The 57,671-nt window shown below is 65.4% G+C and carries 49 protein-coding genes (1 of these 49 running past the window's edge); 40 read left to right on the top strand and 9 right to left on the bottom strand.

What is annotated here, in order from left to right; all coding sequences use genetic code 11:
• The first annotated feature begins 155 nt into the window (after positions 1-155).
• The 3 genes from groES (at position 156) to O9320_14510 (ending at position 2,819) form a co-directional block, all read left to right on the top strand.
• Positions 156-473, top strand: coding sequence for a co-chaperone GroES (groES, locus tag O9320_14520; GenBank protein ID MCZ8312056.1), 318 nt, complete (start codon positions 156-158; stop codon positions 471-473).
• 27 nt (positions 474-500) lie between these two features.
• Entirely contained in the window at positions 501-2,132 is a 1,632-nt protein-coding gene (groL, locus tag O9320_14515; GenBank protein ID MCZ8312055.1) for a chaperonin GroEL, read from the top strand.
• Between the two features lie 156 nt (positions 2,133-2,288).
• The gene (locus O9320_14510; protein ID MCZ8312054.1) at positions 2,289-2,819 is read left to right on the top strand and encodes a GNAT family N-acetyltransferase; all 531 of its coding nucleotides are present in this window, start codon (positions 2,289-2,291) and stop codon (positions 2,817-2,819) included.
• On the opposite strand, the gene O9320_14505 is transcribed toward O9320_14510, so the two are convergent.
• Positions 2,786-3,208, bottom strand: coding sequence for a tellurite resistance TerB family protein (locus tag O9320_14505; protein ID MCZ8312053.1), 423 nt, complete (start codon positions 3,206-3,208; stop codon positions 2,786-2,788). The two genes, O9320_14510 and O9320_14505, sit on opposite strands and share 34 nt — an antisense overlap.
• Before the next feature lie 124 nt (positions 3,209-3,332).
• On the opposite strand from O9320_14505, the gene O9320_14500 reads away from it, so the two are divergent.
• The gene (locus O9320_14500) at positions 3,333-4,304 is read left to right on the top strand and encodes an AEC family transporter (GenBank protein MCZ8312052.1); all 972 of its coding nucleotides are present in this window, start codon (positions 3,333-3,335) and stop codon (positions 4,302-4,304) included.
• Here O9320_14500 and O9320_14495 read toward each other — a convergent pair.
• Positions 4,279-7,113 (bottom strand): ATP-dependent DNA helicase, encoded by a 2,835-nt coding sequence (locus O9320_14495; GenBank protein MCZ8312051.1) that lies wholly within the window; start codon positions 7,111-7,113, stop codon positions 4,279-4,281. The two genes, O9320_14500 and O9320_14495, sit on opposite strands and share 26 nt — an antisense overlap.
• Before the next feature lie 100 nt (positions 7,114-7,213).
• On the opposite strand from O9320_14495, the gene O9320_14490 reads away from it, so the two are divergent.
• The gene (locus O9320_14490; protein MCZ8312050.1) at positions 7,214-8,815 is read left to right on the top strand and encodes a lysine--tRNA ligase; all 1,602 of its coding nucleotides are present in this window, start codon (positions 7,214-7,216) and stop codon (positions 8,813-8,815) included.
• A gap of 27 nt (positions 8,816-8,842) precedes the next feature.
• Here O9320_14490 and O9320_14485 read toward each other — a convergent pair whose 3' ends face one another.
• On the bottom strand, positions 8,843-9,478 hold the full coding sequence (locus O9320_14485; protein MCZ8312049.1) for a helix-turn-helix transcriptional regulator: 636 nt from the start codon (positions 9,476-9,478) through the stop codon (positions 8,843-8,845).
• Positions 9,479-9,629: 151 nt separating this feature from the next.
• Between O9320_14485 and O9320_14480 the strand changes: the two genes are divergently transcribed.
• From O9320_14480 to O9320_14390, 19 genes are all read left to right on the top strand, one after another.
• Positions 9,630-10,088, top strand: coding sequence for a hypothetical protein (locus O9320_14480; GenBank protein MCZ8312048.1), 459 nt, complete (start codon positions 9,630-9,632; stop codon positions 10,086-10,088).
• Between the two features lie 107 nt (positions 10,089-10,195).
• Positions 10,196-10,411, top strand: a complete 216-nt coding sequence (locus tag O9320_14475) for a hypothetical protein (GenBank protein ID MCZ8312047.1) — start codon at positions 10,196-10,198, stop codon at positions 10,409-10,411.
• Positions 10,412-10,414: 3 nt separating this feature from the next.
• Positions 10,415-11,965 carry a portal protein gene (locus O9320_14470; protein ID MCZ8312046.1) on the top strand — a complete coding sequence of 517 codons (1,551 nt, stop codon included), beginning with the start codon at positions 10,415-10,417 and terminating at the stop codon, positions 11,963-11,965.
• Between the two features lie 28 nt (positions 11,966-11,993).
• The gene (locus O9320_14465) at positions 11,994-12,788 is read left to right on the top strand and encodes a hypothetical protein (protein MCZ8312045.1); all 795 of its coding nucleotides are present in this window, start codon (positions 11,994-11,996) and stop codon (positions 12,786-12,788) included.
• Between the two features lie 295 nt (positions 12,789-13,083).
• Positions 13,084-13,896, top strand: a complete 813-nt coding sequence (locus O9320_14460; protein ID MCZ8312044.1) for a phage capsid protein — start codon at positions 13,084-13,086, stop codon at positions 13,894-13,896.
• A gap of 10 nt (positions 13,897-13,906) precedes the next feature.
• Complete coding sequence (locus tag O9320_14455; GenBank protein ID MCZ8312043.1) at positions 13,907-14,176, top strand: hypothetical protein; 270 nt, start codon at positions 13,907-13,909, stop codon at positions 14,174-14,176.
• Positions 14,177-14,247: 71 nt separating this feature from the next.
• A complete protein-coding gene (locus O9320_14450) occupies positions 14,248-14,817 on the top strand; it encodes a hypothetical protein (GenBank protein ID MCZ8312042.1) in 570 nt (189 codons plus the stop codon).
• Complete coding sequence (locus O9320_14445; GenBank protein MCZ8312041.1) at positions 14,814-16,721, top strand: hypothetical protein; 1,908 nt, start codon at positions 14,814-14,816, stop codon at positions 16,719-16,721. Before O9320_14450 ends, O9320_14445 begins: the two co-directional genes overlap by 4 nt.
• Complete coding sequence (locus O9320_14440; protein MCZ8312040.1) at positions 16,718-17,197, top strand: hypothetical protein; 480 nt, start codon at positions 16,718-16,720, stop codon at positions 17,195-17,197. Before O9320_14445 ends, O9320_14440 begins: the two co-directional genes overlap by 4 nt.
• 34 nt (positions 17,198-17,231) lie before the next feature.
• A complete protein-coding gene (locus tag O9320_14435; GenBank protein MCZ8312039.1) occupies positions 17,232-19,190 on the top strand; it encodes a hypothetical protein in 1,959 nt (652 codons plus the stop codon).
• A 38-nt stretch (positions 19,191-19,228) separates the two neighbouring features.
• Positions 19,229-20,758, top strand: a complete 1,530-nt coding sequence (terL, locus tag O9320_14430) for a phage terminase large subunit (GenBank protein ID MCZ8312038.1) — start codon at positions 19,229-19,231, stop codon at positions 20,756-20,758.
• Between the two features lie 31 nt (positions 20,759-20,789).
• Positions 20,790-21,098, top strand: coding sequence for a hypothetical protein (locus O9320_14425; GenBank protein MCZ8312037.1), 309 nt, complete (start codon positions 20,790-20,792; stop codon positions 21,096-21,098).
• A gap of 11 nt (positions 21,099-21,109) precedes the next feature.
• The gene (locus tag O9320_14420) at positions 21,110-21,655 is read left to right on the top strand and encodes a 3TM-type holin (protein ID MCZ8312036.1); all 546 of its coding nucleotides are present in this window, start codon (positions 21,110-21,112) and stop codon (positions 21,653-21,655) included.
• Between the two features lie 9 nt (positions 21,656-21,664).
• A complete protein-coding gene (locus O9320_14415; protein MCZ8312035.1) occupies positions 21,665-22,012 on the top strand; it encodes a DUF952 domain-containing protein in 348 nt (115 codons plus the stop codon).
• Positions 22,009-23,058, top strand: coding sequence for a quinone-dependent dihydroorotate dehydrogenase (locus tag O9320_14410; protein ID MCZ8312034.1), 1,050 nt, complete (start codon positions 22,009-22,011; stop codon positions 23,056-23,058). Before O9320_14415 ends, O9320_14410 begins: the two co-directional genes overlap by 4 nt.
• Before the next feature lie 31 nt (positions 23,059-23,089).
• The gene (locus tag O9320_14405) at positions 23,090-24,205 is read left to right on the top strand and encodes an EAL domain-containing protein (GenBank protein MCZ8312033.1); all 1,116 of its coding nucleotides are present in this window, start codon (positions 23,090-23,092) and stop codon (positions 24,203-24,205) included.
• Positions 24,202-25,062 (top strand): TIGR01459 family HAD-type hydrolase, encoded by an 861-nt coding sequence (locus tag O9320_14400; GenBank protein ID MCZ8312032.1) that lies wholly within the window; start codon positions 24,202-24,204, stop codon positions 25,060-25,062. Before O9320_14405 ends, O9320_14400 begins: the two co-directional genes overlap by 4 nt.
• A gap of 175 nt (positions 25,063-25,237) precedes the next feature.
• On the top strand, positions 25,238-27,388 hold the full coding sequence (scpA, locus tag O9320_14395) for a methylmalonyl-CoA mutase (protein ID MCZ8312031.1): 2,151 nt from the start codon (positions 25,238-25,240) through the stop codon (positions 27,386-27,388).
• 6 nt (positions 27,389-27,394) lie between these two features.
• A complete protein-coding gene (locus O9320_14390; protein ID MCZ8312030.1) occupies positions 27,395-33,328 on the top strand; it encodes a hypothetical protein in 5,934 nt (1,977 codons plus the stop codon).
• Here O9320_14390 and O9320_14385 read toward each other — a convergent pair whose 3' ends face one another.
• Both O9320_14385 and secA read right to left on the bottom strand, forming a co-directional pair.
• Positions 33,329-33,862: an NUDIX hydrolase gene (locus tag O9320_14385; GenBank protein ID MCZ8312029.1), complete on the bottom strand. Its 534-nt coding sequence runs from the start codon at positions 33,860-33,862 to the stop codon at positions 33,329-33,331. It abuts the gene before it with no gap.
• A gap of 13 nt (positions 33,863-33,875) precedes the next feature.
• Entirely contained in the window at positions 33,876-36,587 is a 2,712-nt protein-coding gene (secA, locus tag O9320_14380; protein MCZ8312028.1) for a preprotein translocase subunit SecA, read from the bottom strand.
• 195 nt (positions 36,588-36,782) lie between these two features.
• Here secA and O9320_14375 point away from each other — a divergent pair, with 195 nt between their 5' ends.
• The 3 genes from O9320_14375 to O9320_14365 are packed head-to-tail and all read left to right on the top strand — an operon-like array spanning position 36,783 to position 39,340.
• Complete coding sequence (locus O9320_14375; protein MCZ8312027.1) at positions 36,783-37,634, top strand: peptidylprolyl isomerase; 852 nt, start codon at positions 36,783-36,785, stop codon at positions 37,632-37,634.
• Between the two features lie 31 nt (positions 37,635-37,665).
• Positions 37,666-38,898, top strand: a complete 1,233-nt coding sequence (gene argJ / locus O9320_14370; GenBank protein ID MCZ8312026.1) for a bifunctional glutamate N-acetyltransferase/amino-acid acetyltransferase ArgJ — start codon at positions 37,666-37,668, stop codon at positions 38,896-38,898.
• Positions 38,879-39,340: a (deoxy)nucleoside triphosphate pyrophosphohydrolase gene (locus O9320_14365; protein MCZ8312025.1), complete on the top strand. Its 462-nt coding sequence runs from the start codon at positions 38,879-38,881 to the stop codon at positions 39,338-39,340. The genes argJ and O9320_14365 overlap by 20 nt, the downstream gene beginning before the upstream one ends.
• Here O9320_14365 and O9320_14360 read toward each other — a convergent pair.
• Complete coding sequence (locus tag O9320_14360) at positions 39,337-40,251, bottom strand: methyltransferase domain-containing protein (protein MCZ8312024.1); 915 nt, start codon at positions 40,249-40,251, stop codon at positions 39,337-39,339. The two genes, O9320_14365 and O9320_14360, sit on opposite strands and share 4 nt — an antisense overlap.
• On the opposite strand from O9320_14360, the gene O9320_14355 reads away from it, so the two are divergent.
• Both O9320_14355 and grxC read left to right on the top strand, forming a co-directional pair.
• The gene (locus O9320_14355; GenBank protein ID MCZ8312023.1) at positions 40,250-41,128 is read left to right on the top strand and encodes a ComF family protein; all 879 of its coding nucleotides are present in this window, start codon (positions 40,250-40,252) and stop codon (positions 41,126-41,128) included. The two genes, O9320_14360 and O9320_14355, sit on opposite strands and share 2 nt — an antisense overlap.
• A gap of 62 nt (positions 41,129-41,190) precedes the next feature.
• On the top strand, positions 41,191-41,451 hold the full coding sequence (gene grxC, locus O9320_14350) for a glutaredoxin 3 (protein ID MCZ8312022.1): 261 nt from the start codon (positions 41,191-41,193) through the stop codon (positions 41,449-41,451).
• Here grxC and O9320_14345 read toward each other — a convergent pair.
• The gene (locus O9320_14345) at positions 41,448-41,987 is read right to left on the bottom strand and encodes a class I SAM-dependent methyltransferase (GenBank protein MCZ8312021.1); all 540 of its coding nucleotides are present in this window, start codon (positions 41,985-41,987) and stop codon (positions 41,448-41,450) included. The genes grxC and O9320_14345 overlap by 4 nt on opposite strands.
• A 38-nt stretch (positions 41,988-42,025) precedes the next feature.
• On the opposite strand from O9320_14345, the gene O9320_14340 reads away from it, so the two are divergent.
• The gene (locus O9320_14340; GenBank protein MCZ8312020.1) at positions 42,026-42,487 is read left to right on the top strand and encodes a DUF1178 family protein; all 462 of its coding nucleotides are present in this window, start codon (positions 42,026-42,028) and stop codon (positions 42,485-42,487) included.
• Between the two features lie 3 nt (positions 42,488-42,490).
• Here the strand turns inward: O9320_14340 and ubiG are convergent, their stop codons facing one another.
• The gene (gene ubiG, locus O9320_14335) at positions 42,491-43,243 is read right to left on the bottom strand and encodes a bifunctional 2-polyprenyl-6-hydroxyphenol methylase/3-demethylubiquinol 3-O-methyltransferase UbiG (GenBank protein ID MCZ8312019.1); all 753 of its coding nucleotides are present in this window, start codon (positions 43,241-43,243) and stop codon (positions 42,491-42,493) included.
• A 201-nt stretch (positions 43,244-43,444) separates the two neighbouring features.
• On the opposite strand from ubiG, the gene O9320_14330 reads away from it, so the two are divergent.
• The 9 genes from O9320_14330 (at position 43,445) to O9320_14290 (ending at position 54,438) form a co-directional block, all read left to right on the top strand.
• A complete protein-coding gene (locus O9320_14330) occupies positions 43,445-44,665 on the top strand; it encodes an aspartate kinase (protein ID MCZ8312018.1) in 1,221 nt (406 codons plus the stop codon).
• Positions 44,662-45,738 carry a nitronate monooxygenase gene (locus O9320_14325; GenBank protein MCZ8312017.1) on the top strand — a complete coding sequence of 359 codons (1,077 nt, stop codon included), beginning with the start codon at positions 44,662-44,664 and terminating at the stop codon, positions 45,736-45,738. Before O9320_14330 ends, O9320_14325 begins: the two co-directional genes overlap by 4 nt.
• A complete protein-coding gene (gene ptsP / locus O9320_14320) occupies positions 45,738-48,011 on the top strand; it encodes a phosphoenolpyruvate--protein phosphotransferase (GenBank protein MCZ8312016.1) in 2,274 nt (757 codons plus the stop codon). The genes O9320_14325 and ptsP overlap by 1 nt, the downstream gene beginning before the upstream one ends.
• A 125-nt stretch (positions 48,012-48,136) precedes the next feature.
• Complete coding sequence (locus tag O9320_14315) at positions 48,137-49,243, top strand: DUF4115 domain-containing protein (GenBank protein ID MCZ8312015.1); 1,107 nt, start codon at positions 48,137-48,139, stop codon at positions 49,241-49,243.
• A 62-nt stretch (positions 49,244-49,305) separates the two neighbouring features.
• Positions 49,306-50,439, top strand: coding sequence for a flavodoxin-dependent (E)-4-hydroxy-3-methylbut-2-enyl-diphosphate synthase (ispG, locus tag O9320_14310; GenBank protein ID MCZ8312014.1), 1,134 nt, complete (start codon positions 49,306-49,308; stop codon positions 50,437-50,439).
• A gap of 46 nt (positions 50,440-50,485) precedes the next feature.
• Entirely contained in the window at positions 50,486-51,748 is a 1,263-nt protein-coding gene (gene hemA, locus O9320_14305; protein ID MCZ8312013.1) for a glutamyl-tRNA reductase, read from the top strand.
• A complete protein-coding gene (gene prfA, locus O9320_14300) occupies positions 51,745-52,809 on the top strand; it encodes a peptide chain release factor 1 (protein MCZ8312012.1) in 1,065 nt (354 codons plus the stop codon). Before hemA ends, prfA begins: the two co-directional genes overlap by 4 nt.
• A 15-nt stretch (positions 52,810-52,824) precedes the next feature.
• Positions 52,825-53,679, top strand: a complete 855-nt coding sequence (prmC, locus tag O9320_14295) for a peptide chain release factor N(5)-glutamine methyltransferase (protein ID MCZ8312011.1) — start codon at positions 52,825-52,827, stop codon at positions 53,677-53,679.
• Positions 53,680-53,874: 195 nt separating this feature from the next.
• Positions 53,875-54,438: a DUF4167 domain-containing protein gene (locus O9320_14290; protein ID MCZ8312010.1), complete on the top strand. Its 564-nt coding sequence runs from the start codon at positions 53,875-53,877 to the stop codon at positions 54,436-54,438.
• Here the strand turns inward: O9320_14290 and O9320_14285 are convergent, their stop codons facing one another.
• Positions 54,439-55,197 (bottom strand): MOSC domain-containing protein, encoded by a 759-nt coding sequence (locus tag O9320_14285; protein MCZ8312009.1) that lies wholly within the window; start codon positions 55,195-55,197, stop codon positions 54,439-54,441. It lies immediately after the preceding gene.
• Between the two features lie 174 nt (positions 55,198-55,371).
• Here O9320_14285 and clpB point away from each other — a divergent pair, with 174 nt between their 5' ends.
• Positions 55,372-57,671, top strand: partial view of an ATP-dependent chaperone ClpB gene (gene clpB, locus O9320_14280; GenBank protein MCZ8312008.1) — the 5' portion only. The gene runs 334 nt beyond the window's last position; the window shows 2,300 of its 2,634 coding nt (coding positions 1-2,300); its start codon is at positions 55,372-55,374; its stop codon lies beyond the right edge, outside the window.

The raw sequence follows: 57,671 nt of genomic DNA, 5'->3' as shown, positions 1-57,671 counted from the left end.
AGTGTGCGACTGTCATAGTCCATTTTCAATATATAAATCAGTGTATTAGCAGCATGTTCCGGCGAGTGCTGCCAACCCCTTGACGGTGCCGCCGACATTCCCTATTTGCATTGGCACTCGCACCAAGCGAGTGCCAATTCAGGGAGAACGAACCGATGAAATTCAAACCCCTTCATGATCGCGTGGTCGTGCGCCGCGTCGAGGAAGAAACGAAGACCGCCGGCGGCATCATCATCCCCGATACGGCCAAGGAAAAGCCGATGCAGGGCGAAGTGCTGGCCGTGGGCCCGGGTGCTCGCAACGACAAGGGCGAGCTCATTGCCATGTCGGTCAAGGCGGGCGACCGCATCCTGTTCGGCAAGTGGTCGGGCACGGAAGTGAAGATCGACGGCCAGGAGCTGTTGATCATGAAAGAAAGCGACATCCTGGGCACCCTCGAAGGTGCCGCCGCGCCGGCCAAGAAGGCCGCCTGATTCAAATTCGCAAAGAGGACAACGAACATGGCTGCTAAAGACGTCAAATTCGCAGGCGATGCGCGCGCCCGCATGCTGCGCGGCGTGGACATTCTCGCCGACGCCGTCAAGGTGACGCTGGGCCCGAAGGGCCGCAACGTCGTGATCGAGAAGTCGTTCGGCGCCCCGCGCATCACCAAGGACGGCGTGACGGTCGCCAAGGAAATCGAACTTGCCGACAAGTTCGAGAACATGGGCGCCCAGATGGTGCGCGAAGTCGCGTCGAAGACCAACGATGCGGCCGGCGACGGCACCACGACGGCCACGGTTTTGGCCCAGGCGATCGTGCGTGAGGGTGCGAAGTCGGTTGCTGCCGGCATGAACCCGATGGACTTGAAGCGCGGCATCGATCTCGCGGTCGAAAAGATCGTCGAAGACCTCAAGAAGCGCTCGAAGAAGATCACGACCGACGGCGAAGTGGCCCAGGTCGGCACGATCTCGGCCAACGGCGAGCGCGAAATCGGCGAGATGATCGCCAAGGCCATGCAGAAGGTCGGCAAGGAAGGCGTGATCACGGTCGAGGAAGCCAAGAGCCTCGAGACCGAACTCGACGTCGTCGAAGGCATGCAGTTCGACCGCGGCTATCTGTCGCCCTATTTCGTGACGAACGCCGACAAGATGACGGCCGAACTCGACGATCCGTACATCCTGATCCACGAGAAGAAGCTTGCGAGCCTGCAGCCGCTGCTGCCCGTGCTCGAAGCCGTGGTGCAGACGGGCAAGCCGCTCCTCATCATCGCCGAAGAAGTCGAAGGCGAAGCCTTGGCCACCCTCGTGGTCAACAAGCTGCGCGGCGGCCTCAAGATCGCCGCCGTCAAGGCGCCGGGCTTCGGCGATCGCCGCAAGGCGATGCTCGAGGACATCGCGATCCTCACGGCCGGCGAGGTGATCTCGGAAGATCTCGGCATCAAGCTCGAGAACGTGACGCTCACCATGCTGGGCCGCGCCAAGCGCGTGCGCATCGACAAGGACAACACCACGATCGTCGACGGCACGGGCAAGAAGAAGGACATCGAAGCCCGCATCGCGCAGATCAAGGCGCAGATCGAGGAAACCACCTCGGATTACGACCGCGAGAAGCTGCAGGAGCGCCTGGCCAAGCTCGCAGGCGGCGTTGCCGTGATCCGCGTCGGCGGGGCCACGGAAGTGGAAGTGAAGGAGCGCAAGGACCGCGTCGACGACGCCATGAACGCCACCAAGGCGGCCGTGGAAGAAGGCATTCTGCCCGGCGGCGGCACGGCTCTCCTCTACGCCACGCGCGTGCTGGAAGGCATCAAGACGGCCAACCACGACCAGCAGGTCGGCATCGAAATCGTGCGCAAGGCGCTGCAGGCTCCGGCCCGCCAGATCGCCGAAAACGCCGGTGCGGACGGTTCGCTGATCGTCGGCAAGCTGCTCGAAGGCAAGTCGACGACCCAGGGCTTCAACGCCCAGTCGGGCGAATACGTAGACATGATCAAGGACGGCATCATCGACCCGACCAAGGTTGTGCGCCTCGCCTTGCAGGATGCCGCTTCGGTTGCGGGTCTGCTGATCACGACGGAAGCCATGGTTGCCGAAGCGCCGAAGCCCGAAAAGGCCCCGGCGATGCCGGCCGGCGGCGGCATGGGCGACTACTAAGCCCAGCCCGCTTCCAAGGCTGAATACGGAAAGGGTCGCCGTGCGAACGGCGGCCCTTTTTTGTTCGCGGGCGCCAGATGTGCCCGTCTCGGGCTTTGTCGCGGCGTGCTTTCAATCCTGGTTTCGATCCCGCCGCGCGTTGGCTAAGCTCAAGCCATGCCGAACTTCGAAATTCGCCCGCTTGAGTCGGAGCCTGCCACGCACGCAATGCTCTGCGAGGCGCTGGTCGAAACCGTGGCGCATGGCGGCTCGGTCGGGTTCATGCATCCGCTCGCACCCAGCGACGCGGCAGCATTTTGGGACGGCGCACTTGCGGCCGCCGCGCGTGGGGGCCGCGTTGTGTTGGGCGCTTGGGCGGATGACTGCATCGTCGGCACGGTCTCGCTCCTGCTCGATCTGCCGCCCAACCAGCCGCACCGCGCCGAGATCGCGAAGATGATGACGCGCGTGGCCTGGCGCGGGCGCGGCGTTGCGCGCGCATTGCTGGAAACGGCCGAAAAGCTGGCGGTCGAACGCGGGCGCACGCTGCTTGTACTCGACACGGCGAGCGAGGAAGGCGCTTCGGGCCTCTACGAAAAATGCGGTTTCAGCTTTGCGGGCGAGATTCCCGGTTTCGCGCTGAAGCCGCAGGGCGGCCTCACCGGCACCAAGCTTTACTGGAAGCGGATCGGCTCGCCCGCCCGGTAGCGCGCTTGCGTGGCGCGCTCGAGGCAGGCGGCCTCGAGCCGCCCGAGACCGAGTGCGGTGCGCATCTGGCTCAGCACGCGCGTTTCCTGCCAGTTCGCATCGCCGTCGATCGCGGCCATTTCGCAGGCCAGCAAGTAGGCGGTCTCGCCCGTGGCCCCGCGCAGGCTCTGGCCGATGCGCGCGAGCGCTTTCTCCATGCCGTTTTCGACCTGCAGCATCACGGCGCATTCGCGCGCCACATCCGGCAGCGTGTCGATATCGAAGCCGCGGAAGATCGGCCAAGTGCGGCAGACATTGCCCATGTGTTTGAGCTCGGCATCCGGCATGTCGCCGTCGGCGGCAGCGACGATCACCATCGTGTGGATCAAGGCGGTTTGCAGTGCGAGCATCCGAGCGTGTTCCTTTTCTTGCTGCCGATCAAATGGGGCTGGGCGGACGGGTTTGCAAGCCGTCCAGACCAGCATATCAGGTGTGGACGCCTGTGGGCTCGAGAGGCTAGCGTCGCTTCCGATCATGCGCGCCATTCTCGACGTCATCCTGCCGGTTTTTGCGATCATTCTGACGGGCTATCTTGCCGGGCGCATCAAGGTGCTGGGCCCCGACAGTTCGGAAGCGCTCAACAAATTCTGCTATTGGTTCGCCTTGCCGCCGGTGCTGTTTCTGGGTCCGGCGCGCGTTCCGCTCGACCAAGTCTTCAATCTGCCATTTATCGCCACCTTCATGGGCGGTGTTGCGATCACCTGGGCGATCGCCCTTGTCGTCGGCGTCGTTGCGTTTCGCGATCGCCCGGCGGTGACGGCACTCGCTTTGCTCAGCGGCACATTCTCGAATGCGGGCTATATGGGCATTCCGCTGTTCTTGGCCGCGTTTGGCCCGCAGGGCGTGCTGCCGGCCGTGATCGCGACCGTGAGCTACACAGTGCTGCTGGTAGGTGCGACGGTCGTGATCGTCGAGGCGGATCTGTCGGGCCGCGGCAATGTCGCAACGGCCGCGGTCAATGTGCTGAGGGGGCTCGCCAAGAGCCCCCTTGTCGTCGCCCCGCTGCTGGGCCTCGCATGGAACCTCGGCGGCGCGCCCTTGCCCAAGCCCATCGTGAATTTCGGCGAGCTGCTGGGGGCGGCGGCCGGTCCTGCCGCTTTGTTCGCGATCGGCCTGTTTTTGTCGACCCGTTCGCTCGGCACGCTCGTCGGCGGCAAGAAGCTCGCCGAGGTGAGCTGGCTCGTCTATGTGAAACTCATCGTGCAGCCGCTCGCCACCTGGTGGCTTGCGGGTGTGTTCGGGCTCGACGCCTATTGGCGCGGGGCTGCCGTCATTCTCGCGGCATTGCCGACAGCCGCTTTGTGCTTCGTGCTGGCGCAGCAATACAGACAATTCGTCGAGCGCGCGTCGGCGACGATCCTGATCTCGACCGTGCTGTCGCCGATCACGCTGTCGATCCTGATGATCCTGTTCGAAGGGATCAAGCCCGCGGCAATTCCGGGCTGAGGAACGCGGCCGTCTTGGCGATGGCCTCGGCCAAGCCCACGCGCTCGATCGCAACTCCTTCCGGGAAGGCTTTGGCGAGGCGCGAGGGAAAGCGCGAATCGAGCAGCACGAATACGCCCGTATCGTCCGCGCGCCGCACCAAACGCCCGAAGGCTTGCTTAAGGCGCAGGCGCACGAGCCGGTCGTCGTAAGCGCCTTTGCCGAAATGCGCGCGGCGCGCCTTGTGCAGAATGTCGGGCCGCGGCCACGGCACGCGGTCGAATACGATCAAGCGCAACGAGCGGCCCGGCACGTCCACGCCGTCGCGCACGGCGTCCGTGCCGAGCAGGCACGAATCTTCTTCGGCGCGGAAAATGTCGATCAGCGTCGAAACGTCGAGCCGGTCGACATGCTGCGCATAGAGCGGATAGCCCGCCCGCTCGAGTGAGGCGCCGATGCGCGCATGCACGGCGCGCAAGCGCCCGATCGCCGTGAAGAGCCCAAGCCCGCCGCCTTTGGCTGCGAGGAAAAACGCGCGATAGGCGGCCGCAATGCGGTCGGGCGAATCGCGGTCGATATCGGTCACGACGAAGACGCGCGTCTGTTTGGGATAGTCGAACGGCGAGGCGACTTGTGCGCGCGTCCAGTCCGGCATGTGCGCCGCCCCCGTGCGTGCGGCGGCTGCCTGCCAGTCCGTTTCGACGTCGCCGGTCGAATCCGTGAGCGTGGCGGACGTTACGAGGGCGCCGTGCGCGGGGCGCAACACGGCAGCGGCAAACGGCACGGTCGGATCGATCCAGCGCCGATGCAAACCCACATCGGCCTCGCGCCCGTCGTTGCGCTCGAGGGCAAGCCAATCGACGAATTCGGGCGGGCGTTCGGCGGCAAGCGCTTTGAGCATTGCGCGCCAGCCCGCAAGCTCGTTGGTCGCACGCCGCGCGATGCCGCGCGCCACGGCCTCGATGCGCGAACGCGTGGCGGTGTCGAGTTCTTCGGCCTCGTCGTCGAGGCGTGCCACGAGCCGCTTGGCAAGCTCGAGCATCGGCTCGGCAATGCGCGCAAGTGCCGCTTCGAGCCGGTCGGCGGTCTCGATGACATCCTCGAGGGCGGGCTGCACGTCGGCTTCGATCGAATAGCCATCGGGCTGGTCGGCGGCACGCGCCAGCACCTGGCGGCGCACGGCGGCCAAGAACGTTTCGCTGGGGCCTTGCGTTTGGCCGGAGGCGATGCGCTGCAGCCAGCCTTCGCCCGGCAAGGCACGGGCGGCCGCCATCGCGCGGTCGAGCAAAGCTTCGCCGCCGTCGATGTCGGCGACGAGTTCGCCCGCGCGCGCTTTGAGGCCGCGCGAGCGGCTTCGCCCGCCTTCGGCCCCGACGATCCAGCGCCGCAGCTCGGCCGTTTCCTGGCCGGTGAGAGCCCCACCGAACGCCGAATCGGCGGCGTCGAACACGTGATGGCCTTCGTCGAAAACGTAGCGCGTGGGCACGTTCGATTGCGCGGAGCCTGCCGCAAGATCGACCGTCGCCGCGCCCAGTGCTGCTTGCATCATCACAAGCGCATGGTTGGCGATCACGATCTGCGCGCGGCGTGCGCGCCGCACCGATTTTTCAATCGGGCAGCGCATATAGTGCGGGCATGCGGCGTAGATGCACTCGCCGCGCCTGTCGGCAAGGCCGCGCGTGCGCGCTTTGCCGACGAGATCGGGCAGCCAGCCCGGAAAATCGCCGCCGACCATGTCGCCGTCGCGGCTGACGGCCGCCCAGCGCGCCATGAGGCCAAGGGCGACTGCATCTTGCGGGCGCGTGGAAACGGCGCGCACCGCTTCTTCGAGATTGAGCAGGCACAGATAGTTTTCGCGGCCCTTGCGGATCACGACTTTGCGCGCTTTTTCGATCGGCTCGTCGTGCAGCCGGTCGAGTTCGCGGTCGATCTGGTGCTGCAGATTTTTTGTGTAGGTCGAAATCCAGACTGCACCGCCGTTTTTTTCGGCCCACAAAGTGGCGGGTGCAAGATAGCCGAGCGTTTTGCCGACACCCGTGCCGGCTTCGGCCACCACGAGGCGCGGATTGTCGGCGGCGTCGCGCGGCGCAAACGCGGCCGATGCTGCCGAGGCATAGTCGGCCTGTTCGGGGCGCGCCTCGCTGTCGGTGCCGAGCATTTCGGCCAAGCGCCTGCGCGCATCGTTGGGATCGACGGGCAGCGATCCCGGCGGCGGCTCGGGCGCTTGCTCGCTCCATTCTTCGATGCGCCGCCACGCTTCGAGCCCCTGCACCGAGCGGTCGGATTCGAACGCGTTGGGGCTGTCGCCGAGGGCGGCCAGCACTGCACTCCCCCAGCGCCAACCGCCACGCGCCATGGCGCGTGCGGCGTTGACCGTGTCGGCATTGCGCGCGACCAAAGGCTCGGCAAGTTCGCCAAGCAGGCGGCCGACGATTTCGTGCAGGCTTGTGGCTTCGGCGGCGAGCCCGTGCGGAACAGCGAGCCCCAGCGCATGGGCAAGGCCGCGGATCGTCGGCAAGCAGAATGTCGCCGGGCGCACGAAGGCAAAGAGCTCGAGCGCGTCGTAGCAGGCCAGCCGGTCGAGACCGAGGCGACGCGCGGTTGCCGGCCCGTGCACGACGATGGTTGCTTCGGCCAAAGCGTGGCTTGCGGCATCGGCAAGACGCAGTTCGACGATCTCGCCCTCGGGCGAAAGCAACGCGGCGTGCGCGACACCTGCGGCAAGCGCACTTGCGGCCGGGACGGCGACGATGCTGCTGCGCGGATTGCCGCCGCGAAACGGGACAACGCTTGGGCTGGCGGCTGGCGGGAGAGGGGGCGAATCGCGCATCGCCTCAATATAGGCCGTAGGGGACGTTGACGCGACCGGCCCCGGCACCTTAGTTTCGCGCTCCCTATTTGCGCATTTGCGACAGGTTTGTGTGCCGCCCATGACCGATGTTTTTGTCCGCCCGTCCCGCGACGACGCTTTCAAGGGCCGCGCTTGGCCGTTCGAAGAGGCCAAGAAGATTTTGGCGCGGCTTGGCGACAAACCGGCGCCGAAGGGTTATGTGCTGTTCGAGACCGGCTACGGCCCGTCGGGCCTGCCACATATCGGCACGTTCGGCGAGGTTGCGCGCACGACGATGGTGCGCTGCGCCTTCGAAATGCTGTCGGACGTGCCGACCAAGCTGTTCGCGTTCAGCGACGACATGGACGGCTTGCGCAAGGTGCCCGACAACGTGCCGAATGCCGCGATGCTGGCCGAACATATCGGCAAGCCTTTGACGTCGGTGCCCGATCCGTTCGGCAAGTTCGACAGTTTTGGCGCCCACAACAACGCGATGCTGCGCTCGTTCCTCGACCGCTTCGGCTTCGAATACGAATTCAAGTCTTCGACCGAGATGTACCGGGCGGGCGCTTTCGACGACACGCTGCGTGCGGTGTTGCGCAACTATGCGGCCATCATGGCGATCATGCTGCCGAGCTTGCGCGAGGAGCGTCGCCAGACCTATTCGCCCTTCATGCCGGTCTGCAAGCGCACGGGCCGCGTGCTGCAAGTGCCCACGCTCGAGACCAACGCCGAGGCCGGCACCATCGTCTATCGCGACGAAGGTGGCAGCCTCGTCGAAACGCCGGTCACCGGCGGGGCGTGCAAGCTGCAATGGAAGATCGACTGGGCCATGCGCTGGACGGCCCTTGGCGTCGACTACGAAATGTCGGGCAAGGACCTGATCGATTCGGTGAAGTTCTCGTCCAAGGTCGCGCGCGCCATCGGCGGCAAGCCGCCCGAAGGCTTCACCTACGAGCTGTTCCTCGACGAAAACGGCGAGAAGATTTCGAAGTCGCGCGGCAACGGCCTCACGATCGAAGAGTGGCTCACCTACGGGCCGCCCGAAAGCCTGTCGCTGTTCATGTACCAGCAGCCCAAGGCCGCCAAGCGCCTGCATTTCGACGTGATCCCGCGCCATGTCGACGACTACCTGACCTTCGTCGAACGTCTGCCCACGCAGACGACGCAGCAAGCGCTCGACAATCCGGCCTTCCATATCCACGGCGGCAAGCCGCCGCCGGCCGAGCCCAACGGTCTGCCGTTCAATATCCTGCTCAATCTCGCCGGCGTGGCGAACTCGCAGGACAAGGACGTGCTGTGGGGCTTCATCTCGCGCTACGCGCCCAAGGCCAACCCGCAGGCCAATCCGATGCTCGACCGCTTGGTCGGCCACGCGATCGCGTATTTCCGCGACTATGTGCTGCCGACGCGCAAGTACCGGCTTGCGTCCGACATGGAGCGCGCGGCCTTGCAGGATCTTTGCGAGACGATCAACAAGCTGCCGCGCGATGCGAACGCATCGGCCATCCAGGACGAAGTGTTCGCCGTCGGCAAGCGCCATGCGTTTGCCGATCTCAAGGCTTGGTTCCAGGCCTGCTACGAGATCCTGTTCGGCGCGGCCCAAGGCCCGCGCTTGGGCTCATTTGTGGCACTTTACGGCATCGACGAAACGATCGCCCTCATCAAGCGCGCCCTTGCGGGCGAGCTTGCGAAGGGCTGACCCTTCAAGAGTCGATTGGCCGCGAGCCTACTGGCTCACCCATAAAATGCGGTGGCAGAACACGACTTCGGTTACGTCGAGCACGCGTTCGCCGTGTGCGGCGTTGAGCGAGGTCAGTTCGAGCTTGCGCTGACCTTTGCGGATCAGCTGCTTGGCCATTATTTCGCCGGCCGTCGTTTTGACGACCACGCGGTCGCCGCGGCGCAACGAGGCTTGCGGCGAAATCACGATCGTGTCGCCGTCGCGATAGACGGGCTCCATGCTGTCGCCGGCCACCATCAACGCATAGGCGTGCGTGTCGGCAAGCTCGGGAAACAGCAATTCGTCCCAGCCCGAACCTGTCGGGAATCCGGCGTCGTCGAAGAAGCCTTTTTCGCCGGCCTGCGCATAGCCGATCACCGGCACGCGGCGCATTGCACCTGCCACGCTCGGCACCGTGCCGATATAGGCGACGAATTCTGACATCGTGGCGCCAGTTGCCTCGAGAATCTTGGCAATGCTCTCTGTCGAGGGCCAGCGCGGACGGCCGTCGCGCGAAATGCGCTTCGACTTGTTGAAGGTTGTTGGATCGAGCCCGGCGCGGCGCGCGAGACCCGAGGGGGAGAAGCCGTGATCGCTCGCAAGCTGATCGATGGCCTGCCAAACATCTGCATGTCGGAGAATCATGTGAGAATTTTTGCTCAAAACGCAGCGCTTTGCATTAGGTACCTTTTCAAATTTTTTTTATGTCAGGTAAATTAACATCTTTTTCACATCTTGAAAGCTACTAAAAAACAGTTTAGTATTTGTTCTTCTCTTTTTGGGTGCTTTAAATATGAATAATACGAACAACGATTTGAGTGGTCTCGGCGCCGAGCGATCGCTGGAATCCGGCCTCGGCCGGGCCATCGTGGTGTTCCGCGACGCCACCGAAATTCGCTGGCTGCGGTTTTTGAAGCGTGGATTTCGCCATTGCGCCGTCCTCGTCGAGGTCGAGCAAGGTTGGGTTATTTGCGACGCAATGTCGAATAAAACTTATATAAAACAGATATTTAATAGATCATCCCTGGAAATCGTCGAGCGCTTGGGCGCAGCCTATCTGCACGCCATCGAAGTTCGGGTGCAAACGCCGCCAGCGCGTATGGCGCCAATCCTGCCGTTCACTTGCGTCGAAGCGGTCAAGCGGATTCTCGGGATCCACGCCTGGTCGATCGTGACACCTTGGCAGCTTTACCGGCATCTTGTTCAGGATCAAAAATTTGTATTTGACAATTCACCTAATACAGAATATTAACTCCAAGTCGCTTCTTCGAGCGAACTCTTTGGGGCCAAAACCTGCCGAAGGGGCCGGTGCAGGCGCTGCGGAGGCTGATTTCTAAGGTCCTGAAAGGAGGACGTTCGATGGGTGGTTTTTTCTCGACGCCGTCGGCACCGCCGCCGCCGCCGCAACAACCGTTGCCGGAGCCGGTCGACACCGAAAAGGAAGCGCGCGAGGCGCGCATCAAGGCTCTGATCCGCCGCCGTCGCGGTCGGGCCGGGCTCTCAGTTGCCGGCGCGCCTGGCGTTCTGACGGCAGCTGCAAGCGCCGACAGTCTCGGCACCAAATTGGGAGAGTGAGCCATGGCCCCTGAGAACACGGCCCAGGCTCCAGCAACCGCGACGTTCGATGCGAGCGATCTAATCGCGCGCTATCGGCGGGCCAAGCAGCAGCGCGGCACGTGGGATGCGACGTGGCAGGATTGCTACGATTTCGCACTCCCGCAACGCACGCCGTTTTCGGCCGGCGACCGGCGCGGCGACCGTCTGTTCGACGGTACGGCCGCCGATGCGGCCGAGCAGCTTGCGGCATCGCTAATGTCGCAGCTCGTTCCGCCCTGGTCGCGGTGGTTCGGCCTGCAGCCCGGCACGCAAGTTCCTGAGATGCAGCGCACCGATGTGGGCGAAGTGCTCGAAAATGCGGCCGCCTTGCTGCAGGGCCATTTCGACCGCTCGAACTTCTCGATGGAAATCCACCAATGCTTCCTCGATCTCGTCGTGGCGGGCACGGCCCTACTGCAGTTCGAAGAAGCGCCGCTGGGATCGGAATCGGCCTTTCGCTTTACGGCCGTGCCGATCGCGCAGATCGCCCTCGACGAAACCGCCGACGGCGCCTTCGATATCGTGTTCCGCGCAAGCGAAATGCGTTTCGACCGTCTGCGTGCGCGCTATCCCAAGGCGCAGCTGCCCGACAGCTTGGCCGCCGGCGGCAAAGAAGCCGCCGAGCGGCGCCACACTGTGATCGAGGCGACGATTCAGGAAGGTGGAGGCTATCGCTACATGGCGATGCTCGAAGCCTCGCCCGACGCCGCAGCCCCCATCGTGCTGGCCGAGGGTCGCTTCGCGCAGTCGCCGTTCCTGTGCTTCCGCTGGCTCAAAGCACCCGGCGAAGTCTACGGGCGCTCGCCGATCATGAAAGCGCTGCCCGACATCAAGACGGCGAACAAAGTGGTCGAGCTTGTTCTCAAAAATGCCTCGATCGCCGTCACGGGCATTTGGCAGGCCGACGACGACGGCGTGCTCAATCCCGCGAACGTAAAACTCACGCCCGGCACGATTATTCCCAAAGCAGTCGGCTCGGCCGGCTTGACGCCGCTCGAAGCGCCCGGCCGCTTCGACGTGTCGAACCTCGTGCTCGAAGATCTGTGTGGACGCATCCGGCATGCGCTGCTCGCCGACCGTCTCGGCCAGATCGACGCGCCGAAGATGACGGCGACCGAGGTGATGGAGCGTTCGGCTGAAATGTCGCGCGTGCTGGGGGCGACCTACGGGCGTCTGCAGACAGAATTGCTGACGCCGCTCGTGGCGCGCGCGTTGGCGATCCTGCGTCGGCGCGGGGAAATTCCGCCCGTGCTGGTCGACGGCAAAATTGTCGAGCTCCAGTACAAATCCCCGCTCGCCCGCGTCCAAGCGCAGGACGACGTGCGCAACGCCATGCTGTGGGTGCAGCAGGCAGCGGCCCTCGGCCCCGAAGGCCAGGCCGTGATCGACGGTGCCGCCGCGGCACGTTGGATGGCGCGCGCATTGTCCGTGCCCGCTGACCTCGTGCGTCCGCCGCAGCCCGAACAGGCATTGCTGCAGAACGCGCAAGGTCTGCTTCTCCAAGCGCTGGGCCAACCGGCCCCTGCGCAATAGAACCCGAACCCAGCGAAAGGAACAAACCATGACTGCGAATCTGCTGACGCTCGAAACCGCTGCTGCGACCGCAACTGCGACGCCGCCGCCCGGCGCTGCCGCCACGACGCAAGCTGCGACCTCCGTTGCGTCGGCCGACAACGAACGCCCGAGTTATCTGCCCGAGAAGTTTTGGGATCCCGAGGGAAAGAAGCCGCGCCTCGACGTGATGTCGAAATCCTACGGCGAACTCGAGCGCAAGCTCTCGAGCATGATGCCGGGCCCGCAAGCGCCCGAATTCGACCAGGCCGTGCGCAAAGCGCTCGGCGTGCCCGAAGCGCCGGATGCCTACCGCATCGCGCTCAAGGACGATCTTTTGCAGATCGATCCGGAGGTCAACAAGCGCCTGCACGCGGCCGGCTTCTCGCCGACCCAAGCCCAGCTTGTCTACGATCTTGCGGTCGAGCGCATGGTGCCGCTCGTACGCGAATATGCCGAAGGCTACCGTTCCGAATTGGCGCAGGCCAAGCTCGCCGAAGAATTCGGCGGCGAAGCGGCTTGGGCGACGCTTGCGCCGCAGCTTGCGAGCTGGGGCCAGGCGAACCTGCCGTCGTCGGTCTACGGCGCGCTGGCGGCAACGCCCGAAGGCGTGCGGGCACTCCACAAGCTCATGAATTCGGGCGAGCCCAATTTGCGCGGTGCGTCGGCCGGGGCAAGCGGCCCGGCCGACGAGGCAGGCTTGCGCAAGCTGATGGCCGACAAGCGCTACTGGCGCGACCACGATCCCGAAATCGTGCGCATCGTTTCGGAGGGCTTCAAGCACCTTTATCCCGACCGCGACTGAAATCGGCAAAAGGTCTTGACAATTTCTCTCTAAGATAGTAAATCTACAAACACTTCGCCCGAAGCAGGCAGGCGCCTCCAGCCCCGCCTTTCCGGATAACGAAGTCTCCCTTCCCCTCCCGCCGTCGGGATAACCCGCCGATCCGGCAAGCCTTCCATGGCTGCCGGACCGGCAGGCCCTCCGGCTCCGACATCCACCTTCGCAATCGTCCGGGTCGCACCGGCCGCGATCTCGCGCGCCATGCGGCAACCCCATTGCTTGTCCCCGAACCCCCAAACGCGACAGAGAGGCAACCATGCCCAACATCGACCAATCGTTCGTCAAACAATACGAGAGCGAAGTCCATCTCTCGTACCAACGCCTGGGCTCGAAGCTGCGTCCCACGATCCGCTCGAAGAAGGCGGTCCAGGGCGCGTCCACCGTGTTCCAGAAAATGGGCCGCGGCGCGGCCTCGACCAAGGCCCGCCACGCGGCGGTGCCGGTGATGAACGTCGAACATTCGACCGTCGAAGTGTTCCTCAAGGACTACTACGCGGGCGAATGGCTCGACGCGCTCGACGAAATCAAGACGGCAGGCGACGAGCGCTCTGCGGTCGTGAACTCGGGCGCTTACGCGCTCGGGCGCAAGACCGACGAGCTCATCATCGAAGCCCTCAACGGTTCGGCGAACTTCGCCGGCCTCAACACCGACGGCCTGACCAAAGCCAAGATCCTGGCCGCGTTCGAAAAGCTTGGCGCACAGGACGTGCCCGACGACGGCGAACGCTACGCCGTGATCGGCTGGAAGCAGTGGTCGGAACTGCTCGAAATCGACGAGTTCGCGAACGCGGACTATGTCGGCGACGAGGAACTCCCGTGGCAGGGCACGCAGGCCAAGAAGTGGCTCGGCACGCTGTGGATGCCGCATTCGGGCCTCACGTCTGTCTCCGGCGTGCGCCTGTGCCACTGGTACCACAAAACCGCCGTCGGCCACGCCGCCGGCTGCGAGGTCAAGAGCGACCTCACGTGGCACGGCGACCGCGCGTCGTACTTCATCAGCAACATGATGAGCCAGGGGGCCGGCATCATCGACGCCGCCGGCGTCGTGACCCTGCGCTGCAAGGAGTAAGGAGCAAGCCATGGCTTTCGAAATCAAGAACCTGTCGGTCCTCGCCTACGCCAACGGCTTCACGCTGTGGCATTACACCACGCCGGACGCTGCCGCGACGGTCGACAATTCCGGCTATTTCAGCGCCGCCAGCGACATGCTGCATGTCGGCGACATGATGCTGGCCAACGTCGCAACCGCAGGCACGCCGCAGAACGGCGTGTTCGCCGTCGTCTCGGTCGCCAACGGCGTCGTGGATCTCGCCAACATGACGGTGTTCGACGCGTCGGACACCGACTGAGCCTCGGAACTGGCGGCGGGTGTCCCCTCAAAGGCGCCCGCCGCCACCTTGTTACACAATCGGAGGTAAAAATGGCTCTTTCGCAGATTGCTCTATGCTCGCGTGCCCTCATCAAGCTCGGCGCCCAACCGATCGCCTCGTTCACCGAAGGCACCGTCGAATCGCAGGTCGCCGCCGCCCTGTTTCCTTCGGTGCGCGACGGGCTCATCTCGGCGCATCCGTGGAGCTTCGCAAGTGCCCAGGCCACACTGCCGCGCCTGGCGAACGATCCTGTCGCCGACCATCGCTATGCGTACCAGCTGCCGCCGGATTTCCTGCGGGCACTATCCGTCGGGCAGGGTGCGCGCGGTCGCGGAACCGCCTACCGGATCGTCGAATCGACCCTGCAGACCGACAGCGACGGCATCGTGCTGTCCTACATTTTCCGGCCCGACGAATCCGCCTTCCCGCCGTTCTTCGACGCGGCCTTGATTGCAGCGCTTGCGGCCGAGTTCTGCCTTCCGGTGACCGAAAGCACCAGTCGGGCCGAACTGCTCTATCGGCTTGCTGGAAACGAGTTCCGCCGCGCGCGCCTGATCGACGCGCAGCAGGACACGCCGCAGAGCTTCGAGGATTTCTCGCTGGTGGAGGCGCGCCGATGAGTGTCGCACGCCTCACCAAAACCAGCTTTGCGTCGGGCGAAATCGGGCCGTCGATGCTGGGCCGCATCGATCTGCGCGCCTACGAAAACGGCGCACGGCGCTTGCGCAACGTCGTGGTTCTCCCCTCGGGCGGGATCAAGCGGCGCCCGGGCCTTGCGCGCATCGCGGGCCTGCCGGGGCAAGCGCGCCTAATCGCGTTCGAGTTCAACACCGAGCAGGCCTATCTGCTGGCGCTGTGCGACGGCCAGATGCGCGTGTTCCGCGACGGCGTGCAGGTCGCGACCCTCGCCACGCCCTGGAGTGCCGCACAGCTCAAGCAGGTGAACTGGACCCAGAGTGCGGACACGCTCCTCGTCGTGCATCCCGATGCGCCGCCGCAGCGCATCACGCGCACGTCGCACACGAGCTGGACGATCGCGCAATGGACGTTCCTCGAAGAGAAAGGCGTTATCCAGCAGCCCTACCACAAATTCGCCCCCGACGCCGCGACGCTCACGCCGGGCAGTACGTCCGGCACAATCACGCTCAGTGCTTCAGTCGATGTGTTCGTGGCCGGCCATGTCGGCCAGCGCATCCGCATCGCGAAGAAGGAAGCCACGATCATGGCGGTCGCGGGGCCGCGCTCGGCGACCGCAACGCTCGTCGACGGCAATACGTTGCCCGACACGTCCGCCTCGACCGACTGGGAAGAACAAGCACTCAGCGCGCTGCGCGGCTGGCCGATCAGCGTGACGTTCCACCAGGACCGTCTCGTAATCGGCGGTTCGCGCGATCTGCCCAACCGGCTGTGGCTGTCGAAATCGGGCGATCTGTTCAATTTCGATCTCGGCACGGCTCTCGACGACGAGGCGATCGAATTTGCCTTGCTGTCGGACCAAGTCAACGCGATTCGCCACGTCTTCTCGGGCCGCCATCTGCAGGTCTTCACGTCGGGGGCGGAGTGGATGGTGACGGGCGATCCGCTGACACCCGAAAACGTCCAGCTCAATCGCCAAACGCGCATCGGCAGCCCGAGCGACCGCGCCGTGCGGCCGCGCGACGTCGATGGTGCGACGTTGTTCGTCGGCCGCGGCGGGCGCGATCTGCGCGAGTTCCTGTTCGCCGATTCCGAACAGGCCTACCAGGCGACGGATATCGCCTTACTCGCACCGCATTTGGTGCAAGACCCCGTCGCCCTCGACTACGATCCCGACGACCGGCTTGTGCATGTCGTCAATGCCGATGGATCGATGGCGACCGTTACGATCTATCGTGCCGAACAAGTTACGGCCTGGACGCGCCAGACCACGGCGGGTGCCTTCCGCAGCCTCGCGGTCGTTTCGAACGCAACCTATCTTGCGGTCGAACGCGCCGGCCAGTGGTCGATCGAGTGCCTCGATTCCGCCTATTCGACCGATGCCGCCGTCAAGCTCGCACCTGCACCTGCAGCAACGGCGTGGACCGAACTCGGCCATCTCGACGGCATCGAGGTCCAGATCCTCGCCGACGGCGTGCCGATCGGCACAGCGATTCCTGCGAGCGGCCAGATCTCGGCGCGCGGCAGCCGCACCGATGTCGAAATCGGCATCGGCTTCGTAGGTGAAATCGAGCCGCTGCCACCGGCCTCCCCCGGCAATGCCAACATGCCGCGCAGCGTGCGGCTGATCGAGGCGACCTTCAAGCTGCTGGATACCTGCCAATTGCGTGTGGATACCGGCACCGGCTTCGTCGACGTGCCTTTTCGCGGCCTCGGCGGCGCGTTTGCGCTCGACCAAGCGCTGCCGCCTTTCTCGGGCGACAAGCGCATCCGCGCACTTGGCTGGAAACGCGCCAGCATCGATCCGCTGTGGCGCATCGAATTGCCGGCACCGCTGCCCTTCACCCTGCTTTCCGCAACCCAAGAAATGAAAGTGAACGACCGATGAGTGGAATCGAACCTGTTACCGCCATTGCGCTCGGCCAAACCGCCCTCGGTGCCGTCCAGGGTATCGGCAGTGCCAACGCGGCGCGTGCGCAAATGGATGCACAAGCGCAGTCCGTCGCCGCCAACGCCGCCCGCCAGCGCCAGATGCTGGCGCTGCAGCAGGAGGCCGACACGCGTAAGCGGCGCAATCTCCTCGAACGCACGACGGCGCGCGCGCGCGCGTCGTTCGGTGCACGCGGCTTGTCGGACTCCGACGGCTCGGCGGGTGCTTTGCTCTCGGGTATCGAAACCGAATTCGAGACCGAGCAGGCCGACCGCGACCGCGCCTACGGGCTGCAGTTGGGCGGCCTCGACCAGGGCCTTGCGGACTCGCTCGGCCGCATCGAGCAGGCACGCAGCCGCAGCCTGCTCGACCAGCAGCAGGACATCCAGCGCCGCGTGGGCAGCTTGCTGAGCTGGGGCCTCAAATCGCGCTGACCGTTGTTTCCCATTATCCCGAAAGGACCGACCCATGACCGAGCATCTCAAGATCACCGCCAAGATTCCGCGCAAGCGCTACGTCGCCGACGGCACGCAGACTGTTTTCAGCTTCGACTTCGTGCTGTTCCAGCCGAGCGAACTGCTCGTTACCGTCAACGGCGTGCCGGTTGCGTCGGGCGTTGCCGTGTCGCTGCTCGCGGACGGCACGGGCATAGCGACCTTCGCCGCTGCACCCGCCGCCAGCGCCGTCGTCGTGCTGCAGCGCCGGGTGACGATCAAGCGTGAAACCGACTTCCAGGAAGGCGGCGAGCTGCGCGCCAAAACCCTCAACGACGAGTTCGATTTCCAGACGGCGGCTTTGCAGCAACTCGAAGCGGCTGCCGCGCGCGCGCTGCGGCTGCCTGCCGACGATGCCGACGATGCCGCCACCGTGCTGCCGATCGCGGCCGTGCGCGCGACGAGGATGCTCGCGTTCGACGCGAGCGGAAACCCGACCGTGTCGAACCAGACCCTGGCGCAGATCGAAGCCGGTTCGAACGCCGCCGTCGCGTCGGCCGCCGACGCCGCCGCAAGTGCAGCCGCCGCTGCAGCATCAGCGGCCTCCGTGGGGTCGCTAGCGACCGCCGCGGCGAATGCAGCATTGGAGGCGGCGGTAAGCGCGGCTTCGATCTCCCTGCCATTGCCGCTCGCAAGTGGCGGTACCGGCGCCGATACGGCTGCGACCGCGCGCGCAAATTTGGGTCTTGGCAGCGTCGCGACGCTGAGCGTCGGCAGTTCCGCAAACCAAGTTCCGCGACTCGATGGCCTTGGCCGTCTGCCTGCAGTCGATGGATCGCAGCTCACCAATCTCACGGGCGGCGCCATGCAGATCGTCGCCGGAGAGACGCTTGCGATCCGCGATCTCGTCTACCAGGACATTTTCAACCAGCGCGGCGGCGGCGCCGACCGTTGGTACCAGGTCGATAGCGACGCGGTCGGTCCGGTGCGCATCAGCCCGCGAATCGGCATTGCGTTGGCTGCGATCGCGTCGGGTGCGAGCGGTTCGGCGCAATTGCGCCCCGGCCGCGTGTCCGGTTTCGCGGGCCTTGTGGCAGGCCAGCCCCTTTTCGCTAGCGCTTCGCCGGGGGGTATTGCGCAATCGGCACCGACCATTCCGGCTAGCGGTACGCAAAATGCCACACGGCTGATCGGCTATGCGGCGAGTGCGACCGAGATCGATTTCAATCCCGATGACGATACAATCTTCGCCGCGCACAATTCAGCCGTCGCGATCGACGGTACGGTCACGGTGCAGCATTGGGCCGACGCGGGTGCCCGCGAGCGCGATCAATGGGCCTACGCCGTGCAGGCCCAAGCCACATCGATCGTGCCGGGGGCAACGGGAACGAATTTGGGGACTTTTACGGAAGCCAGTGGGCTTGTGTCGATTTTCGACGGCACGACGAACGCGACCGGCACCGGCTCCGGGCGCATCTCTGCGCCGACCTCGGGCTACGCCGGAAAATCCTATTCCCCAGGAAAGCGCGTCGCGAAAGCTGTAGTGTGGGGGACCAACAATATCGGTTTTGTCAACCTGAGTGACCCGAACGTCACGCTCGTTCTGCGTGGCAAAACCGGTGCTGCTCCGAGCAGTCGCACGGACGGCACCTCGCTCGGTTCGATTACCTTCGTCGACACCGCGAACGAAAGCGGCAATCCGCGTACGATTGTCTCAAACGATATTCTAACCGTTTGGGACCATGTGTGGATCGATTTCTCGCACGATGGAGCGGTGAACATCGCCTTCATCGCCGAAATCCAGTTCACCGAAATCACGGGTTCTGCGCGCGACGAACCGCTGACGATCGGCTCGACGATAGTCAATGCCGCCGCCACCGACCGCGTGAACGTACGCTACGACGACGGCAGCGGTATGAACGCAGACACCCACACGACCTTCGTCAATCGCACGAACGCGACGCGCGATCTGGTCTGCGAGGTCATGCTGTGACGCAGCCAACGAAAAAGAAGGCCGCGACCAAAAGATCGTTGCGCAAGAAACCGGCGACGGGCGATCCGCCGCCGGCAGCAGCGGCGATTTCGGTGCCGGATTTTCCGCAATTCGTGGCCGATTGGAACGCGCTGCAAGGCCAGGGCACGCCCGATCTGCACGTGCGGATCGCGCAGTGGCTGCAGGCGCAGCGCAGCGCAGCCGCGCACGGGGCGGTGCTGCTTGCGTTCCGCTCGAGCGGAAAGTCGACTCTGGTGGGCCTGTTCTGCGCTTGGCTCCTCGCCAAGGACGCCAATTTGCGCGTGCTCGTGCTCGCGGCCGAGCATGCGCTCGCGCGCAAGATGGTGCGCAACGTCAAGCGCATCATCGAGCGCCACCCGGCGACCACGGGCCTGAAGCCGGTCAAGACCGAGACCTGGGCCTCCGACCAGTTCGTGGTCGCGCGCACGGCCGAGCTGCGCGACCCTTCGATGCTAGCCAAGGGCCTGTCGGGCAACATCACGGGCACGCGCGCCGACGTAGTCATCTGCGACGACGTCGAAGTGCCCAACACCTGCGACACCGCCGCCAAGCGCGAGGATCTGCGCGAGCGCCTGGGCGAGCTCGACTACATTCTGGTCCCCGGCGGGCTGCAGCTCTATATCGGCACACCGCACAGCTACTATTCGATCTACGCTGAACAGTTGCGCGAGGAGACCGGGGAGAGCGCACCGTTCCTCGACGGCTTCGCGCGGCTTAAGATACCGCTGCTCGACGAGAGCGGTGCGAGCGTATGGCCCGCGCGCTTCGATGCAGCGCGCATCGAAGCGGTGCGCAAGCGCACGGGGCCGCGCAAATTCCAGGCGCAGATGATGCTCGAGCCCGTGGCCGAAACCGCGAGCAGGCTCGATCCCGACCGGATCGTTGTCTACGACGAATCGCTGCAGTACTCCGAGGGCAACGACGCGGCGATCGTGTCGATCGGCGGGCGGCGCATGCTGTCGGCCACGTGCTGGTGGGATCCGGCCTACGGCAGCCCGAACGGCGACCGGTCGGTCGTGGCCGTGGTCTTCACCGACACGCAAGGACACTACTGGCTGCAGGACATCCGCTACCTCGAGCCGCCGCACGAAGCATTGGGCGAACGCGACGAGGCGAGCCATTTCTGCCGCCAGGTCGCCGCGTTTGCGGCGCGCAACCGCGTGCCGCTGGTGACGATCGAGCAGAATGGCGTGGGTCATTTTTTGCCTTCGATCCTGCGGCGCGAATTGGCCGAGGCAGGGCTTGCTTGCGGCGTCCATGCGGCCGCGTCCACGCGCAGCAAAGTGCTGCGCATCCTCGATGCGTTCGATGCGCGCCTTGCCGCGGGCGTTCTGCATGCCCATCGCGAGGTGTGGAAAACGCCATTCATCGTCGAGATGCGCGAATGGCGTCCCGTCGGCGGAGCGCGCGACGACGGGCTCGATGCGGTTGCCGGCTGCCTGCTGGCCGAACCCGTGCGCGTCGAGCCCGTCGAGCGGCCAGCCGCCAAACGCAGCTGGCAGGCAGGCGGCAAAGCGCACCGCGCCAAAACCGACTTTTCCGTTTGACCCCCTTTTTTTTGAAAGGAGACGTCTCTCCATGGATCTTTCGAATCTCGAACCCGGCCTCGCGTTGCTGGCGGCTTCCGACGCTTCGTCGTTTGGTGCCATCGCGTGGCTGTTCTGGAAACAGCGCGAAGAGCATGAGCGTGCGCTCGCCAAGGCGCACGAAATCAATCTGCGCGAAACGCGCGACCTTGCCGCACGGCTCGCCGATTTCAAGCTCGAGATCGCGCGCAATTACGCGTCCATCGCCTATCTTAAAGACGTCGAGAACCGCTTGACCGCACATCTCTTGCGCATCGAAGCCAAGCTCGGCGCCAATCCCGTCGCCGACGCAAGGCTCTAGGAGATCGCCCCATGATACCTGCCCTCCTGGCGCAATTGGGTCTGCCCGTTCTGGTCCGGCTCGTGGGCGGTGCTCTTGCGCGCATCGATAATCCTGTCGCCAAAACCGCGTCCAGCACTTTGTCCGACGTGGCCGCGGCGATCGATCAGGCCAGGATCGATCCGGCCCAGATCGCCGAGGCCAACCGGCATCTCGAAACGTTGGCCAAGCTCGACAGCGACGATTATCGCGAAACGATCCGCGAAGTGAACGCGACGATCCGCGCCGAGTCGGCGTCCGAGGACCCATACGTACGCCGTATGCGGCCGACCTTCGGCTATGTAATGGCCGCGACTTGGGCAGCGCAAATGTCGGCGGTCGCTTGGATCGTCGTCGCCGCACCGCGCGAGGCTGCCCCGGTGATCGAAGCGCTGGGGGCCTTGTCGCTGATGTGGTCGGTCGGCCTGTCGGTGCTCGGCGTCTATGTCTACAAGCGCTCCGCCGATAAGGCGCTGGGGGCGGGCCAAGCGCCTGAAAGCCTGATCGAGACGCTTCAATCCGTTGTCAAACGGCGCTAGTAAGGGGCCATGAACACGCCGATCTACCATATGTGCAAACGCGAGGAGTGGCAGGTGGCTCTGGCTGCAGGCCGCTATTTCGGCTCGTCGCAAGACCAAGCCGACGGCTTCATCCATTTCTCGGATCGCGGCCAGATCGTCGCCAGCGCTGCGCGGCACCGGGCAGGCCAGGACGATCTCGTGCTGATCGAGATCGATGCCGAATCGTTGGGTGCTGCCCTCAAATGGGAAGCGTCCCGCGGCGGTGCGCTGTTCCCGCACCTTTACGGCCCGCTCGACCCGGTCAAGGTCGCGCGCACCGCACCGCTGCGGCTGGACGCGAATGGCCGCCACGTCTTCCCGTGGGACCTCGCATGAGCTGGTACGATCTCGTTCGGCCGCTCGTGAACCGCATCGATCCGGAAGCCGCCCACGGTTACGCGATCGCGGCCTTGCGCAACGGACTTGTGCCGCGCCCGGCCGCTGTCGCCGATCCAATTTTGCGCGTAGATCTATGGGGGCTATCGTTTCCCTCTCCGATTGGGCTTGCCGCCGGTTTCGACAAGGACGCCGAAGTGCCGGACGCGATGCTCGACCAGGGTTTCGGCTTTGTCGAAATCGGATCAGTGACACCGCGCCCGCAGCCGGGAAATCCCAAGAAGCGCCTGTTTCGCCTTACGCAGGACGAGGCGGTGATCAACCGTTTGGGCTTCAACAGCCGCGGCATTGGCGTCGCCAAAGCCAATCTCGAGCGCCGAAAGCGGCGCGGCATCGTCGGCGTCAATCTCGGCAAAAACAAAGAGACGGTCGAGGCCGGCGACGACTATGTCGCGGGCGTGCAGGCCCTCGGCCCCTTTGCCGACTATCTCGTGTGCAACGTGTCCTCGCCCAACACGCCGGGCTTGCGCGCGTTACAAAGCCGCGAAGCGCTCGACGCACTCGTGGTGCGCGTGCAGGCGGCACTCGCCGAGAGCAACGCGGCGATCCCGCTGCTGTTCAAGATCGCCCCCGACCTCGCCGACGCCGATCTCGAAGACGTCGTGCGCGTGGCACTCGACCGCAAGCTTGCGGGCTTGATCGTGGGCAATACGACTTTGTCGCGCCCGGTCTCGCTCGCCGACGCACAGAAAATCGAAGCAGGAGGCCTTTCGGGGCGGCCGCTGATGGCGCTATCGACCGAGATCCTCGCCAAGACTTACAGCCTCGCCGGCGGGGCCTTGACGCTCGTGGGTACGGGCGGCGTTTTCGATGCGGCCGACGCCTATGCGAAAATCCGCGCCGGCGCGACACTCGTGCAACTCTATTCGGCGATGGTCTATCGTGGACCCAGTGTGGCCGCCGCGATCGCCGCCGATCTCGGCGAGCTGTTGCGCCGCGACGGTTTTGCGCGCGTGGCTGATGCGGTCGGCGTGGATCGGCGTTGACCGGGGCCTTGCGAAAGAGGATACCAACGCTATGTCGCCGATGACGCTGATTCTGCCCGCAATCGCCTATCTCGTCCTGTCCGCGGCCTTGGGTTTGACGCTGGGTCCTGCTTTGGGCTTGGCGGCGTTCGGTGCTGCTGCCGGCGTGCACGGCCTGTGGCTTGCCGCGCGCGCGACCGAAACCGCCGAAGACGGCAAGCGCGCCCTGGCCCAAATCCGCCGCGAGCTTGGGGCCGCACGCGAAGAAGCGCGCGGCATTCTCGAGGCGATCGAAGACGCGGCACGCACGCGCCCCGATCTCGGACACGTGATGACGGAAGTGCGCGTGCTGCAGGGCCTCGTCGAGCAGCTGTCGGGCCAGCCGCTGCCGAAGCAAGGCCTGCCGATCTCCTCGCCGTCCTTCGCCGATGCGCAAGTGCTCGACATCGTGCGCGACGCGCTGCGCGAAAACCGCGTCGAACTCTATGTCCAGCCCATTGTCGATTTGCCGCAGCGTCGCCGCCGCCATTTTGAATGTTTCTCGCGCATGCGCGCCCCCGACGGCACGCTGATCGGCCCCGACCGCTATCTGCCGTTGGCCGAGAGTGCGGGCCTCGTTTCGGCGATCGACAACATGCTGCTGTTCCGCTGCGTGCAGCTCGTGCGCCGCATGCAGGGGACGAGCACCGATGTGGGCGTGTTCGTGAACATCTCCGAACACACCTTGGCCGATACGCGCTTTTTCTCGGAGTTCGTGAACTTCATGGCGCAGAACGCCGAACTCGCGCACAATCTGGTGTTCGAACTTGCCGAGAGCCACACGCGACGCTTGACCGAGATGCAATGGGCCGAGCTCGACCGCCTGGGTAGCATCGGTTTCCGCTTCTCGATGGACCAAGTCACCGACATCGACGTCGAATCCTACACGCTCGCCAAGCGCAATTTCCGCTTCGTCAAAATCGAAGCGCGCAAGCTGCTCGATTTCGCCAACAGCGCGCGCGGCTCAGCCTTTGCGCGCATTCGTGCGGCGATGATGGACGCCAAGCTCGCCCTGATCGTCGAAAAGATCGAAGCCGAACCGCTGCTGGTCGAGGTCCTCGATCTCGAGGTTGATTACGGCCAAGGCTTCCTGTTCGGCGAGCCGCGCCCGCTCAAGGAAGCCAAGTGACAAAAGCACTCAACGGAATCGGCGCGATTGCGCCGCACTACGACGTGTTTATGTTCGACATGTGGGGCTGCCTGCACGACGGCATTCGCGCGTTCCCGGGCGTGGCCGATCTGCTCGCCCAATTGCGCCAACGGGGCAAACGCTGCGTCGTGATCTCGAACGCGCCGCGCCTCGTAGCGTCGTTGCGTTTGCAGATGCCTGGCTTCGGCCTCGATCCCAACGCGTTCGACGGCATCGTCACGTCCGGCGAAGATGCGTGGCAGGCCTTGGTTGCCGACACGCACAAGCTCGGGCGCCGCTTTTTGCATGTGGGTTCGGCTCTCAATCTCGGCGATCCCGCAGCAATCGGCCTCGAAATCGTCGCCGACATCGACGACGCCGATTTCATTCTGGCGACCGGGCCTGCCGGCGATGGCACGCTCGATATGCATTCGTTCGGCGACATGCTGGCCAAAGCGCGCAAGCGCGATCTCGCCTTGCTGTGCGCGAACCCGGATCTCGAAGTGTTGCGCGGCGAACAGCGTTTTTTGTGCGCGGGCACGCTCGCACAAGCCTATGAGGCGATCGGCGGACGCACGATCTATCACGGCAAGCCGCACGCGGGCGTCTACCAGCGGGCACTCGGGTTCGCAGGCGACGTCGCCCCGTCGCGCGTGCTCGCACTCGGCGACGCGATGCGCACCGACGTTGCCGGCGCGCGCGCTTTTGGCTTCGACCAAGTCTTCGTCTCGGGCGGCATCCATGCTGAAGGGCTGCAAGCTCCGATTGGAAACTTGCCGACTTCCGAGGCGATGTTGGCCCTCGCGCAGAGCTTCGGTTTCGCGCCGACTTACATGCTGGCCGAGCTGCGCTGGTAGAAAATCCGGTTTCGGTTGCGCAAAAGCGCTGCGAGCGAGTTTTCCCCAGGGGTGTGCATAACGCCTCTTTATCAATCCGAATCAGCTGCCTAGAGCGCATAGTTGCGATTCAAGGACTCGTGCAGCTTTGTGCCCGAAGCAGGGCCAAGTTACAGTTCTATCAAGGGAGTAGCCGATGGCCGAGTTTGCACGCCCCACGATCGCGGATTGGGAAAAACTGGCGCGCGCCGAGCTCAAAGGTGCGGGCCCCGACACGCTTGCCTGGACCACGCCCGAAGGCATTGTCGTCAAACCGCTTTATACGAAAGACGACCTCGCGGGGCTGGCCCATCTGGACGGCATGCCCGGGATCGCACCTTATGTGCGCGGGCCCCGCGCCACGATGTATGCGAACCGCCCCTGGACGATCCGCCAGTACGCCGGCTTCTCGACGGCCGAGGAATCGAATGCATTTTACCGCAAGGCGCTCGCCGGCGGCCAAGCGGGTCTGTCGGTCGCGTTCGATCTTGCCACGCATCGCGGCTACGACAGCGACCATCCGCGCGTGACCGGCGACGTCGGCAAGGCCGGTGTCGCGATCGACTCGGTCGAAGACATGAAGATCCTGTTCGACGGCATCCCGCTCGACAAAATGTCAGTGTCGATGACGATGAACGGGGCGGTGCTGCCCGTGCTCGCGGCCTTCGTCGTCGCGGGCGAAGAGCAGGGCGTGTCCGCCGACAAATTGTCGGGCACCATCCAGAACGACATTCTCAAAGAATTCATGGTGCGCAATACCTACATCTATCCGCCCGCGCCTAGCATGCGCATCGTGGCAGACATCATCGCGCACACCGCGCGCCACATGCCGAAATTCAATTCGATCTCGATCAGCGGCTACCATATGCAGGAAGCAGGTGCCACCTGCGTGCAGGAGCTCGCTTTCACGCTCGCCGACGGTCTCGAATATGTGCGTGCGGCCCTGTCGCAAGGGCTCGATATTGATGCGTTTGCGCCGCGCCTGTCGTTCTTCTTCGCGATCGGCATGAACTTCTTCATGGAGATCGCCAAGCTGCGCGCGGCCCGCCTGCTGTGGGCCGAAATGGTGCAGCCTTTCGGCCCCAAAAAGGCCGACAGCCTCGCATTGCGCACACATTGCCAGACGTCCGGCGTGTCGCTGACCGAGCAGGATCCTTACAACAACGTGGTTCGCACCGCGTTCGAGGCGATGGCGGCGGCCCTTGGCGGCACGCAGTCGCTGCACACCAATTCGTTCGACGAAGCGCTGGCCCTGCCCACGCCGTTCTCCTCGCGCATCGCGCGCAACACCCAGCTCATCCTCCAGGAAGAGACCGGTGTTGCCAATGTCGTCGATCCGCTCGCAGGCAGCTATTATCTCGAGCATCTGACCGCGTCGATGGCGGAAGAAGCGCGCAAATTGATCGGCGAGGTCGAAGCACTCGGCGGCATGACCAAGGCCGTCGAAAGCGGCATGCCGAAGCTGCGGATCGAAGAAGCCGCCGCGCGTCGCCAGGCGCGTATCGACCGCGGCGAAGAGGTCGTGGTCGGCGTCAACAAATACAAGCTCGCCGAACAGGAGCCGATCGAGATCCGCGACATCGACAATACGGCCGTGCGCGAATCCCAGATCGCTCGCCTCAATGCCGTGCGCGCCAAGCGCGACTCGGCGGCCGTCGAAAAGTCGCTGGCGGCCTTGGCGGATGCCGCCAAGACCGGAACCGGCAATCTCTTGGCGCTGGCGATCGACGCCATGCGCGCGCGCGCGACTGTCGGCGAAGTCTCCGATGCGCTCGAGAAAGTCTATACGCGCCATCGCGCCACGATCCGTTCGGTCACCGGCATCTACGGCTCGGCCTACGAGGGCGATGCAGGGTTTGCGCGCATCAAAGATGACGTCGCAGACTTTGCCAAAGCCGAAGGGCGCCGGCCGCGCATGTTGGTCGTGAAACTCGGTCAGGACGGCCACGATCGCGGTGCGAAAGTCATCGCCACGGCCTTTGCCGATATCGGCTTCGACGTCGATGTGGGCCCGCTGTTCCAAACGCCCGAAGAGGCCGCCCGCCAAGCGATCGAAAACGACGTGCATGTCGTCGGCGTGTCTTCGCAGGCGGCGGGCCACAAGACGCTTGTGCCGGCACTTATCGAAGCCCTCAAGGCCGCGCGCGCTGAAGACATTATCGTAGTGTGCGGCGGCGTGATCCCGCCGCAGGACTACCAAGCCCTTCTCGATGCCGGTGTGGCCGCAATCTACGGACCCGGCACCAACATTCCCCATGCTGCGGCAGAGGTCATCGGCCTCGTGCGGCGGCGCAAGAAAGCGGCGTAATTCGACATGAGCGACGACACACAAGGCGGCACACCGGGCAACGGTCCGCGCCGTTTGCGCAGCCTCGAAGCCCCGACGGCCGAAGCCGTTCGCCCGGCCAACGATCTGGGCGCTCCCGTTTACGAACCGTTGCCGCCGGCCGGCAAGCGTAGCTTCGCGGCCGCGACGGCGATCAGTGCGGCGTGGCTCGGGCTCGTCGCGTGGTACGCGCTGTCCCAGGTGGGGCTGGGTGCGTTCGAAGTCATGCTGCCGCATGAACTCGGCGCGTTCTTCGGCGGGGCTGCGATGCCGCTCCTCGTACTTTGGTTTGCGGTTTCGTATCTGGCGCGCGGGCGCGATCTTCTGCGCCATTCGCGCGCCCTCGAAGTGCGTTTGGCCGAGCTTGCCTATCCGGCCGAGCGTGCCGAAGCCAAGCTGCGCACGATCGGCGATAGTTTGCGCGAACAAGCGCTGGCCCTTGCCGATGCCTCGGACCAAGCCACACGCCGCTTGATGGAAGCGCGCCAGGGCCTGTCCTCGCAGGCGGGCGAACTCACGACCGTTTCGGACCAGGCGGCGATGCGCGCCATGCAGGTGATGGCGGGTTTGCGCCGCCATGCCGACGGGCTCGAGCGCGTGACGGCGTTGCTCACGAGCCGCGTGCAGATCGTGGAATCGGCCGTGCGCGAACAAGCTGATGCGTTGGCGGGCGCTTCCGACCGCGCCTTGTCGCAGTCGCGCGAAATCAACGCGACTTTGCGCGAGCAAATCGAAACCTTAGCCGCGACCAACGAGCGCACCTCGGCCAATGCCGGTGCCATCCGCGAATCCTTGCGCGAGCAGTCGCAGGATCTGGCCGAGACGACCGAGCGCGCACGTGCTCGGGCGAGCGAAATCCGCGCCGTGCTTGCCGACCAGGGCAGTGCGCTTACCGACGCGACGGAAGCCGCCCTCGCGCGCGCGCGCGAAGTGGGCGAATTGCTGCGCCGCCAGTCCGACGCGTTCGGCGATGCCGCCGAAATGGCCGAAGGCCGGGCGAGCACCGCCTCTGTCGAAATGGGCGCCGCGCGTCGTTCGGCCGAAGCCGCCAGCGACCATTTGGCCGATGCCGCCGAAAAACTCGTCGCGATCGCGCGCGAGCTTGCCAAGCAAAGCGACTCTGCCCAGAACTCGCTGCGCGCGCAGACCGCCACCTTGGCCGAAGCGGCAGGCGATGCGCAGTCGCGCGTCGACACGGCCGGCGAAACCATCCGCGCGCGCACCACGGAAGTGGCGAGTGCGGCAATCCGCATGAACGAGGTCGCAACGAACCTCGCGGCCGAAACGCGCAACATGCAGGCGGCGATCGAGCGCATGACCGTGCGCACCGAAGCCACGAGCGAGTCCGTGCGTCGCCAGGGCCACGAGCTTGCGACGGCCGCCGACCAGGCGGTTGCGCGCGTGCGTGCAGCGGGCGAAACTTTCCAGTCGCAATCGCGCGAGCTTACCGATGCGGCGGCCCAAGCGCTTGCGCGTATGGGCGGGGCAAGTGCGGGCTTCACGGAATCCGCGCGCGATATGGCGCAGCGCCTGCAGGATGCCGAAGCAAAGGCGGCGGCCATCGGCCAGGACATCCGCCGCCATGGCGGCGAATTCATCGAGGCCGTGGATGCGGCCGGGCGCAGTGCTGCCGAAACCGGTGCCAAGCTTGCCCGCGAAACCGAGACGATTCTGCGCGCGGCTGGGGCATTGTCGGCCGAAGCGCTGGCGACCGAAGCCGCCTTGCAGGCCGAAACGCGCCAGGTCGCCGAGGCGGCGATGCGCGCCAAGGCAAGCGTGGATTCCGCCAGCATTGCGCTCAAGACGCGGACCGAAGATCTCGACGCGGCTGCCCGCCGCACGGCCGAATCGCAAGTCGCCCTCGATGGGCTTGCGATGCGCGCGCAAGAGTCGCTCGACCGCGTGGCCGCACGCGTCGATGCCTCGGGCGAGGTTGCCCGCCGCCGCGCGGAAGAGCTGCTCGTTGCGGCCGAACAGGCCGCCCAGCGCGTGCGCGCGACGGGCGACGGCGTGCGCGTGCAGACGCAAGACCTCACGCATTCGGCCGAACTCGCACTCGCGCGCGCCGAAGAACTCGGCGCCACGCTCAAGCGCCGTGCCGAGGAGATCGACGGCACGTCGGAACGCACGACCCAGCGCCTCGACCAATTGGCCGACCATGTGCGCGACCAGACGCAGGTGCTGGCCGAAGCGGCCGGCGACGCCGCGCAGAAGCTCACGCTCTCGGGCGAGCAGGTGCGACTCAAGACTGAAGCGATCGACGCTACAGCCGATGCCGCAATGGCGCGGCTGGGGGATGCGGGCGCCACGATCGAACGGCGCACGAAGGAGCTCGACGCGGCTGCCCAGCTTGCGGCCCAGAAGCTCGACGACAGTGCCGAGCGTCTGCGCGCGCGCGCGCTCGAAGGTGAAGCCAACGTCGCTTCCGCAACCCAGCGCCTCGACACGAGTGCGCAAGCCCTCGTCCAGGATTCGCGCGAAGTTGCCGTCGCCCTCGACCGCACGTCGGCGCGCATCGAGGCGACCGGCGAGGTCGTGCGGCGCGAAGCTTCCCAGCTTGAATTGGGTGCAGAGCAGGCGGCCGCACGCGTGCGCGCCACCGGCGAAAATTTCCGCACCGAGGCGCAAAGCATGGTGCGCGCCGCCGAGGCCGGCATGGCCGAGGCCGACGCCTATGCCGAAACGCTCAAGCACCGCGCCGAAGACGTCGCCGCGACGGCCGCGCGTACGGGCGAACGGCTCGAAGCGCTGCATGGCGATCTGCGCGCACAAGCAGGCACGCTGGGCGAAACGGCCGATGCCGTCGCAACCCAGCTCGACCGTGCGGGCGAAACATTGCGCCTCAAGACCGTCGCGATCGAAGCGACGGGCGATGCCGCGCGCAACCGCATCGGCGAAGTAGCCGAAGACGTGGCGCGCAATGCCAAGGATCTCGACGCGACCGCGCACCAGGCCGCGGCACGCCTTCGCGATGCGGCCGACCAGCTGCGCGCCCGTGCCCAAGAGGCCGACGCGAATGTCGCCGCTGCGGCCCAGCGCCTCGATCTCACAGCAAGCCTGCTCGCCAAGGACGCGGGCGAAGTTGCCCAAGCGGTCGACAATGCGGCTGCGCGCATGGAAGCAAGCGGCGACGTGGCGCGGCGCGAGAACGACCAGCTTGTGCTGGCGGCCGACCAGTCGGCGACGCGCATCCGCGCCACGAGCGAAGCTTTCCGCACCGAGACGCACGGATTGGTGCGCGCGGCCGAAACCGGCATCGCGCAAGCCCATCTCTACGACGAAACGCTGAAGCGCAGCGCCGACGAGCTCGGCTCGCTTGCAGCGCGCACGGGCGAACAGCTCGACACGCTGCATGCCGCTCTCAAGAACCAGACCGTCGAATTGGGCGACGTTGCGGCCGAAAAGGCGGGCGTTCTCGAGCAGGCGACCGAATCGCTGCGTGCGGGCACGGCCGCACTGGGCGTTGAGGCGGACCGCACGCGCGGCAGCGTGGACGCGGCACGCGACGAGATCGCGCGCAGCGCCAAAGATCTCGACGCAACCGCGCACCAAGCATTGCTGCGCCTGCGCGACGCGGCCGACCAGTTGCGCCAGCGCACGGCCGAAGCCGAAGCCAACGTGGCTTCCGCCACGCAGCGTCTCGATGCGACCGCCGTTGCCCTGTCGCGCGACGCGGGCGAAACGAGTGCGGCCGTCGACCGCGCCAGTGCGCGCATGGCCGCCAGCGGCGACGTGGCGCGGCGCGAGAACGAGCAGCTGGTGCTTGCCGCCGACCAATCGGCCGCGCGCGTGCGCCATGCGGGCGAGACATTCCGCAGCGAAACGCAGGCCCTGGTGCACGCGGCAGAAACCGGCCTCGAGCGCGCAAGCTTGCTCGAGACCGCGATCGCCCAGCGCGCGCTCGAAACCAATGCCGCCGCCGACCGCGCGCTTGCGCGTCTCGACGAAGCGGGCGACGCGCTGCGCAAGCGCGGTCTCGACGTCGAAGAGACGGCCGGAACGTCGGTCGCTGCGATCGGGACGGCCGGCAATGCACTGCGCCGCGAGACCGAAGCGCTGCAGGCTGCGGCTTCCGTATCGAGTGCGCGCATCGACGAAACGGCAGCGCTGTTGGGCCAGCGCTCGACCGAACTCGCATCGATCGCAACACAAGCCGGCCAGCGCCTCAAGGAATCGTCCGAAAGTCTGCGCGCGCGCACGGCAGAGCTCGAAGGGGCTGCCGACCGTTCGGCAACGCGCGTGGGTACTATCGACGCCGGCTTGCGCGACCAAACTTTGCTGCTGCTCAAAACGATGGAGCAGGTCTCGGGCCGCGCCAATGACGTGGGTGCCGTGCTCGAAAGCCAAGTTGCGGCCGTCTCGCGCGCATCCGACGATGCGATGGCGCGCTTGCGCGCCTCGTCCGATCTGTTCCGCGACCGTGCAGGCGAAATGCAGACGCTGTCGCAAGCCACGACCGAAAAGGTCGCGGCGACGGGGGCCGAGGCCGAACGCCGCCTGCATGCGCTGGCGACGCAGGCGGTCGAAGCGGTCGGACGTCTCGAAGAAGGCGGCGAGACCTTCCGCAACCGCCTCAACGACATGAACCGCGCTGCTGCCGGCGTGGGCGGGCTCATGGCCGAGGCGAGCGAGAATTTCCGCCGCCATACGGGCGATCTGCAGATCGCGGTCGATCAGGCGACGGCGCGCGTGGCGCAAGTGGGCCAGGCTCTGCGCGAGCGCACGGTCGATTTGGGCGGGGCGGCCGATGCCGCCGAAGCGCGCCTGTCGATGGTCGCCGAATTGCTGCGCGGCAACGCAAGCGGCCTTGCCGACACGGCCGACCGTTCGGCGATCAAGCTCGATGCGCTGGGCGAAGCGTTGGTGCGGCGTGCGGCCGAATTGTCGGCGATGTCCGACGGCACGGCAGCGCGCCTCTCGACGGTCGACCAGGCCTTGGGCGAACAGCGCGAAACGCTCGTGCGCACGCTCGAAACGTTGGGTTCGCGCGCAAGCGAGCTTGGCCAGGTGCTGCGCGGCCAGGCCGACCATCTCAACGGCGTGGTCTCGGAAGCGGGCGAGCGCCTGTCGGAAATCGGCGCGCAGTTCGATCTGCAAGCGCGCGAAGCGGCCGACGCCGCGACGGTCGCAAGCCAGCGCATCGGCGAAACTGGCCAGTCGCTGCGCCGCCGCTCGGACGAACTTTCCGCCGCTGCCCAAGAAGGCGGCGTGCGCCTCGAAGCGACGGCCGAAAGCTTCCGCCGCCGGGCCGAAGAGGTCATGGCCGCCGTCGGCCAAGCGGCCGCGCGCATCGCCTCGGTCGGCGAAAGTTTCGCGCGCCAGTCGCGCGATATGGGGCTTGCGATGGATGCGGCCGAGCGGCGCATCGCCGAGGCCGAACGCTTGCTGGCGCTGCAGAGCGAGACGCTCGATGTCGCGGCCGGCAAGGTCACGCGCGAAGCGAGCGAAGCGACCGACGCGTTCCGCCGCCAGGCCGACGATCTGGCTGCCGCTGCTGCTGCCGCCAACGACGCGCAGCGCCAGCTCACCTCCAGCGAGTTCGAAGCCAAGCGCGGCCGCTTCCTGCGCGCTTCGCGCCTCGTCGTCGAAGGGCTGAATTCTCTTTCCATCGATTTGGCCCGTACGCTCGATCCGTCGGTCACCGACCGCGTGCTCAAGGAGTTTCTGGGCGGCGACCGCGGTGTGTTCGTGCGTCGCTTGCTGCGCCTCAACTGGGGCGAAACGGGCCGCCTCGTGCAGAAGCGCTACGGCGACGATGCGGAGTTCCGGCGCTACGTCACCGACTATCTCACGCAGTACGACCGCCTGCTGGCCGACGCGCGCGAGGCCGATCCCGAAAACGTGCTGGTCTCGACCTTCCTGTCGGCGGATGTCGGCAAGCTCTACATGACGCTTGCCTCGATCGTGGGCTGGAAGAAGTAGCTAAAGAGCGCCGTGCAGCTTGGCGAGCGCGTAGGCTGCCAGCGTCGTGCTGTCGTCGATCGTGCCGTTGCGCATCATCGCTTCGAATTCGGCGAGCGTCCATTCGCGATGGACCATGTCGATCTCGGTCTTCTCGCGCTGCGGTTTGCCTTGCGTGAGGTCGCGCGCCACGAACACGTGCAGGCGCTGCGCGACGAAGCCGTTGGCCATCGCGAGCTCGCCGATCTTGTCGAGGGTACCTGCTTCAAGCCCGGTTTCTTCGCGCAGTTCGCCGCGCGCCATGGCCGCCACGTCGGCATCGGGCGCGAACTCCCAGGCCCCTTGCGGGATCTCCCAGCGGCGGCGCGCCTGCGTGTAGCGATATTGCTCGACGAGATGGATGGTGCCGGCGCCGAGGGCAATCAGCCCCACGCCGTCGCTTTTGTCGACCACGCCGTAGATGCCGCGCGAGCCGTCGGCAAACGCGACCTCGTCTTCGCGCACCCGCATCCAGCGGTTGGCGTAGACCTCGCGCGAGCAGAGCGTGCGGATCATCGGCGTGCTTGCGTCAGACGCGCCCGTGGCAGTGCTTGTATTTTTTGCCCGAGCCGCACGGGCACGAAGCGTTGCGGGGTGTCGCACCCCACGTCGCCGGATCGGCGGTATCGACGCGCGCCGCGCGTGCTGCCTTGGTCGGCGAGGGCGGCGTGCCGGCCTCGAAGGCCTGGCCCGTCGGCGGATGCTGTGCCTGCATGCGCGCGGGATCGGGCTCGTTCGGCAGGAAGTCGCCGGTCGGGGGCGCGTCCATGCGGATCTGCACGAAGGCGAGCAGCAGCGTGATGCGCTCGCGCAGGTCGGCGAGCATCGTCTCGAACAGTTCGAAGGCTTCGCGCTTGTATTCGTTGAGCGGATCGCGCTGGCCGTAGGCGCGCAGATTGATGCCCTGGCGCAGATGGTCGAGCGTCAGCAGATGCTCTTTCCAGGCATGGTCGAGTTCCTGCAGCAGCAGGCTCTTTTCGACCTGACGCATGATGTCGGGGCCGATATTGGCGGTCTTCTCGGCCATCTTGCGCTCGACCGCGTCGGAGATGCGCTCGGAGATTTCCTCCTCGGCGATGCCTTCTTCCTTGGCCCAATCCGCGACCGGCAGGTCGAGGCCGAAGATGCGGCGCACTTCCTCGTGCAGCAGGCCCGTGTTCCATTGCTCGTGGTAGGCGTTGGACGGGATGCAGCGCGCCATCAGCGCTTCGAGCGTTTCGCGTCGCATGTCGACGATCTGGTCGGCGACGTCGTCCTGGCGCATGATGTCGCGGCGCTGCTCGTACACGACCTTCCGCTGGTCGTTCATCACGTCGTCGTATTTGAGCAGCTGCTTGCGGATTTCGAAGTTGCGCGCTTCGACCTTCTGCTGCGCCTTCTCGAGCGCCTTGTTGATCCAGCTGTGGACGATCGCTTCGCCTTCCTTGAGGCCGAGCTTCTGCAGCATGCCGTCCATGCGCTCGGAACCGAAAATGCGCATGAGATCGTCGTCGAGCGACAGGAAGAATTTGGAAGCGCCCGGATCGCCCTGGCGGCCGGAGCGGCCGCGCAGCTGGTTGTCGATGCGCCGGCTTTCGTGGCGCTCTGTGCCAACCACGTAGAGCCCGCCCGCCGCAAGCACGGCTTGGCGCGCGGTTTCGATCTCGGCGCGGATTTCGACGATACGCGCCTCGCGCGCCGCGCCTTCGGGCACGTCGCCAAGCTCGAGGCGAATGCGCATGTCGAGATTGCCGCCGAGCTGGATGTCGGTGCCTCGGCCGGCCATGTTCGTTGCGATCGTGACCGCGCCGGGCCGGCCGGCCTGCGCAATGATGGCGGCTTCCTGCTCGTGGTAGCGCGCGTTGAGCACCTGGTGGGGCACGTTTCGCTTCTGCAGTTCGGCGGACAGCGCTTCGGATTTTTCGATGCTGACCGTGCCGACGAGGACCGGCTGGTTGCGCTTGCGCGCTTCGTCGATGAGATCGACGATGGCCGAAGCCTTCTCGCGCGCGGTGCGATACACCTCGTCGTCGGCGTCGATGCGCTTGACCGGCTGGTTGGTCGGGATTTCGACGACTTCGAGCTTGTAGATCTCGCCGAACTCCGAAGCTTCGGTCATCGCCGTACCCGTCATGCCCGACAGTTTCGGGTACATGCGGAAATAGTTCTGGAAGGTGATCGAGGCGAGCGTCTGGTTTTCCTGCTGGACGCGGACACCTTCTTTGGCTTCGAGCGCTTGGTGCAGGCCTTCCGAATAGCGCCGGCCTTCCATCATGCGACCCGTGAACTCGTCGATGATGATGACCTTGTCGTCCTTAACGATGTAATCCACGTCGCGCGCGAAGAGCTTGTGCGCGCGCAGCGCCTGGTTGGCGTGGTGGACAAGGCTCACATTCGCGATGTCGTAGAGCGAGCCGCCTTTGAGCAGACCCGATTCGGTCAGCAGCTGTTCGATCTTCTCCGCACCCGCCTCGGTCAGCGAGACCGCGCGCGCCTTTTCGTCCTTCTCGAAGTCGCCGGGCACAAGGCTCGGCATCAGCTTGTCGACGGCGAGATAGAGCTCGGAGGAATCGTCCGTCGGCCCCGAAATGATAAGCGGCGTGCGCGCTTCGTCGATCAGGATCGAGTCGACTTCGTCGACGATCGCGAAATTGAACGGGCGCTGGCTCATATGGTCGAGCCGGTATTTCATGTTGTCGCGCAGATAGTCGAAGCCGAATTCGTTGTTCGTGCCGTACGTCACGTCGCATGCGTAGTTTTCGCGCCGCTCGACGTCGGTGAGGCCGTGCACGATGGAGCCCACGCGCATGCCCAAAAACCGGTAGACGCGACCCATCCATTCGGCGTCGCGCTTGGCGAGATAGTCGTTGACCGTGACCACGTGCACGCCGGTCCCCGGCAGCGCGTTGAGATAGCCTGCAAGCGTGGCGACAAGGGTTTTGCCTTCGCCGGTCTTCATTTCGGCGATCATGCCCTTGTGCAGCACCATGCCGCCCAGAAGCTGGACGTCGAAATGGCGCTGGCCGAGTACGCGCTTGGCCGCTTCGCGCACGGTGGCGAACGCGTCGACCAGCACGTCGTCGAGCGTTTCGCCCTTGGCCAGGCGCTCGCGCAGCCACGGCGTGCGCGCGGCGAGGGCCGCATCGTCGAGGGCTTGGACTTCCGCTTCCTTGGCGTTGATGGCGGCGACCGTTTTGTACATCCCTTTGAGGATGCGCTCGTTTGACGAGCCGAAAAGCGCGCGGGCGATGGCGCCGAACATGCGGAAAGGTCCTTCGCGTGAATGCAAGATCGCCGATGGGCGGCCCATTCGGGTGTCGAGGCCCAGGACAGATAGGGCGAATGGCGGGGCATGTCAATTGAGCGGCCGGGGTGGTGCGGGTTACCCGTTCCGGCCTTGTTTCCGTCCGGTTTTTTGTGCCAAAGTGCCCGCGATTTTTGGAAAGGATGTTGTCCGATGCTCCGTTTTTCAGCCCTTGTTTTGGCATTTTGCGCGTTTGCGGCATTCGCAGACGTTTCCGCACAAGCGCAAACCCCGCGCCCGGCGGCGGACGATCCCGTCGTGGCCCGCGTCGACGGGCAGGCAATTCGGCGTTCGGAGGTGCTGGCTTTCCAGCGCGCCTTGCCGCCGCAGTTCCAGCAAGTGCCGATCGAAGCGCTGCTCGAGCCCATCGTCGACCGGCTCGTCTCGCAGAAGCTCATCGCCGCCGAAGGGCGTCGCGCCAATCTGCAGAACGACCCCGAGGTCAAAGCACGTCTAGCGCAGTTCGAAGAGCGCGTGATGCAGGAAACCGTTTTAAACCGCATGCTCGAAAGCCGCCTCAACGACGCGGCCCTGCAGGCGCGCTTTGCCGAGTACCAGAAGGAAAACCCCGGCCGCGACGAGATCCGCGCGCGCCATATTCTGGTCGCCAACGAACAGGCCGCCCAAGGGATCATCGCCGAGCTTGGCCGCGGCGGTGATTTTGCGAAGATCGCAAGCGACCGCTCGGTCGATCCGGCCGGCAAGCAGTCGGGCGGCGATCTGGGCTTCTTCGGCAAGGACGACATGGTGCCGGAATTCTGGACGGCGGCTTCCGCACTGAAAGCGGGCGAGACCACGAAAGCGCCGGTGCGCAGCCAGTTCGGCTGGCACGTGATCCGCGTCGAAGAACGCCGCGTGGTGCCCGAATCCTTCGACGAACTGCGCGAAAAGCTCGCAAGCGACATGTCGCAGGAGATCATGACGGGCTACGTCGAAGGCCTCGTCAAGAAAGCCAAGGTCGAACGCTTCGGCCTCGACGGCAAGCCGCTGCCCAAAGCGCCCTGAGCGCGCGCCTCCAATCGCAAGAGAAGCATCGATGGCCCACGCCGTTTCGCCGCTGGCACCCGCCGAATTTCCCGAAATCGGCCCGGTTGCCGGCGTGCGCTTTGCGACCGCACTGACGAGGACGCGCTACAAAGGCCGCGACGATCTGCTGCTCGCTGCGTTCGCACCCGGCACGACCGCCGCCGGCGTGTTCACGACGAACAAAATGCCGGGCGCTCCGGTCGATTGGTGCCGCAAGCTGATCGGCGGGGGCCGTGCTACCGGGCTCGTCGTCAATGCCGGCAATTCGAACGTGTTTACCGGCAAGGCCGGTGCGGCCGTGTGCCTGCAAACCGCGAAGGCGACGGCGCAGGCCCTCGGTTGCAAGCCCACCGACATTCTGCTGGCCTCGACCGGCGTGATCGGCCAAGTGCCGGACGGCGCCAAGATTGCGGGTACGGCCGCCCGTGCGGCAACAAGCCTGGGGCAGGCGGGTTTCCTCGAAGCCGCCAAAGCCATCATGACAACCGACACGTTCCCCAAGGGGGCGGTCGCCAAGGTTCGCATCGGCGGCAAGACCGTTACGGTCGCGGGCATTGCCAAGGGCAGCGGCATGATCGCGCCCAGCATGGCGACGATGCTGGCCTTCGTGTTCACCGATGCGGCTGTGTCGCCTTCCGTGCTGCGCACGCTGCTCAAAGACGCCACACACAATAGCTTCAATGCCGTGACGGTCGACAGCGACACCTCGACCTCCGACACGCTGCTCGTGTTCGCAACCGGGGCTGCCGGCAACAAGCCGATCGCGCGTGCGTCCGATCCGGCGTGCAAGGCTTTCAAAAAGGCGCTCGATGCGGTGTGCCTCGATCTTGCGATCCAGATCGCAAAAGACGGCGAGGGTGCCCAGAAACTTATACAGATCGACGTGACGGGGGCCGCGAGCGACGCTGCCGCGCGCAACATCGCAATGGCGATCGGCAATTCGCCGCTCGTCAAAACCGCGATCGCGGCGGCCGACGCCAATTGGGGTCGCATCGTGATGGCGGTCGGCAAAAGCGGCGAAAAGGCCGATCGCGACCGCCTCAAAGTGTCGATCGGCGGTACCACGATCACGCGCAACGGCGCACCGGTCGCGGGCTACGACGAAACCCCGGTGACGGCCCATATGCAGGGCCGCGACATCCGTATAGCGGTCGATATCGGCATCGGGCGCGGCAAGTCGCGCGTGTGGACCTGCGATCTCACCCACGCCTATATCGACATCAATGGCAGCTACAGAAGCTGAAGGCTGCGACGATCCGCGTCTGTCGGCGTTGCTGGCGGCGCCTGCGCGCGTATTGCTCGTCGTTGCGGCCGCTCTGATCGATGCCGACGGGCGCGTGCTGCTCGCCCGTCGCCCGCCCGGCAAGGCGATGGCGGGCTTGTGGGAGTTTCCGGGCGGCAAAGTGGGGCCGGGCGAAACGCCGGAAGCGGCCCTCATCCGCGAACTCAAAGAAGAGCTCGGGCTCGATCTTGCGCATGCGTGCCTCGCACCTTTGACCTTCGCCTCGCACCGCTATCCCGATTTCCATCTGCTGATGCCGCTCTTCGCCGCGCGCAATTGGAAAGGCACGCCCGTGCCCCGCGAGGGGCAGGAACTCGCCTGGGTGCGGCCGCTCAAAATGTCGGACTATCCCATGCCGCCGGCGGACGTGCCGCTGGTGGCGATGCTGCGCGATCTGCTTTAGCCGTCTTTGCCGACGGCATCGGCGAGACGATTGGCGGCCGAGCCAGGGCGCAGCGGCTTCTGCTGCGATTCGTGCGGCGCCCAGGCTGTGAGATTGAGGATTTGGAAGGTCGCGGGCATGCGGCCTTCTTCAGCGAACATGTCTTCGTAGATGGCGGCCGCGCGCAGCAGCGTCGAGCGGCGCGTGAAATCCTTGCGCCGCTCGGCGACTGCGTTGGCCTCGCCCATGCCGCGCAGATCGCGCATCAGATCGAGTGCGTTTTCGTAGGAGACCGTCAGCGTGTCGGCGTCGGCCACGGGCAAGGCAAAGCCCGCCCGCTGCAGCAGGGCGCCCGCGTCGCGCAAATCGGCGAACGGCGAAACGCGTGGACCCGCCCCGCCGGTCTCGGCGACTTCGGCTTCGATCAGCGCGCGCCGCAATTCGCTCAGCGTGTCGCCGCCGAGCATCGCGCACAAGAATAGGCCGTCGGGCTTCAGCACATGGCGGATCTGCAGGAGCGCTCCCGGCAGATCGTTCGTCCAATGCAGCGACAGGCAGCTCACGACCAGATCGAAACTGCCGGGCGCGAAAGGCAGGAACTCTTCGTCGGCCACGCACACCGCACTGTGCACGCCCTTCGTTTCGGTGCAGGCGCGCGCGCGCGCCGCGCGCATCATTCGCGCCGACATGTCGCATTGCACGATCGTCTGCGTGCCGGGCCGCTTGGCGAGGAGCGGAGCAAGAAAACCAGTGCGGGCACCCAGATCGAGCACGCGCGGAAACACGCGGTTGAGATCGTCGAGCCGTTCGGCCAAACGTTCGCCCGCTTCGCGAAACAGAAAATCGTGGTCGGCAAAATGGCGCGCCGCACGTTCGCGATGGCGGCGAACGATGTGCCGGTCGAAGACCTGCGGAGGAATCTGGGCGCCCATGTCGGAATTGGTAGCGCGTTTCGCGGCGTTGCGAAACCGAACATGCGCGCATCTGCATATTGACTTTGCGGTCGCGCGCGTGCTGCGATCTTTGGCTTTGAAAATCCTCGACCGCATGCAGGCGCTGTTTGCGCACGGGACCCGGGCGGCTCTCGATGCGGTGGTTCCGCCGCTGTGCCTCAATTGCCAAGCCGTGGTGGCCGAGCCTGGTGCCTTGTGTGCCGCGTGCTGGTCGCAATTCGCCTGGATCGATCGGCCCTACTGCGAGACCTGCGGCTTGCCGTTCGACTACGACCCTGGGTTCCTGGGCCGCACGGGTTTGGCTTGCGGGGCGTGCCTGTCCGCACCCCCGCCCTTCGGCAAAGCGCGCGCCGTGCTGCGCTACGATGCAGCGAGCCGCGGGCTTATCTTGGCTTTCAAGAACGCGGACCGCACGCACGCGGCCCCTGCCTTTGCACGCTGGCTTGCGCGCGCGGGCCGCGATGTGCTCGACGGTGCCGATCTGATCGCGCCGGTCCCGCTGCACTGGACGCGGCTTGCCTTCCGGCGTTTCAACCAATCGGCCCTGCTCGCCAACGCGCTGGCGCGTGTTGCGGGCATTGCCAGCGTACCCGATCTCTTGCGCCGTCAGCGCCGCACGCGCGCGCAAGGCCTGCTCGGTCGCGGCGAACGCTTGCGCAATGTGCGCCGTGCATTTGCTTTGTCGCCGCGCCATCGTGCCCGCGTGCGCGGCAAGATCGTGGTGCTGGTCGACGACGTGCTGACGACGGGGGCTACACTCGGCGAATGCGCGCGCGCCTTGCGCCGCGCCGGGGCCGCCGAAATCCGCACTTTGACACTGGCGCGCGTGGTGCGGCCCGGCGAGGGCCGGGTCTAGCGGGCGCGGCCGCAAGGGTGCTAATCTTTCCCAATCGGTTCCCCCTTTCGCGAGTTCGGGCGATGTCGAAAGTCGAGATCTACACGAGTCCTTTCTGCGGGTATTGCGCGCGCGCCAAAAGCCTTCTCGAGCGCAAAGGCGTTGCCTTCGTCGAATACGACGTATTGGCCGACACGAGTTTGCGGCCCGGCATGGAAGCGCGCGCGGGCGGGCGCACATCGGTGCCGCAGATTTTCATCGACGACAAACATGTCGGCGGCTGCGACGATCTCTACGCGCTCGATGCCGCCGGCAAGCTCGATCCGCTGCTGAAAGCGGCCTAGATCCGATCGCGCACGGCCGCGATGCGCTGCACGAGTGCGGGGCGCGGGCTGTCGATATAGCCGTGCATATAGGCAACGACGCGCAAATGCGGCGTGAACGCGTTCAGAAGTTCGTTGTCGTTCAGCAGAAAATCCGGATTGTCGGGCTTGCCGTACTGGCCGTTGCCGCGCGCGAACGTCTCGTAGATCAAAGCTCCGCCCGGTGCGACGCTCGCGGCGAGCGCCCCAAACAGCGGTCGGTGGAGATAGTTCGTTACCACCACGCCGGCAAATTGCCGCCCCGGCAGCGGCCAGGGCTGGTCGTCTTCAAGGTCGGCGCGCTGGGCATCGATGCCGGCAAGGGCGATTAGGGCGCCGATATCGCGGTCGATTGCGGTCACGCGATGGCCGCGATCGGCAAAGAATTTGGCGTGCCGTCCGCCGCCGGCCGCAACGTCGAGCACCGTTCCGCCTGCGGGGATCAGCCCCGCATGCGCAACGATCCAGGAAGAGGGTTCGGACAGATGCGCGTGGCCGGAACGCGGGGGCTCTTGCATGTCTTGCCTTTGGCGGAGGGTAGCCCCAAATATAGCGCATGATACTGTTCGATCTGCAATGCGCGAAGAAACACGTCTTCGAAAGCTGGTTCAAAGACAGTGCGGCTTACGTGCGCCAGGCAAAACGCGGCCTGGTGACGTGCCCCTATTGCGGCTCGGCGAAGGTCGAAAAGGCGCTGATGGCGCCGCGCCTTGCCGGTACCAAAAAAAGCCGGAAGAAGACGGCGGAGATTTCAGCGTCGCCGGTGGCTGTGGCCGCGAGTCCGGCAACGGAGAAGGCTGCCGAATTGCATCGCCAATTGGCGCAATTGCGCCAGCATATCGAGACGAATTTCGATCCGGTGGGCGACAAATTCGCCGAAGAGGCGCGCAAGATCCATTACGGCGAGGCCGAGCAGCGCAACATCTACGGCCGCACGACCGCCGAGGAGGCGCAAGAACTCGCCGACGAGGGCGTGGAGTTTGCTCCCGTTCCGTGGCTGCCCGACAAAAACGCGTAAAGCTTAGGCTTTAACCGCGAAGGCCATGTAGTTGACGTCGAGGTCGCGCGACAGGCGCCAGACGTCGAGGATCGGGTTGTAGGCAACGCCCGTAAGGTGCGTGACGGCGAGGCCCGGTGCTCGCAACGCGTCGCTCATCTCGCCAGGGCGCACGAATTTGGACCATTCATGCGTACCGCGCGGCAGCCAGCGCAGCACATATTCCGCCCCCACGATCGCGAGCAGGAACGCTTTGGGCGTGCGATTGAGCGTTGCAACAACCATCGCGCCGCCCGAACGCACGAGCGTGCCGCAGCTGCCCAAGAAGCCTGCGACGTCGGCGACGTGCTCGACCACTTCGAGCGACAGCACGGCGTCGAATTTTTCGCCGGCCGCGACGAGGTCTTCGGCGGTGGTATGGCGATAGTCGATCGCAAGCCCCATGCGCTCGGCATGGTTGGACGCGATGCCGATGTTTTTGGCCGAGGCGTCGATGGCCACCACATTGGCGCCGAGCCGCGCCATCGGTTCGGCGACGAGTCCGCCGCCGCATCCGATATCGAGCAGACGCAAACCCGCAAGCGGCTTGGCCGACAAGGGATCGCGGCCGAAATGTTGGGCCAGCCGGTCGCGGATATAGGCTAAGCGCACCGGGTTGAATTTGTGCAGCGGTTTGAATTTCCCGGTGGGATCCCACCATTCGTCGGCCATCGCGGCAAAACGCGCGATTTCCGCGGGATCGACCGAGCTGCCGGCCGCCGCATCGGGAGGGACCAGGACAGGGGCCACCGCAGGGGATTCGGTCAAACGCGCGCACTCCTTGAAACGGGCAAACGGACGCGTGGGCAACGACTTGCCCTGGGACCCGCAAACCTTTAGATAAGGCGCAGTCGCGGTCGGGGCAAGAGCGGTTCCGCTGCACCTTTCCCAAGTCTCTGAGCGGAAAGGGCTTTCTTCGAATCGGTTTGGATCTGCGCAATGGCACGTTTGGTTCTCAAATTCGGCGGCACTTCGGTTGCAAACATCGAGCGCATCCGCAACGCGGCTGTGCACGTCAAACGCGCGGTCGAGGCCGGGCACGAGGTGGCCGTCGTCGTCTCCGCGATGTCGGGTGTGACCAACCAGCTCGTGGCCTGGGTCAACGAGATCTCGAAATTCTACGACCCACGCGAATACGATGCGGTCGTTGCAACGGGCGAGCAGGTCACAAGCGGCCTCATGGCGCTTACGCTGCAGGAGATGGGCCTCAAGGCGCGCTCCTGGCAGGGCTGGCAAATTCCGCTGCGCACCGATGCCACGCACTCCAAAGCGCGCATCGAAGGTATCGATACCGACGGTCTGTCGGCCGCTCTTGCGGCGGGCGAAGTCGCGGTCGTGGCGGGCTTCCAGGGTGTGGCCGAGGGCGCGCGCGTGACCACGCTCGGGCGCGGCGGTTCAGACACTTCGGCCGTGGCGCTGGCGGCCGCGCTCAAGGCCGCGCGCTGCGACATCTACACCGACGTCGATGGCGTCTACACGTGCGATCCGCGCATCGTGCCAAAGGCGCGCAAGCTCGACAAAATCACCTACGAAGAAATGCTCGAAATGGCTTCGCTCGGCGCCAAGGTGCTGCAGACGCGGTCGGTCGAGCTAGCCATGAACCATCGCGTGCGCGTGCAGGTCCTCTCGAGCTTCGAGGACAAGCCCGGCACGCTGGTCGTCGATGAGGAAGAGATCGTGGAAAAGCAAGTTGTGAGTGGGATCGCCTATAGCCGGGACGAGGCGAAAGTCACTTTGACCAAAGTCGCCGACCGGCCGGGCGTTGCTGCTGCCATTTTCGGGCCGCTCGCCGATGCGGCCATCAATGTCGACATGATCGTCCAGAACATCTCGGACGACCGCAAGGCGACCGACCTCACCTTCACGGTCGGCAAGGCCGATCTCGACCGCTGCGTGAAGCTGCTGGGCGAGCAGAAGGCAAGCCTTGGCTATGCCGAGCTCAAGCCGGATCCCAACGTCGTCAAAGTGTCCGTGATCGGCGTCGGCATGCGCAGCCATGCCGGTGTCGCACTCGCGATGTTCCGCACGCTCGCCGAGAAGGGCATCAACATCCAGGTCATCTCGACGTCGGAGATCAAGATCTCCGTGCTGATTGGCGCCGAGTATCTGGAGCTTGCGCTGCGGGCACTCCACACCGCTTACGGGCTCGACGCGGCATGACCGAAATGCCGCCCGCCGCCGAGATCGCAGCCCGGCGCCAGCTCGACCGGCTATGGGCGCGCGGCAACGCATTCTTGGGCACGAAAGTGGCCATCATGGGCGGTGCGATGACCTGGGTGTCGGAGCGCAACCTGGTCGCGGCCATTTCGAATGCGGGTGGTTTCGGCGTGCTGGCTTGCGGCTCGATGCCGCCAGCGTTGCTTGAGGCCGAAATCGCGGCGACGAGAAAACTTACCGACCGGCCCTTCGGCGTCAATCTGATCGTCATGCATCCGCAGCTCGCCGAGCTTGCGCGCGTGTGCGTTGCAGCCAAGGTCGGGCATGTGGTGCTCGCCGGCGGCATGCCGACGGCCGAGATCATCAAGATCCTCAAAGACGGCGGTGCCAAGATCATCGGCTTTGCGCCTGCTTTGGTGATCGGCAAAAAACTCGTGCGCTCGGGCATCGACGCGCTCGTGATCGAGGGCATGGAAGCAGGCGGGCATATCGGTGCGGTCTCGACGGCTGTGCTTGCCCAGGAGATCCTGCCCGCCATCCGCGACGTGCCGGTGTTCGTGGCCGGCGGTATCGGTCGCGGCGAAGCGATTCTGTCGTTCCTCGAAATGGGAGCCGCCGGCGTGCAGCTCGGCACGCGCTTCGTGTGCGCGGACGAGTGCGTCGCACACCCCGATTTCAAGAAGGCCTTCATCCGCGCTTCGGCGCGCGACGCGGTTCCGTCCGTGCAGCTCGATCCGCGCTTCCCTGTGATCCCGGTGCGTGCCCTTGCCAACAAAGCGACCGCCGCTTTCATGGCCACACAGCGCACCGTGATCGACAAGGTCGACCGCGGCGAGCTCGACATGAAGGCAGCCCAGCTCGAAATCGAGCATTTCTGGGCCGGTGCTTTGCGCCGGGCCGCTGTCGACGGCGATATCGAGAACGGCTCGCTGATGGCCGGCCAGTCGGTCGGGCTGGTCACGCAAGCCCAGCCGACGGAAGCGATCATCGCCGAGCTCGTCGGCCAGGCGCTGGCGGCGCTTGCCGCACGCGCGCGCGACGCCGCCGTAGCCAGCGCCGAAGCCGGAGCCGCGTAATGCAGGCGACGCTCGGGCCCGGTGCGACGCGCCGCCTGCTCAAGCGTCTGCGCGACATGATGGCGGCGGCCGGTACGGCCCAACAGCGCCTCGACCGCATCGTCAAGATCATCGCCGCCGACCTTATCGCCGAAGTCTGCTCGGTCTATGTGATGCGCGCGGGTCAAGTGCTCGAGCTGTTCGCGACCGAAGGCCTCAATCCGGACGCCGTCCACAAAACGCGCCTGCGCGTGGGCGAGGGCCTCGTCGGCGAAATCGCGCAGACTGCGCGCACATTGGCGCTGGCCGACGCGCAGTCGCATCCAAATTTCGCGTATCGCCCCGAAACGGGCGAAGAAATCTACCATTCGCTGATGGGCGTGCCGATCCTGCGCGCGGGCCGCACCTTGGGCGTGCTCGTGCTGCAGAACCGCACCTACCGCGAATACACCGACGAAGAAGCCGAAGCGCTGCAAACGGTGGCGATGGTGCTGGCCGAGCTTGTGGCGGGCGGCGAACTCATCGGTCCGGCCGAAATGCTGCGCGTGGACGATGCCGGGGCGGGGACCAGCGACCGCATCGAAGGTCTGCCGCTCAACGAAGGCATTGCCATCGGTACGGCCGTTCTGCATCAGCCGCGCGTGTCGGTGCGCCAGATGGTGGCCGACGACCCGCAGGCCGAAGCGCGCCGCCTGCGCGAAGCGATGAGCGGCATGCGCGTCGATATCGACCGCATTTTCCAGACTTCGGGCCTGTCCGAAGGCGACGAGCGGTGGGAGATCCTCGAAACATACCGCATGTTCGCCGAAGACCGCGGCTGGCTTCAGCGCATCAGCGAGGCGATCGAGACCGGCCTCACGGCCGAAGCTGCCGTGCAGAAGGTGCAGGAAGACAACCGCGCGCGCATGGTGCAGATCCCCGATCCGTACTTGCGCGAGCGCATCGCCGATTTCGACGATCTCGCCAATCGGCTGTTACGCCATCTCACCGGCGACCGCACGGCGGCGGACGCGGCCGACCTGCCCGACGACACGGTGCTGGTGGCGCGTTCCTTAGGCCCGGCCGAACTCCTCGAATACGACAGGCGCAAACTCAAAGGCGTGGTGCTCGAAGAAGGGTCGCCCACGGCGCATGTGGCGATTATCGCACACGCGCTCGACCTGCCGATGGTCGGGCGCCTCTCCGATCTCGTCGCGCGCGTCGAGGCGGGCGATACGATTGTCGTCGACGGCGGCTTCGGCCAAGCGATCTTGCGCCCCAGCGACGACGTGCGCGAGACGTTTTCCGCAGCGATTCGCCAGCGCGAAGCGCTACGTCAAGGCTATGCCGCGATCCGCAAGCTGCCCGCCGTCACCAAAGACGGCACGCCGATCTCGCTGAACATGAATGCGGGTCTTGTCATCGACATCGACAATCTCGCCGAGAGCGGGGCCGACGGCGTGGGGCTCTACCGCACCGAAATTCCGTTCATGATCCGCACGTCGATGCCCGACGTGGTCGAGCAGACCGATCTTTACCGGCGCATCCTCGACCGCGCGCAGGGGCGCCCGGTCGTGTTTCGCACGCTCGATATCGGCGGCGACAAACTTTTGCCCTACATGGAAAACACGCCGCAGGAAAATCCGGCGATGGGCTTGCGCGCCGTGCGCCTCACGCTCGAGCGGCCGGCGATTTTGCGCGAGCAAGTACGCGGGCTTTTGCGCGCGGCGGCCGGGCGCAGGCTCGACCTCATGTTTCCAATGGTCGCAGACGTAGCCGAGTTCGATGCGGCCAAGGAACTCGTCCAGATCGAAATCGCGCGCGAGCGCAAACGCGGCCGCAGTCTGCCCGATCCTATCCACATCGGCACGATGATGGAGGTGCCGTCGCTCTACTGGCAGCTGCCGCAACTTCTGAAGCGCGCCGATTTTCTGTCGATCGGCTCGAACGATCTGTTGCAGTTCTTTTTCGCCTGCGACCGCGGCAATCCGGAAATGGCCGGGCGCTACGACGCGCTCTCGCCGCCGGTGTTGCGCTTCTTTCGCGCGATCGCGGCCGAGTGCGACGCCGCCAACGTGCCGCTGTCTTTGTGCGGCGACATGGGCGGCCGCCCGCTCGAGGCAATGGCGCTGATCGGTGTGGGTTTCCGACGCCTGTCGATGCCGTTTCCGGCGATCGGGGCGGTCAAAGCGATGGTGCGCAGCCTCGATTTGCCGCCTTTGGCAAAATATCTCGAAGAGTTGTGCCGCCTTGCAGATCATTCGGTGCGCAAAAAGCTGCAGGATTTCGCGCGCGACCACAATATCCCCGTTTGAGGGGGTAAATCCGCTTTTTCGCAGTGCGGCAAGGAGTTGCCCGTTTTCCGGCGTTTTGCTACAAAGACGGTGGAAATTGGTTGTCCAGGCCGAAAAATGTTCGGCCTTCCGTTGGGAAAGTCCGCTTGTCGAGCGATAGCAACGATCCGACCGCGCAATTGCGCAACACCTCGGTGCGGGCACCTCGTGCAAACGCCAGCGTGGGCGAATTGCTGCGTGCCGAGCGCGAACGGCGCGGCTGGCAGATCGTCGATATCGCGCGCCAACTCAAGATCCGTCGCTTGATGCTCGATGCGATCGAAACCGGGCGCCATCAGGATCTGCCGCGCGGTGCTTATGCCGCGGGCTTCGTGCGCGCGTATGCCGATTTCCTCGAACTCGACAGCACCGAACTCGTGCGCCGTTTTCGTGCCGAGACGAGCGGCCTGGAAGAGCGCGCCGAACTTTCGTTCCCCACGCCGATCAACGAAACGCGGCTGCCGGGCTCGCTCGTGGTCGCCAGCGCTCTGCTCGCGGCCGTGCTCTCTTACGGCGGCTGGTACTATCATACGCTCGACAATCGCACGCCTGCTCAGCGCGTGACGGCCGTGCCCGAAACGCTCGCCGCCCGCGTGCCGGCACCCGAGCCGCTGCCGCCGCGCAGCAACGGCTTGTCGTCGAGCGAAGCGCGCGCGGGCGCGCTCCCGCAGCCCATCCCGTCGCCGGTGCTCGAAGCGCCAGCACCGCTGCCGCCCGCCGCTTTCGTGCCGACCCCGGCCGCTCCGGCCACACAACTCGCGGCTTTGCCGCCGTCTGCCGCGCCGGCATCGGCAGCACCGGCTCCGGCGGCCGAGGGCCCGCGCAGCTTCGGCGAGCTGCAGGAAGGCCGCATTGTCATTCGCGCGACGTCGGACAGCTGGACGCAAATTCGCGACGCTGCGGGCAACATCGTGTTCTCGCGCATCTTGCGCGCTGGCGAGAGCTACAACGCACCCGACCGCGAGGGCCTCGCTCTGTGGACCGGCAATGCCGGCGGCCTCGATATTCGCGTCGATGGGCGATTGGTGCCGGCGATCGGCCGCGTGGGCTTCGTCCAGCGCAGCGTGCCGCTCGATCCTGTGCGCCTCGTGGCCGGTACGGCCGCCCCGCCCGAGCCGCCGCGCCCTGTTGCCCCGCCGCCGTCGGCAGCCCCTGCTTTGGCGCCCGCCCCGGCCCCTGCTTCGGACCCCGTGTCGGACGGCTCGCCTGGGTGACCTTGGTTGGGTTATAAGAGAGGCCTGAACGCGCCTCCGCCGCCAATGCGAGCAAACCTGCCATGAGCATCCGCCCCTATCGCCAGATCCTTCGTCGCAAATGCCGCCAGATCATGGTCGGCAAAGTGCCGGTCGGCGGCGACGCGCCGATCACCGTGCAGACGATGACCAACACGCTGACCTCCGACGTCGATGCAACGGTCGCACAGATCCGGGCTGCCGAAGCGGCAGGGGCCGACATCGTGCGTGTCTCGTGCCCCGACGAAGAGTCGACCGCGGGCCTTGCCAAGATCATCCCGCAGGTCAGCGTGCCGATCGTGGCGGACATCCATTTCCACTACAAACGCGCCATCGAATCAGCCAAGGCCGGGGCGGCGTGCTTGCGCATCAATCCCGGCAATATCGGCTCGAAGGAACGCGTGCGCGAGGTCGTGAAGGCGGCCAAGGATTACGGCTGCTCGATTCGTATCGGCGTCAATGCGGGCTCGCTCGAGCGCGAATTGCTCGACAAATACGGCGAGCCGTGCCCCGAAGCGATGGTCGAGAGTGCGCTCAACCACGCCAAATATCTCGAAGACGAAGATTTCCGCGAATTCAAGATCAGCTGCAAAGCCTCGGACGTGTTCCTGGCCGTAGCGGCCTATCAGCAGCTCGCCGAGGCGTGCGACTATCCTTTGCATCTTGGCATCACCGAGGCGGGTGCGCTGCGCATGGGCACGGTCAAGTCGGCGATCGGCTTGGGCTCGTTGCTGTGGGCCGGGATCGGCGACACGATCCGCGTGTCGCTGTCGGCCGATCCGGTCGAGGAAGTCAAAGTCGGCTACGACATGTTGAAGGCGCTGGGCCTGCGCCGGCGCGGCGTCACGGTCATTGCGTGCCCGTCCTGCGCACGCCAGCAATTCGACGTGATCAAGACCGTCGAGCGGCTTGAGGAGCGTTTGAGCGCCATCACCGTGCCGATGACGCTGTCGGTAATCGGCTGCGTGGTCAACGGCCCCGGCGAAGCGCGCGAGACCGATATCGGCTTCACCGGCGGGGGCAACGGGACGCACATGGTCTACGTGGCGGGCCAACAAGACCACCGCCTCAAAGACGGCGACATCGTCGAGCATCTGGCGCAGATGGTCGAAAAGCGCGCGGCCGAACTTCTTGCCCAAGCGGCCGAGACTGCTGCGGGCGAGAAAGCCGCCGAATGACGGACCCCGCCCCGCCGCCGGCTTTTTTGTAGCGAGGCCCCCAGCGATGGAGACGCGTGCGGCACGCGCCCGGCTGGGCGTCGTGGGCGCCAATCACCGTTCGAGTTCTGCAGCCACGCGCGACGCGTTGTTCGTGCCGGACGGCGAATTGCGCGGTGTTCTAGCCGAATTGCGACGCATGGGCCTCGGCCAAGCCGTGCTGATCTCGACCTGCGACCGCGTGGAAGTGCAGTTCGCACACGACGATCCCAATGCGGCAGCCGACATCGTGCGTCAGACCTTCGCCGATCGCTTGGGCCATGCGCCGGGGCGCGAACTTTACGCGCACGCGGATGCCGATGCGCTTCGGCATGTGTTTGCCGTGGCTTGCTCGCTCGACAGCCAGGTGATCGGCGAACCGCAGGTGCTGGGCCAACTCAAAGCCGCGCACGCGCTGTCGCGCGAGATGGGCCTCGTGGGTGCCGAACTCGAAGCCGCACTCGCACATGCCTATTCGGCGGCCAAACGCGTGCGCAGCGAAACCGCGATCGGCGAACGGCCCGTGTCGCTTGCCGCCGCTGCGGCGGCCGTCGCGCGCGACGTGCACGGCGATCTCAAGCAATGTGCAGGGCTCCTGCTGGGGCTTGGCGAGATGGGCGAATTGCTGGTCGAGCATTTCCGCCGCAGCGGGCTCAAGCAATTGGCGGTCGCAGCACCGGCGGCAGCGCGCGCAGGCGAGCTTGCGCGCCGCTTGGAGGCGCATCACGTGCCGCTCGACCAGATCGGCGAGGCGCTTGTGGGGGCCGATCTTGTGGTCACCGCTCTCGGCACCGGGCGTATTGCGATCGACGGTGCGGCCACGCTTGCCGCCTTGCGCAAGCGCAGGCGGCGGCCGATCCTGTTTCTCGATTTGGGCGTGCCGGAAGACGTGGCGCGCGAGGTCGAAAAGATCGACGGTGCCTATCGCTACGGTATCGACGATCTTGAGGGCCTTGCCCTCAAAGGCCGCGATGCGCGCGAAGCGGCCTTCGGCGAGGCGGTCGCGATCGTCGATGCAGAGCTTGCGGCGTTCCAGCGCGCCCTTGCCGTGCGCGAGGCGTCGGGCACCATCGTGGCATTGCGCCGGCATTTCGAAAGCGAGCGCTTGCGCGTGCTGGCTGAAAAGCCCGACGATCCGGCGCGCGCGACCGAGCTTCTCGTCCATCGCCTGCTGCATGCGCCGACCGCCCTGCTGCGCGAACTTGCCGCCGACGGCACGCCCGCCAGCCTTGAGGACGAAGCGCTGATTGCCCGCGCTTTCGGCCTCGACAAACCGGAGAACAAGAAGTGAGTTTCGACGCTAGTCTCGACAAAGTCGTTTTCCGCTATCGCGAACTGGGCGACATCCTGTCCAGCGGCACAGCCGATTCCAAAAGCCTCGCCAAGCTTTCCAAGGAATATTCCGATCTTGGCCCCGTGGTCGCGTCGATCGAAACGCTGGCCAAAGCCAAAGCCGAAATGCTCGAGCTCGAAGCCTTGCGCAGCGGCGACGACGCCGAAATGCGCGCAATGGCCGAGCAGGAGTTTTTCGTGCTGAAGGCGCGCCTGCCCGAGATGGAGCGCGATCTGCAGGCGATGCTGCTGCCCAAGGACGCGGCCGACGAGAAGAACGCCATTCTCGAAGTGCGCGCAGGGACCGGCGGCGACGAGGCCGCCTTGTTCGCGTCCCAGCTTTTCCGCATGTATCAGCGCTACGCGCAATTGCGCGGCTGGCGCTTCGAGGTCATGGAAATCGGCGAAACGGGCCTCGGCGGCTATCGCGACGCGACGGCCAATATTTCGGGTGCAGGCGTGTTCGCGCGGCTCAAGTTCGAATCGGGCGTGCATCGGGTCCAGCGCGTGCCGCAAACGGAAGCAAGCGGGCGCATCCACACATCGACCGCGACCGTCGCGGTGCTGCCCGAGGCCGAAGAGGTGGACGTGCAGATCGAAGAAAAGGATCTGCGCATCGACATCTTCCGATCGAGCGGCCCCGGCGGCCAGTCGGTCAACACGACCGACAGCGCGGTGCGCATCACGCACATGCCGACCGGCATCGTGGTGCAGCAGCAGGACGAAAAATCGCAGCACAAGAACAAAGCCAAGGCGATGAAGATTCTGCGCGCGCGCATCTACGAGGCCGAGCGTGCGCGCACCGATGCACTTCGCGCCGCCGACCGCAAAGGCCAGGTCGGCTCGGGCGACCGCTCGGAGCGCATCCGCACCTACAATTTTCCGCAAGGCCGCGTGAGCGACCATCGCATCAATCTCACGATCTACGAGATCGACAAGGTCATGGAAGGCGAGCTCGACCGCTTCGTCGACGCGCTGATCGCGGAGGATCGTGCCGCCAAGCTCGCCGAGCTCGGGTAAAAGCCGATGGGTTCCATGCGGCTCGATGTACTGATGCGCGATCTCACGCGGACGATGGCAACTGCCGAAATCGACAATCCGCGGCTCGAAGCGCGCCTTATCGCCATGACGGCAAGCGGCTTGGGGCTCGAGGCGATGATCGCCTATCCCGACACGCCGATCGACCCGGAGGCGTGCGCCTACGCCTATGCGCTAGCCGAAGCGCGCGTGTTGGGGGCACCCTCGGCCTATCTCGTCGGGCGCAAGGAGTTCTGGAGCCTCGATTTCAAGGTCTCGAGCGCCACGCTCGTGCCGCGCCCCGACAGCGAGACGCTTGTGTCGGCCGCCCTCGAATTTGCCGAAGGCCGCGACTGGACGGGCCGCGTGCTCGATCTGGGGACGGGCTCGGGGTGCCTGTTGCTGGCGTTTTTGTCCGAGCGGCGTTTGGCGCGCGGGCTCGGCATCGATGCGAGTGCCGAAGCGCTCGAAATTGCCGCCGCCAATGCGGTGTCGCTGGGGCTCGCATCGCGCGCGTCGTTCGTCTGTGCCAATTGGACCAGTGCTTTGCGTGCCAGTTTCAATCTCGTCCTCGCCAATCCGCCTTACATCCGGGCAAGCGATATCGACGGGTTGGGCCTCGAAGTGCGCGATTTCGAACCGATCGAAGCGCTCGACGGCGGCCCGGACGGCTTGATGTGCTACCGCGCGATCCTCGCCGATCTGCCGCGTGTGATGGCGCCGGGCGCACGCGTTTTTTTCGAGGTCGGACAAGGGCAGGCAGCCGATGTGGCCGCTCTGTGCGCCAAGGCAGGCCTGGCGCCGATCCGGCTTTATCGCGATTTGGCTGGCATCGAGCGCTGCGTGGTGGCCGAAAAAAACCGCTTGGATTGAAGGGGGCAGGGGTCTAGTTTCCGGGCTGCAGGTTCGTTTTCGAACCAGCGGCGGCCCTTGAGATTTAAGGGCGCCGCGCGACCGGGATCGCGGCCTTCAGCGCCCCTCCTCGTCGTCCCATCCCAGAATGAAATCGCGCATGCGGGCAATGCTGCCCGACATGCCGAAGTTTTCGCCACAACACGAGGAACGACGATGAAACGGCAGCGCAATCGCGGCGGGCACAGCAACAATTATCGCGGCGGAGGGGGCGGCGGCGGTGGGGGCGGTGGTGGTGGTGGTGGTGGTGGGGGCGGCGGCGGTGGTGGGGGCAATCGCTCGAACGTGCCGTTCCGCGCCCAGACGTTCGACTCGAACGGGCCGGATGTGCGCATCCGCGGCAATGCCTATCAGGTGCTCGAAAAGTATCTCGCCCTGGCGCGCGATGCCTCGGCCAGCGGCGACCGCATTGCGGCTGAAAATTTCTATCAGCACGCCGAACATTATTTCCGTCTGATCAATGCCAACCAGGAGCCCTATCCGCCGCAGCGTCCGCAGGGCGGGCTGCAGCAGCAGGCGGCCTATACGGGCGATCCGAACGCGGGCAACGGCACGCCCACGGCGCCTACGGGCGAGTTGCCGGGCGTTGGGCCGCAGCCCACAATGCCGGGACCGGTGGTGGTGCACACGAACCAGCCGCAGCCGCCGCAAGGCGACATGCAGGCGGCAGGTCCCGTCCCGTCCTTCATGGGCAATCCGCCCGACGAAGGCCGCGGCTAATCAGACAAGCGTAACTTCGTCGCCGGGGGCGATTTCGCCGCCGGCGACGATTTCGGCAAACACGCCGCAATCGATGTGGCGGAATCCGTCCTGCAGCAGGCGGGGCACGTTCATGTCCCGCTGCGCGGTTGCAGGATTCACACTCGTGGCAGGGCAGCGGTCGATGCGGTCGAGCACGCGCAGCCGCGCTTGGCCGACGACGATCTCGCGCCCGAGCCAGTCGAACTCCTCCCAGGCGCGCGTTCCCGCGATATAGAGATTGGCGCGAAAGCGCAGCGGATCGACGGGCGCGCGCGCCACGCGCTCGATGTCGGCAATGCTCGCAAGGCCTATCAGCGACACGACCTTGCGCGCCGTGTCCGAGAACATATGGCCGGGGGCCTCGACCAGTTTCGGGCTGCCGCGCGACTCCGATCCCATGAAGGCCGCAAAAAACTGTTCGACCAGCGTGCGGCCGGTTTGCGTCGAAATATCGGCGCGCACGACCTGGCGGCCGTTGCGCTCGATGGTGAGCGTTCCGGTCGCGTCGTCGAAAACGGTTCGCAACAGCGCCAGACGCTCGTTCTTGGCGAGCATCAGAAAATTGTGCTTGGGCATCCAGGCGGGCGCCTCAGCATCGAACGCGGTCGAGCCGTGCGCAATCGCAAATCGCCTATCGCCTGCAATGCCTTGGCCCGCAACGACGGCGGTTCGCGCAAGCTTTTCGGGGCTCAGCCCCTTGACCGGATAGCGGTAGATTTGATCGACGGAAAAACCCATGGCGCTAGCCTACATGGGGGTTTTCCGACGTCAACCGATTCGGCGGCCTGCGGTGGGAAGCCGCACTTGCGGCACGGTTTTTACTCGCCATATGGTTTTTGGGGATGCTCGCTTGAGGTCCCCGGCACGCCTGTCCGCCCGCGATGGGGGACCTTTCAGAAGGACGCCGCGACCATGGATTTGAACAAATACACCGACCGCGCCAAGGGTTTCCTGCAGAACACGCAAACCCTGGCCCAGCGCAGCACGCACCAGCGCGTAACGCCCGAACACCTCCTGAAAGCCTTGCTCGACGATCCCGAAGGGCTTGCAGCCGGGCTCGTTGCCGCCGCCGGCGGCAACGTCGCCGTTGCGTCGGCCGAAAACGATGCTGCGCTGGCCAAATTGCCGACGATTGAAGGCAGCGGGGCAGGCCAGATCTATTTGGCCCCCGAATTGGCCAAAGTGTTCGAGCAGGCCGAAGTAATTGCCAAAAAATCCGGCGACCAGTTCGTGACGGTCGAGCGCTTGCTGCTGGCGGTCGCCCTGCAGAAGGGCACGCCAGCCGCCGATGCGCTTGCCAAAGCCAAGGCGACACCGGAAGCCATCAATCGCGCGATCGAGGATCTTCGCAAGGGCCGCAAAGCCGATACGGCGGGTGCTGAAGACCAGTACGAGGCGCTCAAGAAATACGCGCGCGATCTCACCCAGGCCGCGCGCGACGGCAAACTCGACCCTGTGATCGGCCGCGACGAAGAGATCCGGCGCACGATCCAGGTTCTGGCGCGCCGTACCAAGAACAACCCGGTGCTGATCGGCGAGCCGGGCGTGGGCAAAACCGCGATCGTCGAGGGTCTTGCCCAGCGCATCGTCAATGGCGACGTGCCCGAATCGCTCAAAGACAAGCGCCTCCTGTCGCTCGATCTTGGGGCCATGATCGCGGGGGCCAAATACCGCGGCGAATTCGAGGAGCGCCTGAAGGGCGTTCTGGCCGAAATCGCATCGGCCCAGGGCGACGTTGTGCTGTTTATCGACGAATTGCACACGCTTGTGGGGGCGGGCAAAGCCGACGGCGCCATGGATGCGTCGAACATGCTGAAGCCGGCCCTCGCGCGCGGCGACCTGCATTGCGTGGGCGCAACCACGCTCGACGAATACCGCAAGCATATCGAGAAGGATGCGGCGCTCGCGCGGCGCTTCCAACCTGTTTTTGTGGCCGAGCCCACGGTCGAGGACACGATTTCGATCCTGCGCGGCCTCAAGGAAAAATACGAAACGCACCATGGCGTGCGCATCACCGACAGCGCCATCGTCGCGGCTGCCACACTTTCGAATCGCTATATTTCCGAGCGTTTCCTGCCCGACAAGGCCATCGACCTCATCGACGAGGCGGGCAGCCGCATGCGCATGGCGGTCGACAGCAAGCCCGAATCGATCGACGAAATCGACCGCCGCATCCTCCAGCTCAAGATCGAGCGCGAAGCGCTGAAGCGCGAGACCGATGCGGCTTCGCGCGACCGGCTGCAGAAGCTCGACACGGAGCTGGCAACGCTCGAGGCGCAGTCTGCGGACCTCACGCGCCGCTGGCGTTCCGAGAAAGAGTCGCTGCAAGGCGGCCAGCGCGTGAAAGAACGGCTCGAAGCCGCACGCGCCGAGTTCGAGGCGGCCCAGCGCAAGGGCGATCTTGCGCGCGCCTCCGAGCTCAAATACGCGACCATTCCAGCCCTCGAAAAACAGCTTGAGAGCGGGCGCAGTGCGGGTGCCGACGCAACGCCGCGCCTGCTCAACGAAGAAGTGACCGAGGCCGACATCGCGGCCGTCGTGTCGCGCTGGACCGGCGTGCCGGTCGACAAAATGCTGTCCGGCGAGCGCGAAAAGCTGCTGTCGATGGAAAGCACTTTGCAATCGCGCGTGGTTGGCCAAAGCGAAGCGGTCGCCGCTGTGTCGGAAGCCGTGCGGCGCGCGCGGGCCGGCCTCCAGGATCCCAATCGGCCGATCGGCTCGTTCCTGTTTCTGGGGCCGACGGGCGTGGGCAAAACCGAGCTGACAAAGGCGTTGGCTGCATTTCTGTTCAACGACGACAGCGCTTTGCTGCGCATCGACATGTCCGAATACATGGAGAAACACGCCGTCTCGCGGCTGATCGGCGCACCGCCCGGCTATGTCGGCTACGACGAGGGCGGGGCGTTGACCGAAGCCGTGCGCCGTCGCCCCTACCAGGTGATTCTGTTCGACGAAGTCGAGAAGGCGCATCCGGACGTATTCAATATCCTGTTGCAGGTTCTCGACGACGGCCGTTTGACCGACGGGCAGGGCCGCACGATCGATTTCAAGAATACGTTGATCGTGCTGACCAGCAATCTTGGCAGCGACGCGATCGCAGCACTCAAAGAGGACGACGATGTCGAACTCGCGCGCGCGAGCGTGATGAACGTTGTCCAACGCGCGTTCCGCCCCGAATTCCTCAATCGGCTCGACGATATTTTGCTGTTCCG

It is taken from the genome of Magnetospirillum sp., from assembly GCA_027532905.1.
Classification (GTDB): domain Bacteria; phylum Pseudomonadota; class Alphaproteobacteria; order CACIAM-22H2; family CACIAM-22H2; genus Tagaea.
This window is presented reverse-complemented; position numbering and strand designations above follow the sequence as displayed.

Excerpts from the sequence above, each read along its gene's own strand:
- groES (MCZ8312056.1), top strand. The coding sequence starts at position 156 with ATGAAATTCAAACCCCTTCATGATCGCGTGGTCGTGCGCCGCGTCGAG.
- groL (MCZ8312055.1), top strand. The coding sequence starts at position 501 with ATGGCTGCTAAAGACGTCAAATTCGCAGGCGATGCGCGCGCCCGCATG.
- O9320_14510 (MCZ8312054.1), top strand. The coding sequence starts at position 2,289 with ATGCCGAACTTCGAAATTCGCCCGCTTGAGTCGGAGCCTGCCACGCAC.
- O9320_14505 (MCZ8312053.1), bottom strand. The coding sequence starts at position 3,208 with ATGCTCGCACTGCAAACCGCCTTGATCCACACGATGGTGATCGTCGCT.
- O9320_14500 (MCZ8312052.1), top strand. The coding sequence starts at position 3,333 with ATGCGCGCCATTCTCGACGTCATCCTGCCGGTTTTTGCGATCATTCTG.
- O9320_14495 (MCZ8312051.1), bottom strand. The coding sequence starts at position 7,113 with ATGCGCGATTCGCCCCCTCTCCCGCCAGCCGCCAGCCCAAGCGTTGTC.
- O9320_14490 (MCZ8312050.1), top strand. The coding sequence starts at position 7,214 with ATGACCGATGTTTTTGTCCGCCCGTCCCGCGACGACGCTTTCAAGGGC.
- O9320_14480 (MCZ8312048.1), top strand. The coding sequence starts at position 9,630 with ATGAATAATACGAACAACGATTTGAGTGGTCTCGGCGCCGAGCGATCG.
- O9320_14475 (MCZ8312047.1), top strand. The coding sequence starts at position 10,196 with ATGGGTGGTTTTTTCTCGACGCCGTCGGCACCGCCGCCGCCGCCGCAA.
- O9320_14470 (MCZ8312046.1), top strand. The coding sequence starts at position 10,415 with ATGGCCCCTGAGAACACGGCCCAGGCTCCAGCAACCGCGACGTTCGAT.
- O9320_14465 (MCZ8312045.1), top strand. The coding sequence starts at position 11,994 with ATGACTGCGAATCTGCTGACGCTCGAAACCGCTGCTGCGACCGCAACT.
- O9320_14460 (MCZ8312044.1), top strand. The coding sequence starts at position 13,084 with ATGCCCAACATCGACCAATCGTTCGTCAAACAATACGAGAGCGAAGTC.
- O9320_14455 (MCZ8312043.1), top strand. The coding sequence starts at position 13,907 with ATGGCTTTCGAAATCAAGAACCTGTCGGTCCTCGCCTACGCCAACGGC.
- O9320_14450 (MCZ8312042.1), top strand. The coding sequence starts at position 14,248 with ATGGCTCTTTCGCAGATTGCTCTATGCTCGCGTGCCCTCATCAAGCTC.
- O9320_14445 (MCZ8312041.1), top strand. The coding sequence starts at position 14,814 with ATGAGTGTCGCACGCCTCACCAAAACCAGCTTTGCGTCGGGCGAAATC.
- O9320_14440 (MCZ8312040.1), top strand. The coding sequence starts at position 16,718 with ATGAGTGGAATCGAACCTGTTACCGCCATTGCGCTCGGCCAAACCGCC.
- O9320_14435 (MCZ8312039.1), top strand. The coding sequence starts at position 17,232 with ATGACCGAGCATCTCAAGATCACCGCCAAGATTCCGCGCAAGCGCTAC.
- O9320_14425 (MCZ8312037.1), top strand. The coding sequence starts at position 20,790 with ATGGATCTTTCGAATCTCGAACCCGGCCTCGCGTTGCTGGCGGCTTCC.
- O9320_14420 (MCZ8312036.1), top strand. The coding sequence starts at position 21,110 with ATGATACCTGCCCTCCTGGCGCAATTGGGTCTGCCCGTTCTGGTCCGG.
- O9320_14415 (MCZ8312035.1), top strand. The coding sequence starts at position 21,665 with ATGAACACGCCGATCTACCATATGTGCAAACGCGAGGAGTGGCAGGTG.
- O9320_14410 (MCZ8312034.1), top strand. The coding sequence starts at position 22,009 with ATGAGCTGGTACGATCTCGTTCGGCCGCTCGTGAACCGCATCGATCCG.
- O9320_14405 (MCZ8312033.1), top strand. The coding sequence starts at position 23,090 with ATGTCGCCGATGACGCTGATTCTGCCCGCAATCGCCTATCTCGTCCTG.
- scpA (MCZ8312031.1), top strand. The coding sequence starts at position 25,238 with ATGGCCGAGTTTGCACGCCCCACGATCGCGGATTGGGAAAAACTGGCG.
- O9320_14390 (MCZ8312030.1), top strand. The coding sequence starts at position 27,395 with ATGAGCGACGACACACAAGGCGGCACACCGGGCAACGGTCCGCGCCGT.
- O9320_14385 (MCZ8312029.1), bottom strand. The coding sequence starts at position 33,862 with ATGATCCGCACGCTCTGCTCGCGCGAGGTCTACGCCAACCGCTGGATG.
- secA (MCZ8312028.1), bottom strand. The coding sequence starts at position 36,587 with ATGTTCGGCGCCATCGCCCGCGCGCTTTTCGGCTCGTCAAACGAGCGC.
- O9320_14375 (MCZ8312027.1), top strand. The coding sequence starts at position 36,783 with ATGCTCCGTTTTTCAGCCCTTGTTTTGGCATTTTGCGCGTTTGCGGCA.
- argJ (MCZ8312026.1), top strand. The coding sequence starts at position 37,666 with ATGGCCCACGCCGTTTCGCCGCTGGCACCCGCCGAATTTCCCGAAATC.
- O9320_14365 (MCZ8312025.1), top strand. The coding sequence starts at position 38,879 with ATGGCAGCTACAGAAGCTGAAGGCTGCGACGATCCGCGTCTGTCGGCG.
- O9320_14355 (MCZ8312023.1), top strand. The coding sequence starts at position 40,250 with ATGTCGGAATTGGTAGCGCGTTTCGCGGCGTTGCGAAACCGAACATGC.
- O9320_14360 (MCZ8312024.1), bottom strand. The coding sequence starts at position 40,251 with ATGGGCGCCCAGATTCCTCCGCAGGTCTTCGACCGGCACATCGTTCGC.
- grxC (MCZ8312022.1), top strand. The coding sequence starts at position 41,191 with ATGTCGAAAGTCGAGATCTACACGAGTCCTTTCTGCGGGTATTGCGCG.
- O9320_14345 (MCZ8312021.1), bottom strand. The coding sequence starts at position 41,987 with ATGCAAGAGCCCCCGCGTTCCGGCCACGCGCATCTGTCCGAACCCTCT.
- O9320_14340 (MCZ8312020.1), top strand. The coding sequence starts at position 42,026 with ATGATACTGTTCGATCTGCAATGCGCGAAGAAACACGTCTTCGAAAGC.
- O9320_14330 (MCZ8312018.1), top strand. The coding sequence starts at position 43,445 with ATGGCACGTTTGGTTCTCAAATTCGGCGGCACTTCGGTTGCAAACATC.
- O9320_14325 (MCZ8312017.1), top strand. The coding sequence starts at position 44,662 with ATGACCGAAATGCCGCCCGCCGCCGAGATCGCAGCCCGGCGCCAGCTC.
- ptsP (MCZ8312016.1), top strand. The coding sequence starts at position 45,738 with ATGCAGGCGACGCTCGGGCCCGGTGCGACGCGCCGCCTGCTCAAGCGT.
- ispG (MCZ8312014.1), top strand. The coding sequence starts at position 49,306 with ATGAGCATCCGCCCCTATCGCCAGATCCTTCGTCGCAAATGCCGCCAG.
- hemA (MCZ8312013.1), top strand. The coding sequence starts at position 50,486 with ATGGAGACGCGTGCGGCACGCGCCCGGCTGGGCGTCGTGGGCGCCAAT.
- prmC (MCZ8312011.1), top strand. The coding sequence starts at position 52,825 with ATGCGGCTCGATGTACTGATGCGCGATCTCACGCGGACGATGGCAACT.
- O9320_14290 (MCZ8312010.1), top strand. The coding sequence starts at position 53,875 with ATGAAACGGCAGCGCAATCGCGGCGGGCACAGCAACAATTATCGCGGC.
- O9320_14285 (MCZ8312009.1), bottom strand. The coding sequence starts at position 55,197 with ATGGGTTTTTCCGTCGATCAAATCTACCGCTATCCGGTCAAGGGGCTG.